This window comes from Microbacterium sp. ZXX196 (assembly GCF_009709595.1).
GTDB lineage: Bacteria > Actinomycetota > Actinomycetes > Actinomycetales > Microbacteriaceae > Microbacterium > Microbacterium excoecariae.
Genome location: NZ_WMEE01000012.1, coordinates 1 through 55,529 on the forward strand (window position 1 = coordinate 1; position 55,529 = coordinate 55,529).

Genomic DNA, 55,529 nt, shown 5'->3' on the forward strand with positions numbered 1-55,529 from the left:
CGCGGCCCGGGCCCCGTCAGTTGCCGCTGGCTCCCGCGTCGCCGCGCCCCGCGAAGGCCTCCTGGGTCGCGAGCGCGTGGAGCCGCGCGAGATCGGCCGCGACCTCCTCCCCCGCGTCGCCGTGCGCCTGCGACTCGGCGCGCAGGCCGGCCACGAGGAAGCGGAGCTGGCGCGCGGCCATCGCGGTGCGGGCGGGCTCCGGGAGCACCGTGAGCACGCCGAGCTGCGCGACCATCGCCACGAGGTCCACGGCGGTGGCGTCGGTGCGCAGCGCGCCCTCCTCCTGCGCCCGCCGCACGTGCGCCGCCAGGCGCGGCTCGAGGTCCTGCCCCAGCGCGGAGCCGGGGTCGATGCGCGCCATCCGGCGGGCCGCGGCCGCGTACGACGGGTGCGCGTTGCTCATGGCGACGGCCCGCTCGAGGTAGCCGACCACCCCCGACCAGCCGTCGGGGGCGTCCTCCAGCGCGTCGAGAATCGCGACGAACCCCGCGTAGGCGCGCTCGTGCAGCGCGCGCACGACGTCGTCGTGCGACGCGAAGCGCCGGTAGGTGGTGGCGACGCCGAGGCCGGCCTCGTGCGCCAGCTCGTTGAGCGAGAATTCCAGCCCCTGGCGGAGGAACAGGGCCTCGGCGGCGTCGAGCAGCTGGCGCCGCGAGCGCGCGATCTCCGGGCGCGGGGCCCTCGTACCGGTCATGGCGTCCGAGCGTAGCGCGCGAAGTTTTGCCGGGGCTCAGGATCCGTCATCGCGCGAGAAGGTGCCGAGCCCGTGGGCGTCGAGGGTGTCGAAGCGCACGGATCCGTCGGCAAACGTCGCGCTCGCGAGCGAGCCGTCCGGCGCGTTCTCGCCCCGAGGCGCGTAGGCGAGCACGGGACCGTCCCACGGCTCGAGCGCCAGCTCGACGCCGGACGGGCCGACCTCGGCGACGTAGCCGTCGCCCGCGCGGCGTACCGTCACCGCGCCGAAGTAGGCGTTGGTGTACGTGCCCGCGAGGTCGTCGGGCGCCGGCGCGCCGCCCGCGGGGCGCGCCGCGCCGACGAGGTCGCCCACGGGCGCGGTCAGCGGCGCCATGGCGCCCGCGTACGCCGCGGTCCACTCGCGCGTCTCGCCCCCGAACTGGAGCACGTCGGCGAACGCGGCGTTCACGGCCTCGGGGACCCCGACGGGCGCGCCGTTCGTGAGGGTGACGATGCCGACGTCGAGCGAGGGGATGAGCTGCACGTTCGTCGCGGCCCCGAGCACGAAGCCGCCCGAGTGCGAGACGGCGACGCGCCCTCCCGCGAGCGTGTCGACGTTGAACCCATATCCGTACGTCGCGGCCCGCTCGCCGAGCCCGGCCCCGCGCACGACCTGCGCCGACATCGCCTCGGCGAGCGCCCCGCCCGGCTCGGTGGCGAGGAGGAAAGACACCCACGACGCGAGGTCCCGCACGTTCGAGGACACCCCGCCGGCGGGCGCCTGCGCGTCCGCGTCGCGGTCCGGGCCCGCCCGGAACGCGCCGTCGACGATCTCGTGCAATACGGCCCGATCCGCGCGGCCGAGGTAATCGGCGTGGCGCGCGGAGGACGACCCCATCCCGAGGGGGTCGAAGACGAGCTCGTCCACGACGTCGGCCCAGTCCTGACCGCGCCGGGTCGCGACGCCTTCCGCGCCCCACGTGAACCCGAAGTTCGAGTACGCGTACCCCGCGCGCAGCCCCGTCACCGGCACCTGTTCCAGGCGCGCGAGGATGTCGTCGCGCCCGAACCCGACGTCCTCCAGGTCGTCGCCGGCGCCGGTGGGCAGGCCGAGCTGGTGGCTGAACGCGTCGCCGAGCGTCGCGTCGGCGGTGCCCCGCGGATCCGCCAGCGCGAACCCCGGGTCGAGATCGACGAGCCGCGTGTCCCAGGACAGGTCCGGGTCCTCCTCGATCGCGAGCGCGACGGCGGTCGCCGAGAGCGGCTTGGACATCGACGCGATGGGGAAGACGGTGTCGGCGGTGACGGGCTCGCCCGTCCGCAGGTCCCGGACCCCGAAGCCCTCCGCGAGGACCACCTCTCCCCCGTGGACGACCGCGACGGCCGCCCCGGGCACGCCGGATTCCTCGAGCGCGGCGCGCACGATGTCCGGGAGCTGCGAGACGGCGTCGTCGACGGCATCGGGGGCCACCCGGACGGCGTCCGCCGGCGGCGCCTCGCCGAGCTCCACGGCGGCCGACGAGGCCTGGCACCCCGCGAGGCCCAGGGCCGCCACGACGATTCCCGCCACCCACGCGCGCCTCATGTGGATAGATATTATCGGATAATGGCGCGCCGCGCCGGAAACGCCGAACGGCCGCCCCGAGGCGGGACGGCCGTTCGCGCGGGCGGGATTACTCCCACTCGATGGTTGCCGGCGGCTTCGACGTGACGTCGAGCGTCACGCGGTTGACCTCGGAGACCTCGTTCGTGATGCGGTTAGAGATCTTGGCGAGCACGTCGTAGGGCAGGCGCGTCCAGTCGGCCGTCATGGCGTCCTCGCTCGAGACCGGGCGCAGCACGATGGGGTGGCCGTAGGTGCGGCCGTCGCCCTGGACGCCGACGCTGCGGACGTCGGCGAGGAGCACGACGGGGCACTGCCAGATCTCCTGGTCCAGGCCGGCGGCCGTCAGCTCCGCGCGCGCGATCGCGTCGGCCGCGCGCAGCGTCTCGAGGCGGTCCTTCGTGACCTCGCCGATGATGCGGATCCCGAGGCCCGGCCCGGGGAACGGCTGGCGGCCGACGATCGCCTCGGGAATCCCGAGCTCGCGGCCGATCTGGCGCACCTCGTCCTTGAACAGCGTGCGCAGCGGCTCGATGAGCGAGAAGTCGAGGTCTTCGGGCAGGCCGCCGACGTTGTGGTGGCTCTTGATGTTGGCCGTGCCGGATCCGCCGCCCGACTCGACGACGTCAGGGTACAGCGTGCCCTGCACGAGGAACTTGATGGGCTCGCCCTCGGCCTTGGCCTCCTCCACGAGGTCGCGCTGGACCTTCTCGAACGCGCGGATGAACTCGCGGCCGATGATCTTGCGCTTGGCCTCCGGATCCGTCACGCCGGCCAGGTGGCCGAGGAACGTCTCCTCCGCGTCGACCGTGATCAGCCGCACGCCCGTCGACTCGACGTAGTCCTTCTCGACCTGCTCGCGCTCGCCCTGGCGCAGGAGGCCGTGGTCGACGAACACGGCGGTCAGCTGGTCGCCGATGGCGCGGTGCACGAGCGCGGTGGAGACGGCCGAGTCGACGCCGCCGGACAGCGCGGAGATGACGCGGGCGGATCCGACCTGCTCGCGGATGCGCGCGACCTGCTCCTCGATGACGTTGCCGCTCGTCCAGTCCGCGGGCAGGCCCGCCGCCTGGTGCAGGAAGTTCTCGATGACCCGCTGGCCGTGGTCGGAGTGCTTGACCTCGGGGTGCCACTGCACGCCGTAGAAGCAGGCCTCGGCGTTGCCGAACGCGGCCACGGGTGTCGAGGCGGTCGAGGCGAGCACCTCGTAGCCCTCGGGCGCCTTCGCGACCGAGTCACCGTGACTCATCCACACGTTCTGCGACGCGGGCGTGCCGCCGAGGAGGACGCCGCCGTCGCCCGCGACCGTCGCGTCGGTCGCGCCGTACTCGCGCTGGCCGGTGTGGGCCACCTCGCCGCCGAGGGCCTGCGCCATGACCTGGAAGCCGTAGCAGATGCCGAGGGTCGGAATCCCGAGCGAGAACACCTGCGGGTCGAACGCGGGCGCGCCCTCGGCGTACACGGAGGACGGGCCGCCCGAGAGGATGATCGCGACGGGGCGCTTCGCGGCGACCTCGTCGGCCGTGATGGTGTGCGGGACGAGCTCGCTGAACACGCCGGCCTCGCGGACGCGGCGCGCGATGAGCTGGGCGTACTGCGCGCCGAAGTCGACGACCAGGACGGGTCGCTGGGCGGTGTCGGTGCTCATCGAGCGGCCTCCTCGGTAGGCGGGGTGGGGGCGGCGGCCGCGGCCGCCTTCTTCTCGGCGAGGCGCTCTTCGCGCCCCGAAAGGTATGCCTTCACGTCGCGCGCGACGATGAACTCCATGATGAAGGACAGGAACGGGACGACGCCGCCACCAAACAGCATGATGAGGCGCCAGAACGGCCACCGCATAAGGCTCCACACGCGGAAGCACGCGAGGATGTACACGACGTAGAACCAGCCGTGCGCGATGAGGATCCCGAGCGAGAGGTTCAGCCCTTCACCCGTGGAGACCCACTCGTCGCCCTGCAGCACGACCTCGCGCCAGGCGAGGAAGCCCTGGGGGTCGTTCAGGAAGAGCTCGACGTGGAAGCCGTACTTCATGACCATCTCGGCGCAGAGCAGCAGCAGGCCGACACCCGTGATGACGCTCGTGATCTGGTAGAAGCGGACGGCCCGTCGGATCTGCGGGAAGGTGGCGATCCGGGGCTGGGGCATGGGGACCATTCTACGGTGCGCCGCCTGGGCCCCCGCTACGCGTCCTCGTCGGGGTCGGCCCCGGTGAACTCCTCGACCTCGCGCTCCCACGCGTCCTTCGCCAGGCGGTACCAGAGGTAGAAGGAGAAGCCCGCGAAGATCGCCCACTCGGCCGCGTAGAACAGATTGAGCCAGTTGACGGATCCGGATTCCTCCGGCGCCGCGGAGGAGATGGCCGAGAGCCCCGCGTCCGCGATGCCGCCGGTCGGATCCATCGACGTGAAGTACACGCGGTAGACGTCGCCCGTGACGCCCGTCCACTGTCCAAGGAGCGCCGCCGGCGACATTCGGGTCATCTCGAACGGGTCGTCGCCCGTGGCGACGGCGGGGCCCTCGTCGGAGATCACGCGGCCAGTGAGCCCGACGACCTCGCCCGTGGCCGCGGCCTCGAGCTCGGCAATCGCGTCCTCGGCCGCGCCCGGATCCTCGGCCCACCCGATCGCGACGGCGAGCGAGTCGCCCGCCTCGGTCACGAGGCGCCCCGTGACCCACGCGCCCTCCGCGCCGTCGTTTACGCGCTGGGTGACGACGAGGAAGTCGTCCGGGTCCCACACGCCCTCGACGTCGACCCGCTGGCCGACGTAGGGCCCGGCGAGGTAGGCGCCCGGCTCCACGACCTCGGCGATCGGGCGCACCTCCTCCGTCACGCCCTCGGGGAGCGGATCCGTGTCGATGGCGCGCGCAAGCTGCCACTGCAGCAGCCACGCGAACACCCCCGCGACGACGAGGCACAGCGCGAGCATGCCGAGCCAGCGCGGGCGCAGCATCACCTCGCGTAGCGTCGGCGGGAACTCCGGCGCGTCCGGGTCGGGGGCGGGCTCGGGCGTCATTCGTACGGCGTCACGACGACGTCGACGCGCTGGAACTCCTTGAGGTCGGAGTATCCGGTGGTCGCCATCGACTTGCGCAGCGCGCCGAGGAGGTTCGTCGTGCCGTCCGCAGACTGCGCCGGGCCGTAGAGCACCTCGCTCATCGTGCCCACCTGCTCGACGGGCACGCGGCGGCCGCGCGGGAGCGACGGGTGATGCGCCTCGGCGCCCCAGTGGTACCCGCGGCCCGGCGCGTCCGTGGCGCGCGCGAGCGCGACGCCGAGCATGACGGCGTCGGCGCCCATCGCGATGGCCTTGACGATGTCGCCCGACGTGCCGACGCTGCCGTCCGCAATGACGTGGACGTAGCGCCCGCCCGACTCGTCCATGTAGTCGCGGCGCGCGCCCGCGACGTCGGCGACCGCCGTAGCCATGGGCGTATGGATCCCGAGGGCCGTGCGCGTGGTCGACGCGGCGCCGCCGCCGAAGCCGACGAGGACGCCCGCGGCGCCCGTGCGCATGAGGTGGAGCGCGGCGCGATAGGTGCCGGCGCCGCCGACGATGACGGGGACGTCGAGGTCGTAGATGAACTGCTTGAGGTTCAGCGGCTCGTCCACGCTCGAGACGTGCTCGGCGGAGACGGTCGTGCCGCGGATGACGAACAGGTCCACGCCGGCCTTCACGACCGTCTCGTAGTGCTCCTGCGTCAGCTGCGGCGAAAGCGCGCCCGCGACCACGACGCCCGCGTCGCGGATCTCCGCGATGCGCTGCGTGATGAGCTCGGGGCGGATGGGCTCGGCGTACAGCGCCTGCATGCGCTGGGTCGCCGACTCGGGCGGCAGCGACGCGATCTCCGCGAGGAGCGGCTCTGGATCCTCGTAGCGCGTCCAGAGGCCCTCGAGGTCGAGGACGCCGAGGGCGCCCATCTTCCCCAGCGCGATCGCCGAGGCCGGGCTCACGACCGAGTCCATGGGCGCGCCCAGGATCGGGGTCTCGAACGTGAAGGCGTCGATCGACCAGGTCGTCGACACGTCGCTCGTCGCGCGCGTGCGCCGCGAGGGCACCACCGCGATGTCGTCGAAGGTGTACGCGCGGCGGGCGCGCTTGCCGCGCCCCAACTCGATTTCCATGCTCACCGTGATCCGCCTCCTCAGCGCGTGTAGTTCGGCGCCTCGACGACGATCTGCACGTCGTGCGGGTGGGACTCCTTGAGCCCCGCGGGCGTGATGCGCACGAAGCGCCCCGTGCTCTTAAGCTCGTCGACCGTGCGCGCGCCGACGTAGAACATCGACTGGCGCAGGCCGCCCGTGAGCTGGTAGGCGACCGCCGCGACGGGTCCGCGGTAGGGCACCTGGCCCTCGATGCCCTCGGGGATGAGCTTGTCGTCGCTCGGGACGTCGGCCTGGAAGTAGCGGTCCTTCGAGTAGGACGTCTGCTTTCCGCGCGTCTGCATGGCGCCGAGGGATCCCATCCCGCGGTACTGCTTGAACTGCTTGCCGTTCTGGAAGACGAGCTCGCCCGGCGACTCGTCGGTGCCCGCGAGGAGGGATCCGAGCATGACGGTGTCCGCGCCCGCGACGAGCGCCTTGGCGATGTCGCCCGAGTACTGCAGGCCGCCGTCCGCGATGAGCGGGACGCCCGCCGCGCGGCAGGCCAGCGAGGCCTCGTAGATCGCCGTGATCTGGGGCACGCCCACGCCCGCGACGACGCGCGTCGTGCAGATCGACCCCGGGCCCACGCCGACCTTGACGGCGTCCACGCCCGCGTCGATGAGCGCCTGGGCGCCCTCGCGCGTGGCGACGTTGCCGCCGACGACGTCGATGTGCGCGAAGGTCTCGTCGGCCTTCAGGCGCCCGACGATGTCGATGACGCCCTGCGACTGCCCGTTCGCCGTGTCGACGATGATGACGTCGACGCCCGCGTCGCGCAGCGCCTCGGCGCGCTCCCACGCGTCGCCGAAGAAGCCGATCGCGGCGCCGACGCGGAGGCGGCCCTGGTCGTCCTTCGTCGAGTGCGGGTACTGCTCGGTCTTGTCGAAGTCCTTGATCGTGATGAGGCCGACGAGCGCGCCGGATCCGTCCACGAGCGGCAGCTTCTCCACGCGGTGCTTCGCGAACAGCGCGAGCACCTCCTCGCCGCCGATCCCGGGGTAGCCCGTGACGAGGCCGTCCTTCGTCATGACCTCGGACACGCGCGTCGAGGCCTTCTTCTCCTCCGGCACGAAGCGCATGTCTCGGTTCGTGATGATGCCGACGAGCGTGCCCGCGGCGTCCACGACGGGGAGCCCCGAGATGCGGTACTCGGCGCACACGGCGTCGACGTCGGCGATCGTCGCGTCCGGCGTCGTCGTGATCGGGTCCGTGACCATGCCCGACTCGCTGCGCTTGACGCGGTTGACGGCGGCTGCCTGGTCGGCGATCGACATGTTGCGGTGGAGGATCCCGATGCCGCCCTGGCGCGCGAGCGCGATGGCCATCCGGCTCTCGGTGACGGTGTCCATGGCGGCCGAGAGCAGGGGCAGCTCGACGCGGATCCGCTTCGTGAGCTGCGACGACGTGTCGGCCTCGCTCGGGATGACGTCGGTGTGCCCGGGCAGGAGCAGCACGTCGTCGTAGGTGAGTCCGATGAAACCGAAGGGGTCGTGGTCCGTCATATCTGATGGTCTCCTGCGTGGCGCTCGGGGGTGCTCGGCGGCGCGGAAAGATCGGCGCGTGCGCGTTCCTCCCGCCAGACGATTCTAGGGCGCGCGGGGCCGCGCCGGATCCACCCGGATCCGCGCGGGCCGCACCCGGAATACCGCATAAGGGATACACACAGGAAACAAAGGGGTCACATCCAGCTTCTAGCGTCGCCTTCGATACCGGCGAATCGACGATGCGCCGGGCGCCGAACGGAGGCTTCATGACCCGCAGCTGGGCACCGTCACGCGGGCGATCCCCGCGCCGGGCGCGCGCAGGGTGGCTCCTCGCCGCTCTCCTCGCCGTCGCCGCGATCGGAGGGGTCGCCTCCCCGGCCTCCGCGGCCGAGGGCGATCCGTACACCGTCTCCGGCAACGTGCAGCTCGACGGCGAGCCGCTCGAGGGGGTCGATCTCGCGATCGACGGCCCCGGCGGCGAGCAGCAGGTGACGACCGACGCCGAGGGCCAGTGGCGGGTGTGGGTGCCCGAGCGAGGCGAGACCTACACGGTCACCCTCGACGAGGAGACCCTCCCCGAAGGCATCGCCGTGATCGACGAGACGGGCGAAGACGACACCCCGAACATCGTCGAGGGGGAGATGGGCCAGGGCGGCCGGCTCGCGGTCAACTTCTTTATCGGCGAGGGCGAGCGCAACACAGTCGGCTTCGTCGACCAGCTCGTCCAGCGCATCTTCCAGGGCCTGAACTTCGGCCTCATGCTTGCGCTCGCGGCCGTCGGCATCTCGCTCGTCTACGGCACGACGCGGCTGTCGAACTTCGCGCACGCCGAGATGGTCACGTTCGGCGCCGTCGTCGCGTACGCCCTCGCCTCGCCGGCGACGCTCGCGTGGCCGCTCTGGATCGCGCTGCCCGCCACGGTGATCCTCTCCGCGGGCATGGGCCTCGCGCTCGACGCGGGGCTGTGGCGCCCGCTCCGGCGGCGCGGCACCGGCGTCGTCCAGCTGATGATCGTCTCGATCGGCCTGTCGCTCGCGATGCGCTTCACCTTCCAGTTCTTCATCGGCGGCGGCACGCTCCAGCTTCCGGAGCTCGCCCCGACCGCCAAGATCCCGCTGTTCGGGGCGGTCGCCATCAGCCCCATGGAGATGATCTCGATGGCCCTGGCGCTCGTCGTGCTCGTCGCCTTCGCCGTGTGGCTGACCTACAGCCGACTCGGCAAGGCCACGCGCGCCATCAGCGATAACCCGCAGCTCGCGTCGGCCACCGGCATCGACGTCGACTTCGTCGTGCGCGTCGTCTGGATCGTCGCGGGCGCCATGGCGGGCCTCGCGGGCATCCTCTACGCGTACTACCGCCCCGGGATCCGCTTCGACATGGGCATGCACATCCTCCTGCTCGTGTTCGCCGCCGTGACGCTCGGCGGTCTCGGGACGGCGTACGGCGCGCTCGTGGGCGCGCTCATCGTCGGCGTCCTCACCGAGATCTCGAGCCTCTGGATCCCCGCCGACCTCCGATACGTCGGCGCCCTCATCGTCCTCATCCTCGTTCTCCTCGTCCGGCCGCAGGGCATCCTCGGCCGCCGAGAGCGGATCGGCTAGGAGCGCACCGACATGGACTGGAACCTCATCATCGAGCAGTCGCTCAGGTCGCTGCTCTCGACCGCGACGATGGCCTACGCGCTCGCGGCGCTCGGCCTCGCGCTGCACTTCGGCTTCACGGGCCTGCTGAACATGGGCGTCGCCGGCTTCATGGCCCTCGGCGCCTACGGGTACGCGATCTCCGTACTCACGTTCGGCTGGCCGTGGTGGGCGGGCATCCTCGTGGGGCTCGCGGCGGCCGCGGTGTTCGCCCTGATCCTCGGGATCCCCACCCTCCGGCTCCGGGGCGACTACCTCGCGATCGCGACGATCGCGGCCGCCGAGGTCGTGCGGCTGTTCTTCCTCACGACCGCCTTCGACGCCGTGACGGGATCCGCCGACGGCCTGAGCGGCTACCACGGCTCCCTGCGCTCGGCGAACCCCATCCCGCCCGGCACGTACGGCATCGGCCCGTTCACGTACAACGAGACGGGCTGGTGGACCCGGATCCTCGGGCTCATCGCCGTCGCCGTCGCGACCGTGTTCGTTCTCCTCCTCACCCGCAGCCCCTGGGGGCGGGTCCTCAAGGGGATCCGCGAGGACGAGGACGCCGTGCGCTCCCTCGGCAAGAACGTCTTCGCGTACAAGATGCAGGCGCTCGTCGTCGGCGGCATCATCGCCGCCCTCGGCGGGATCGTCTGGGTCCTGCCCTCGGCGGTCAACCCCAACACGTACATGACCTCGACGACGTTCTTCGTGTGGACCGCGCTCCTCCTCGGCGGCGCGGCGACGGTCTTCGGCCCGCTCTTGGGCGCCGTGCTGTTCTGGTTCGTGCGCACCCTGCTCGGCGTGCTGCTGCCGGAGATGGTCGACGCCGGGCTCCTGCCGTTCATGAGCTCGATCCAGGCCGCGACGCTGCGGGACATCCTCGTCGGCGTGGCCCTCATCCTCCTCGTGGTCTTCATGCCGCAGGGGATCCTCGGCAACAAGAAGGAGCTGACCTTTGCCCGCTGAGACCTCGCCCTCGCCCCGCCGCGCCGCGCCCGTGAAGACCACGGGCCTCGCCGCGGGCCCCGCCGCGCCCGGCGTCGCGAAGACCGACCCGATCATCGTCGCCGACGGCGTCACGCGGCACTTCGGCGGCATGACGGCCGTCGACGTCGCCCACCTCGAGATCCCGCGCGGCGCCATCACGGCGCTCATCGGCCCGAATGGCGCGGGCAAGACGACGCTGTTCAACCTCCTCACGGGGTTCGACCAGCCGAACTCCGGCTCGTGGTCCTTCGAGGGCCGCTCGCTCGCGGGGGTCGCCGCCCACCGCGTCGCCCGGCGCGGGCTCGTGCGCACGTTCCAGCTCACGAAGGCGCTCGGCCTACTGACGGTCATGGACAACATGAAGCTCGGCCAGACGGGCCAGCGCGGCGAGGGCTTCTGGTCGAGCCTCGTGCCGGCCCTGTGGCGGAAGCAGGATCGGGAGATCGAGGCCCGCGCGCTCGAGCTCCTGGAGCGCTTCCGGCTGGCCGAGAAGAAGGACGACTTCGCCGCGTCGCTCTCCGGCGGCCAGCGCAAGCTCCTCGAGATGGCGCGCGCGCTCATGACGGATCCGACCCTCGTCATGCTCGACGAGCCCATGGCCGGCGTGAACCCGGCGCTCACGGAGAGCCTCCTCGACCACATCGTGGACCTCAAGCACCAGGGCATGACCGTGCTGTTCGTCGAGCACGACATGCACATGGTCCAGCACATCGCCGACTGGGTCGTCGTCATGGCCGAGGGGCGCATCGTCGCGGAGGGGCCGCCCGACACCGTCATGGCGGACCCCGCGGTGGTGGACGCCTACCTCGGCGCGCACCAGGACGTGGACCTCGGCGTCGTGACGGGGCGGATCCCCGTCGTCTCCCCCACCGCCCAGGCCGACGCCGACAGGATCATCGCCGAGGCGCAGGCCGAGGCCGACGAGGAGGACCCGCGATGACCGAGAACGAGCGCGAGATCGTCGTCGACGTCGACACCGTCACGGCCGGCTATCTGCCGGGCGTGAACATCCTCACGGACTGCAGCCTGCGCGCCTATCAGGGCGAGCTCATCGGCATCATCGGCCCGAACGGCGCGGGCAAGTCGACCCTCCTGAAGGCCATCTTCGGCCAGGTGCACGTGCGCAGCGGATCCGTCACGCTCGCGGGCGAGAACATCACGAACCTGCGCGCGAACAAGCTCGTCGCGCGCGGCGTGGGCTTCATCCCTCAGACGAACAACGTCTTCCCCTCGCTGACGATCGAGGAGAACCTGCAGATGGGCGTCTTCCAGAACCCGAAGCTGTTCTCCGAGCGCGTGGGCGTCGTCACGGAGATCTTCCCCGACCTCGCGGGGCGCCTGAAGCAGCGCGCGGGCGGGCTCTCCGGAGGCGAGCGCCAGATGGTGGCGATGGGGCGCGCGCTCATGATGGATCCGAAGGTCCTGCTCCTCGACGAGCCCTCGGCGGGCCTATCCCCCGTCCGCCAGGACGAGGCCTTCCTCCGCGTCAGCGAGATCAACAAGGCGGGCGTGACGTGCATCATGGTCGAGCAGAACGCGAGGCGCTGCCTGCAGATCTGCGACCGCGGGTACGTGCTTGACCAGGGCCACGACGCCTACACGGGGTCGGGGCGCGACCTGCTCCACGATCCCAAGGTCACGGAACTGTACCTCGGTACGCTCGGCGCGGAGCAGAACGCGCCGCGCGGCTGAGATTCAGGCGCGCGGGACGCGGTCGGCGAGGATCGCGACCCGCGCGTCCCCGACGCGCGCGAGGATCAGCGTCCCCTCCTCCGGGCCGCGCAGCTTCAGCTTCTGGCGGAGGGCGGCCGGGTCCACGTCGACGCCGCGCTTTTTGATCTCGAGCCGCCCGATGCCGCGCTCGCGGAGCGCGCGGGACAGGGCCTTCGGATCCGCGGGCAGCTCCTCGCGCACGCGGAAGCTCTGCACGAAGGGGCTCGTGACTTCGGCGTCGCCCGTGAGGTAGGCGATGCGCTCGTCGACCGGGCCCGCGCCGAGCGCGCGCGCGACGTCGCCGACGAGCCGCGCGCGGATGACCGCGCCGTCGGGCTCGTGCACGAAATCGCCAAGGCCCCGCGCGGGCTCGTCCGGGGTATCGGCCGGGGCCGTGAGCTCGTGCGCGGCGCCGCCGCGGATCACGAGCGCCGCGCGGCCGACGCCGGGCCGCGCGAGCGCGCCCGACCAGCACACGAGCTCGAGGGTGGATCCGTCCACGCTGATCCACTGCGCCTCGCCGCCGGCGGGGAGCGCGTCGCGGTCGTGGGCGGGGCCGAGCTTGATGCCGGTGGGGAGGCGGCCGGCCGCCTCGTACGCCCAGTCGAGCGGGGGCGAGTAGTCCTCGGAGCGCACGCGCCGCGTCTCGGCGTGGCCGGCGGTGCGACGCGCGGGGTCGAGCCACAGCCCGTCGAGGCCCGCGAGATCCTGCTCCTCGGCCCGCCCGTGGACGACGCGCGTGCCGACGTCGCGGAACGGCGCGAGGTTGTACGCGGCGAGCGCAGCGGTCACCTCGTCGGCCTCGACGGCCGTGACCGCGATGCCGAGGGAAGACAGCGCGAGCGCGTCGCCGCCGATGCCGCACCCGAGGTCCGCGACGCGGGACAGGCCCGCCGCCCGGAACCGCCCCGCGTGGTGCGCCGAGACGGACATGCGCGTGGCCTGCTCCAGGCCCGCGCGCGTGAAGAGCATCCGCCGGGAGAACTCGCCGAACTTCGCCTCCGCGCGGCGCCGCAGCCGAGCCTGCCCGACGACGGCAGAGACGAGCTCGGGCGCGTGGCCCGCGCGCCGCAAGCGCGACACGGTGCCGGCCACGTCGGCCTCCGCCGCGCCGGCGTCGAGCTCGTCGAGCAGGCGGAGCGCGGCGGGCGTCAGGAGGGCGTCGAGCTCGGCGGAGTCCATCTCCCCAGCGTAGGCGGGGCGCGCTGGCACTCACGTTGCATGAGTGCCAGCGAGCCGCCTAGACTGACCATTAGCACTCTCGGGGTGAGAGTGCGAACCTTACGTCTTCTGTCAGGACAGGAAAGCAGAGGTACACCGTGTCGGTTTCCATCAAGCCGCTCGAGGACCGCATCGTCATCAAGCAGGTCGACGCCGAGCAGACCACCGCAAGCGGTCTCGTCATTCCCGACACCGCCAAGGAGAAGCCCCAGGAGGGCAAGGTCGTGGCGGTCGGACCGGGTCGCATCGACGACAACGGCAACCGCGTCCCGCTCGACGTGGCCGTCGGCGACGTCGTTCTGTACAGCAAGTACGGCGGAACCGAGGTCAAGTTCGGCGCGGACGAGTTCCTCGTGCTCTCGGCCCGCGACGTTCTCGCGGTCGTCGAGCGCTGAGGCTGACGATCTCCTCGGAACCCCGGATGCGTGGCATCCGGGGTTTCGTCGTTTCCGGCCGCGGGTTCGCGAAACGTCGGCGGCCGTCCCTACGCTGGACGGCATGGATGACACGATTACCGACGACATCGCCGAGGCGGTGACGACCAACTTCTGGACGGCGTGGGCCGCGGTCCTCATCGCCGGGGTGTCCGCCGTCCTGATCGGCTTCGCGCTCGCCTGGCTGTTCCGGTTCATCATGACGCGCCTCGGCCGGCGCCACGCCGCCTTCCGCGAGCTGGCGGCGCGCTTCCCGAAGGCCGTGTTCGCCGTGGTGACGGTCATCGCGTGGCGCGCGACGATCCCCGCGTTCATCCCGGACGGCTATGACGGCATCGAGACGACCGCGCGCTTCGTCCTGAACCTCGCCGTCATCGGCGTGGTGGGCTGGATCCTCGCGAAGGTGGTGGTTTTCCTCATCGACGGCGCGATGCGTCGCCAAGAGGCCACAAGCGCGGATCCGTTCGTTCTGCGTCGCCGCCGGACCCAGATCCGCATGCTGCGCCGCCTCGTGATGGCGATCGTCGCGGTGCTCACGGTCGCGGCGATGCTCCTCACGATCCCGGGCGCCAGCGCCTTCGGGGCGTCGCTGCTCGCCTCCGCCGGTGTCGCCTCGATCGTCGCCGGTCTCGCGGCCCAATCGACCCTCGGCAACCTCATCGCGGGCATGCAGCTCGCGTTCTCCAACGCCCTGAAGGTGGGCGACACGGTCGAGGTCGACGACGAGTTCGGCACGGTCGAGGAGATCACCCTCACCTACGTCGTCGTCCAGATCTGGGACGACCGGCGCCACGTGCTGCCCTCGACGTACTTCACGACGACGCCGTACACAAACTGGACGCGCAGCCAGACGGCCGTCACGGGCACGGTGTTCGTCGAGGCCGACTACACGGTCGACGTGCCCGCCGTCCGCGCCGAGCTGGAGCGGATCCTCGACTCCTCCCCCGACTGGGACCGCCGCAGCTGGGGCCTCATCGTGTCCGACGCGACGGGCGGCGTCGCGCAGCTGCGCGCGACCATGACCGCCGCCGACGGCGACGCGATCTGGAACCTGCGCTGCAAGGTGCGCGAGGAGCTCGTGGCGTTCCTCGCGACCCAGCGCCCGCAGGACCTCTCGCGCACGCGCTACGAGGTCGGCCCCGGCGCCTGATCCGGCAGAGGAGCGGGCGCGGGGGCGGGCACCCCTAGGCTGAGGCGGTGACCACTCGCCCCGCGCCCGCGCCCGCCGTCCCGAGCGGATCCGCGTCCGGCGTCGCGTACGGCTTCGGCGCGTACCTGCTCTGGGGCGTCCTGCCGCTCTACTTCGTGCTGCTGGCGCCCACGGGGGCGTGGGAGATCCTCTCCTGGCGCGTGCTGTTCTCGCTCGTGCTGTGCGCGGCGCTCCTCACCGTCACCCGCGGCTGGGGGCGGCTCGTCGCGGTCGTGCGCTCGCCGCGCCTCGCGCTGTGGGGCGGGGCCGCGGGCCTCTTGATCTACATCAACTGGCAGGTGTTCCTCATCGCGGCCACGACTGACCGCGTGCTCGAGGCGAGCCTGGGGTACTTCATCAACCCGCTCGCGACCGTCCTCCTCGCCGTCCTCGTCCTCGGCGAGCGGCTGCGGCGCCTGCAGTGGGCCGCGCTCGGGGTCGCGGGCCTCGCGGTGCTCGTGATCTGCGTGTTCTACGGATCCGTGCCCTGGATCTCCCTCGTCCTGTCCGCATCCTTCGCGCTCTACGGGCTCGTGAAGAAGCAGTACCTCGGGGCGCACGTGGACGCCGTGAGCGGGCTCACCCTCGAGACGGCGTGGCTCGCGCCCCTCGCGGCCGTCCAGCTCGTCATCGTCGGCGCGACGACGGGGATCACGCTCGGCCAGCACGGCGCCGGGCACACCGCGCTCCTCCTGCTCGCCGGGGCCGTCACGGCCGTGCCGCTTCTGCTGTTCGCCTCGGCGGCCCGGCGGGTGTCCCTGACAACGATCGGGCTGCTGCAGTTCGCGGCCCCGATCCTCCAGTTCCTCGTCGGGGCGTGGATCCTCGGCGAGCACATGCCGCCCGAGCGCTGGGCGGGATTCGCCCTGATCTGGGTGGCGTGCGCGCTGCTCGCGGCCGACCTGGTGCTCCACGGGCGGCGCGCCCGTGCGGCGCGCGCCGCAAACCGCTACATGCCGTGACCCTCCCGGAAACACGCCGGTGACACGGGGTCAGTAGTTTCGCCGCAACCGCGCGCGCATCACAGCACACGGCGCGCGCGACCCGACGAAAGGACGGCACCACCATGGCTCGATCCCGCTTGCTCGTCAGTTCGGTCGCCCTCGCGGGCGTCGCCGCACTCACTCTCGCCGGATGCTCCAGCGAGACCTCCTCGGACGAGGACGACACCGCCGCCGCGCCGATGGAGGGCGGCGACCTCGCCCTCACGATCGGCACGGCGCTCCCCCAGACCGGCGACCTCGCGTTCCTCGGCCCGCCCGAGGAGGCCGGCGTCGCGTACGCGCAGAGCCTCATCAACGAGTACACGGAGGAGACGGGGCTCGACCTCGAGATCGTGTGGGGCGACTCGGGCGACCTGTCGAACCGCGCGTTCGAGACGGAGATCCCGCGCCTCTTGGGCGAGGACGTGTCGGCCATCGTCGGCGCCGCGTCCTCGGGCGTCTCGCTGCAGTTCATCGACGAGGTCGTCGGCGCGGGCGTCATCCAGTTCTCCCCCGCCAACACCTCCGACGCGTTCACGACGTACGAGGACGACGGGCTCTACTTCCGCACCGCGCCGAGCGACGTGCTGCAGGGCGAGGTACTCGGAAACTTCATCGCAGAGGAGGGGCACCAGACCCTCGGCATGATCGTCCTCAACGACGCGTACGGCACGGGCCTCGCGAACTACATCACGGAGGCCTTCGAGGCCGCCGGCGGCGAGGTCGTCGCAGCGCCCACCTTCAACCCGGGCGACACGACGTTCACGTCGCAGGTCTCCGAGGTGCTCGCGGAGGATCCGGACGCGATCGTCGTGCTCACCTTCGACCAGGCCAAGACCATCGTCCCGAACCTCGTCGACGAGGGCGTCGCGGCCGAGCAGATGTACTTCGTCGACGGCAACCTCGCCGACTACTCGGCCGACTTCCCCGAGGGCACCCTCGAGGGCGCGAAGGGCACCTACCCCGGCCCGACGCCCGAGCAGGTGCAGGCGTGGGTCGACGACCTCAACGTCTTCGTGGAGGAGGACGGCCGCGACGCGCTGACCGATTACACGTACGGCCCCGAGTCGTACGACGCGGTCAACCTCCTCGCGCTCGCCGCGCTGCAGGCGCAGTCGACGGATGGCGCGGCCATCGCGGCCGAGCTGCAGGAGATCTCGGGCGGCTCGGGCGAGGGCGAGACGTGCACGACGTTCGCGGACTGCGCGGACATCATCCTCGGCGGCGGGACGGCCGACTACGACGGCATCTCCAGCCCCGTCACGTTCGACGACGTGGGCGACCCGACCGAGGGCATCATCAACATCTACGAGTACGGCGCCGACAACACCTACGCGGCGTACACGGGCTAAATTCTGCGCACGGCGGCGGGCGCGTCCTTCGGGGCGCGCCCGCCGTTCGCGTTCACACCGCGAGCTGCGGCAGGATCCACAGGAGCCAGCTGGCGCTGAAGGCGATCGACACGAGGCCCAGGGCGATGCCCCACGCGGGCGGCGTCCGGGTGCCGCGCCGGAGGATCAACGCGAGCGCGCCGAGGACGAGCCCGACGACGCCGAGCGCGGCGCCCCACGGCCCGAACCACGACACCATCAGGCCGAGCGCCGACAGCGCGAAGGACGTCAGCCCGAGGCGCGAGGTGTGCGGGCGGAGCTCGCGGCGCGTCGGGTGGTGGGGCTCGACCCATCCGAACGTCTCGGAGGCGAGCAGGGGCGCGGGCCCCGTCTCGGGCGCGGCGACGGGCTCGCCCGCCGGATCCGCGCGCTCGTCGCTCACCGCTCGGCGCCCTCCCGCTCGGCCACCTGGATCTCGGTCACGGGCAGCGTCGAATCGGCCCCGAAGGCCAGGGTAGAGGGCGCCCGGCCGCTCGCGATGAGCTGGGCCGCCAGCGCGGCGATCATGGCGCCATTATCGGTGCACAGGGTGAGGGGCGGGATCCGCACGGTCACGCCGCGCTCCGCCGCGCGCTGGAGCGCGACCTCGCGCAGGCGCCGGTTGGCGATGACGCCGCCCCCGAGGAGGAGCCGCGGGACGCCGCGCTCGGCGCACGCGTCGAGGGCCTTCGTCACGAGCACGTCGACGACGGCCTCGCGGAAGCTCGCGGCGACGTCGGCTGTGGGCAGCGGCTCGCCCGCCGCCTCGTGCTGCTCCACCCACCGCGCGACGGAGGTCTTCAGGCCGGAGAACGAGAAGTCGAAGCGGTGCGCCGCCATGTCGCTCGCGCGGGACAGCCCCCGCGGGAAGCGGATCGCGCGCGGGTCGCCGCCCTCGGCCGCGCGGTCGATCTGCGGTCCGCCGGGGTAGGGCAGCCCGAGGATCCGCGCCACCTTGTCGAACGCCTCGCCGGCCGCGTCGTCAATCGTCTCGCCGAGGAGCTCGACATCGGTCGTGAGGTCGCGCACGTGCAGCAGCGAGGTGTGCCCGCCCGAGACGAGTAGCGCGATCGTGGGGTATTCGAGGGGCTGGGAGTCGGGGGTCACGACGTCGGCGGCGATGTGGCCGACGAGGTGGTTGACGGCGTAGAGCGGCACTCCCAGCGAGACCGCGAGGGCCTTGGCCGCGCCGACGCCGACCATGAGGGCGCCCGCGAGCCCCGGCCCGCTCGTCACGGCGACGGCGTCGAGGTCCTCCAGGCGCACCCCCGCCTCGGCAACGGCCTGCGCGATCGCGGGCCCGAGCGCCTCGAGGTGGGCGCGGGCGGCGACCTCGGGGACGACGCCGCCGTAGCGCGCGTGCTCGTCCATGCTCGAGGCGATCGTGTTCGAGAGCAGCGTGCGCCCCCGGACGATGCCGATGCCGGTCTCGTCGCAGCTCGTCTCGATGCCGAGGACGAGCGGATCCGTGCGGTTCATGTCGCGGCTCCCGCCTCCGTCGGCCGCGCCCCGTCCGCCCGCCACGCGGCGAGGTCGAGGCGCATGACGACGGCGTCGACGTCGTCGGGCTGGTAGTAGCGCGGGCGGCGGCCGATCTCGACGAACCCCTCGGAGGCGTAGAGCGCGTGTGCGCCCGGGTTGTCGGCGCGGACCTCGAGGAACACCTCGCGCGCCCTCCGGCGGCCGGCCTCCGCGAGGAGCTCGGCGAGGAGGAGGCGGCCGAGCCCGCGGCCGCGCGCGGACTCCGCGACGGCGATCGTCTGCACGTCGGCGTCGCGGCCGCCGGCGAGGTGGCGGAGGCCCGCGTACCCGACGACGGCCCCGCCCTCCTCGGCCACGAGGTAGCGGCCGTGGGGCGAGGCGAGCTCGGCGCCCATGGCGTCGGCGCTCCAGGCGTCGGTGGGGAAGCTCGCCCGCTCGAGCGCCATGATCGCGTCGAGGTCGTGGGGGGTCGCGGTGCGGATCACGTGCTCACCCGCTTCACGGCGCCCGGGACCTTCGCGTCGGGCGCGCGCAGGTACAGCGGCTCGGCGAGGTCGGGGATCCGCCCCGCCCGCAGCTGGCGCCCCGCGAGCACGCCCAGCGCGCCCGCGGGGATCCGGGTCGTGAGCGCGGGTACGGGGCGCGCGGCGCCGGGCGCGGTCTCGGGGGCGCCGGGCGCGATGTTGGAGAGGGGGCGCGCGGCGCCGGGCACGGCCTCGGAGGTACTGGGCTCGGGATTCGACGGCGCCGCGGGCGCGAGGGCGGGGCCGGAGACGCGGGCGGGGATGCCGTCGGCGTCGAGGCCGCGATACGTGGACACGGCGTGCTCGCGACGGCGGGCGTCCGTGACGACGACGAGGTCGGGGCCCTCGAGAGCCTCGAGGGCGTCGAGCGCGACGGCGTCGTGGCTGACGACGGGAACGACGTCGATGCCGCGGCCCGCGGCGAACGCGCGCGCGGCGGCGATGCCGATCCGGAGGCCGGTGAACGGCCCCGGGCCCATGCCCGCAGCGACGTGGGTAATGTCGGCCGGTGCGGCGCCCGACGCGGCGAGCGCCTCGAGGATGAGGTCGCCGATGACCTCCGCGTGGCCGCGCGTCTCGGCGCGCTCGGCGACGCCGCGCACGTCGCCGTCCGTCGTCACGACGGCGACGCCGGATCCGAGGGAGGTGTCGATGGCGAGGATCACGTCCCCAGGGTATCGAGCCTCGCCTCGGAAGCCTCTGGCGACGCGGGACGACCGCGTGCATCAGGCGACGCGGGACGTATCCGCTCCTCAGGCTGCGTGGCGGGTGATCGCGACGGTGCGGGGCGCGTCGAGGTCGAGGTTCTCGGGGTCGTCCACCGCGTCGCCCACGGGGCGGGCGATCTCGATGTCCCACCACGCGTCGGCGATGTGCTCCACGGATCCGCGCCCCCACTCGACGATCGTGACGGACGCGTCGAGGTCAAGGCCGAGGTCCTCGAGCTCCGCGGCGTCGCCGAGCCGGTAGGCGTCGGCGTGCACGAGGGGCGGGCCGTCCGTGACGGAGGGGTGCGTGCGGGCGATGACGAACGTCGGGCTCTGCACCGGGCCGCGGACGCCGAGGCCGTCGGCGATGCCGCGGGTCAGCGTCGTCTTGCCCGCGCCCAGGGGTCCGGTCAGCACGATCACGTCGCCCGCGCGGAGCCCGCGCCCGATCCGGCGGCCGAGCTCCTCCATCTCCCCCGCGGTCGCGATCGCGTACTCGCCCAGCATCTCGTCCGGCACCATGGGTCCATTCTCCCCCGCCGCGCCCGCGCCATGCCCCCCAACACAACGCAGTCAATTTTTCAGCCGACGGCCCCGGATCCGCGGAACTCGCGCGCCAGGGGCGAAATATGACGGCGTTGTGTTCGGCACGACGGACGGGGCGGGCCGCGGGGGCCGCGTCACCCGACGACGGTGCGGCGCACGCGGGCGCCGATGCGCGTGACGATCTCGTAGTTGATCGTCCCCGCGGCGGCCGCCCAGTCCTCCGCCGTGGGCGCCCCGGACTGCGGGTCCCCGAACAGCACGGCCGGGTCGCCGACCGCGACGGGCGTGTCCCCCACGTCGACGACGAACTGGTCCATCGCGATCCGGCCGGCGACGCGAAAGCGGGCGCCGCGGATCCGCACCGGCCCGGATCCGGACGCCTGGCGCGGTATGCCGTCCGCGTACCCGAGGGGCACGAGGGCGAACGTCGTCTCGGCGTCGGCGCGGTGCGTGTAGCCGTAGGACGCGCCGTGGCCCGCGCCCACGCGGCGCACGGCGGCGACGGGAGCACGCAGGGTCATCGCGGGCCGCAGCCCGAGCGACGCTGAGGTGCGCCCCTCGAACGGCGAGAGGCCGTAGATGCCGAGCCCCACGCGCACGGCGTCGAACCGAGCCTCCGGCAGGTCGAGGGCGGCCCCGGTCGCCGCGAGGTGGCGGATCCGCGGCTGCAGCCCCGCCGCCGACGCCGCCTGGATCGCCTCGCGGAAGCGGGCGACCTGCGCGAGGTCGTCCGGACGGCTCGTGCCCGACAGGTGGCTGAAGAGGCCCTCGACGCGGATCCGCCCCGCCTGCTCGAGCCGCGCGGCCTCGGCGAACAGCGCGCCCCACTCCTCCGGCGCGGCGCCGTTGCGCCCGAGGCCCGTCTCGACCTTGAGGTGGACGGCGGCGGGCCCCGCGGCCGCGGCGCGCGCGAGCTGGGCGGATCCGGACACCCCGATCTCGATGCCGCGGGCGACGGCGGGCGCGAAGTCGGCGTCGGGCGCGTGTAACCAGGCGATCAGGGGCGCGTCGATGCCGCCGTCGCGCAGCGCGAGGGCCTCGGCGAGGTCGGCGACACCGAGCCGGCTCGCGCCGCCCGCGAGCGCCGCGCGCGCGGCCGTAAGCGCGCCATGACCGTACCCGTCTGCTTTCACGACCGCGATGAACTCGCGGCTTCCCGCCGCGGCGCGCAGGGTGCGCACGTTGTGCTCGATCGCACCTCGATCGATGAGCGCCTCCCGCGCGACGCCGGCGGGGAAGGTGCCGCTCACGCGTCACCCTCGAGGATCGCGTAGGCGAGCGCCAGCCCGCCGTCGTGCGAGAGCGAGAGGTGGTGCCGCGTGACGCCGCGGCCCGCGAGGGTCCGCTCGGTGTCGCCCGTGACGATGTAGGCGGGCGCCTGCCGCTCGCCGAGGCGCGGCACCTCGATCTCCTGCCAGCGCACCCCGTGGGATCCGCCCAGCGCCTTGATGAGCGCCTCCTTCGCGGCGTACCGGGCGGCGAGCGACCGCAGTGGCAGCTCGCGCTCGTGCGGCGTGAACAGGCGCTCCATGAGGCGGGGCGAGTGCGTGATCTGGGCCTCGAATCGCTCGATGTCGACCATGTCGACGCCGATCCCGACGATCACGCCTGCCGCCTCGTGCCCATGCGTCAAGTCTAGGCGCCCCGCGCCGCGGGACTCGGCCGGACGGCCCCGCCCCCAACACAACGCAGTCAAAATTTGACGCGGGACACCCGGATCCGCGATCGGCGCTCAGGCGATCGGGAGCACGCAGTTCGGCGTCGGGTGCTCGACCCGGTGCCGCACGCGACCGACGGCGCCCGTGCGGGAGTCGACGCCAAGCGAGACGATCTCGTCCGAGCCCTGGCCCGCGACGAGCAGCGTGTCCCGCACGAGCACGTGGTGCCGGGGCGTCGTGACGCCCGCCTCGGCGACGCCCACGAGCTCGAGCCTCTCCCCCTGCCCGGCCACGCGCACCGCGGCGATGCCGTCGCTGCCGCGCAGCCCGGCGTAGAGGAAGGAGCCATCGGCGGATCCCGCGAGCTCCGCCGCCGTGTCGCCCGCGATCGCGCCGGTCTGGACCCCCGCGACGAGCGCCCAGCGCCCGTCGCGCCCCGGCGCGAGGACGAAGATCTCGCACGTGAACTCCGTCACGACGTACAGGTGGCCGCTCGCGTGCAGAGACATGTGCCGCGGCCCCGTCCCGAACGGCAGCGCCACCTCGTGGTCGAGCACGAGGCCGTCCGTCCCGACGCGCCAGATGCGCACAAGGTCGTAGCCGAGGTCCGTCGTCGCGATTCGTCCGTCCGGGAGGAAGCGTGCGGCGTGCGCGCGGGTCGGGCGGGGACCCTGCGGAGCCTCCGCCTCGCGCAGCACGCCCGCGGGCGAGGCATCGAGGATCGCCCGGACCGCGGGGTCGTCGAACGGATCCGCGGACCCGCCGCCCAGGAGTGCGCGCAGCTCCGCCGCGGGATCGGACCCGTCGTCGGTGCCGGCGAGCATGGCCGCGAGGCGCGAGGGATCGGATCCGCCGTCCACGAGCGCGCCGAGGTCGACCGCGCCGGAGAAGTCGGTCACGGGGGCTTCAGGTTCCGGCGCATCGCCCGCGAGGAGCTGCCGCGCGATGCGGGCCGCATCGTCCTCCGGTTCGGCGGGGGCGGCGGCCTCGGGCGCGGCGTACGGGTCGCGTGCTGGAGCCGCCACGCGCGGCGCGCCGAGGGCGCCGGAAGAGCCGAGCGGCACCTCCACGACGCGGCCGTCTCCCCAGCACGAGGCGACGAGCCGGCTCCCATCGGGCGCGACGGCGATGTGGCAGACGGCCGAGCCGGCCTCCACCGGATCCCCGAGGGGCTCGAGCGCGGTCTCGCCCGCGCGTCGGAAGGCGGCGACCCGGCCGGATCCCTCGAGCGCCGCGTAGACCACGCCGCCGCGCGGGTGGCGCGCGAGCCACGTGGGCGACGGGGCCTCGGCCGCGAGCCCGCGGTCGGTGAGCGTGCCGCCCGCGAGCGGGGAGTCCGGCTCGCCCGCCGCGACGATCCCGATGCCGGCGCCGTTCGCGCCCATGTCCGCCCCGCGCCCGCCGATCCAGAACCTCATGGATCCATCATGGCGGACGCCTCGGTGCCGCGCGCCCTACTCGACCGTGACGGACTTCGCGAGGTTGCGCGGCTGGTCGACGTCGAGGCCCTTGGCCGTGGCGAGCCCCATCGCGAAGATGTGCAGCGGCACAACGGCGAGGATCGGCTCGAACAGCGGGCTGGCGAGCGGGATGCGCAGCACCTCGTCGGCCTTCGGCAGCACGGCGGAGTCGCCCTGCTCGGCGATCGCGATCACGCGGGCGCCGCGGGCGCGGACCTCCTCGATGCTCGAGATCACCTTGGCGTGCATCGTCGCGGCGCCGCGCGGCGACGGGACGACGACGAAGATCGGCTGACCGGGCTCGACGAGCGCGATCGGCCCGTGCTTGAGCTCGCCGGCGGCGAAACCCTCCGCGTGGATGTAGGAGATCTCCTTGAGCTTCAGCGCGCCCTCCAGCGCGATGGGGAAGCCCACGCCGCGCCCGAGGAACAGCACGGAGCGCGTGTCGGCCATCCAGTGCGCGAGCTGGTCGACGCGCTCCTGCTCGTTGTCGAGGATCCACTGGATCTTGCCGGGCAGGTCCTCGAGCTGCGCGATGGCGTCGGCGGCGACCGCCTCCGGCAGCGTGCCGCGGACCTGGCCCACGTGCAGGGCGAGCAGGTACAGCGCCGTGATCTGCGCGACGAACGCCTTCGTCGATGCGACGGCGACCTCGGGGCCGGCGTGCGTGTAGACGATCGCGTCGGACTCGCGCGGGATGGTCGCGCCCTGCGTGTTGCAGATCGAGAGGGTCTTCGCGCCGAGGCGCGCGGCTTCCTTGACGGCCATGAGCGTGTCCATCGTCTCGCCGGACTGGCTGATGGACACGACGAGGGTGCGGTCCGAGACGATCGGATCCCGGTACCGGAACTCGTGCGCGAGCTCGACGTCGACGGGGACGCGGGCCCACTGCTCGATCGCGTACTTGCCGACGAGCCCCGAGTAGTACGCCGTGCCGCAGGCGAGGATCACGACGCGGTCGATGTCCGTGAAGAGCGCGTCGAGGCCGTCGAGCTCGGGGATCGTGATGCGGCCGTCGTGGATCCGCCCGCGCACCGTGTTGGCGACGGCCTCGGGCTCCTCCGAGACCTCCTTCGCCATGAAGCTCGACCAGCCGCCCTTGTCGGCCGCCGCCGCGTCCCACGACACCTCGAACGGCGTCGCCTCGACGGGGGCGCCCGCGAAGTCGGTGATCGTGACGCTGTCGGGCGTGATCGCGACGATCTGGTCCTGCCCGATCGCGAGCGCGCTGCGGGTGTGCTCGACGAACGCGGCGACGTCGGATCCGAGGAAGTTCTCGCCCTCGCCCAGCCCGATCACGAGGGGCGAGTTGCGGCGGGCGCCGACGACGAGCCCCGGGTGGTCCTCGTGCATCGCGAGCAGCGTGAAGGCGCCCTCGAGGCGGGTCACGACGGCGCGGAAGGCGGCCTCGAGGTCGCCCGTGCGGCGGTATTCGCGCCCGATGAGCGCGGCCGCGACCTCGGTGTCGGTCTCGCTGCGGAAGACCACGCCCTCCGCCTCCAGCTCGGCGCGCAGGACGCCGAAGTTCTCGATGATGCCGTTGTGGATGACGGCCAGGCGGTCGTCGTCGGCGAGGTGCGGGTGCGCGTTCTCGTCGGTCGGGCCGCCGTGCGTCGCCCAGCGGGTGTGACCGATGCCGGTCGTGCCGGCCGCGAGCGGGGCGTCCGCGAGGGAGTCGCGCAGCCGCGCGAGCTTGCCGGCGCGCTTGCGCATCCCGAGGTGTCCCTCGCCGTCCACGACGGCGATGCCGGCGGAGTCATACCCGCGGTACTCGAGGCGGGCGAGGCCCGAGATGAGGATGTCCTGGCTCGGACGGGGACCCACGTATCCGACGATTCCACACATGGGATTCATCGTAGGCGGGCGCCCCTGACAATCCCGCCAGGAGCGCGCCGACGGATCCGTCAGAGCTTGCGCAGGAGCACGCGCTCGACCGCGTGGTCGGCGCCCTTGCGCAACACGAGCGTGCCGCGGTGCTTCGTCGGCTCGACGTTCTCCACGAGGTTCGGCAGGTTGATGTCGCTCCAGATGCCGCGCGCCGTCTCGATCGCCTCGGCGTCGGAGAGGTGCTGGAAGACGTTGAAGTACGAGGCGGGGTTGCTGAACGCGCCCTCGCGCAGCGCGAGGAAGCGGTTGACGAACCACTGCTCGATGTGGCTCGTCTCGGCGTCGACGTAGATCGAGAAGTCGAACAGGTCGCTCACCGCGACGTCGTTCGGCGAGGGCGGGGGCTGCAGGACGTTGAGGCCCTCGACGATGAGCACGTCCGGGCTGCGCACGACGACCGACGCGTCGGGCATGATGTCGTACTTCATGTGCGAGTAGAACGGCGCCCGCACCTCGGCCTCGCCCGACTTCACGCGCGCGACGAAGTCGACGAGCGCGCGCCGGTCGTAGGACTCGGGGAAGCCCTTGCGGCTCATGATCCCGCGCCGCTCGAGCTCGGCGTTCGGGTACAGGAATCCGTCCGTTGTGACGAGCTCGACGCGGGGGGTGTCCGACCACCGGCTCATGAGCTCGCGCAAAAGGCGCGCGACGGTCGACTTGCCGACGGCGACGGATCCGCCCACACCGACGACGAAGGGGATCCGCGGCTGGGCCTCGCCGAGGAAGTCGCCGACCTCGGATCCGATCTGCCGCACGCCCCGCGCCCACCCGCTGAGCAGGCGGCTGATCGGGAGGTAGACGTCGCGCACCTCCCCGACGTCGAGGCGGTCGCCGAGGCCGCGGATCTGCACGATCTCCTGCTCGGTGAGCGGCTGATCCATTCCGCGCGCAAGGCGCGCCCACTCCGCCCGCGGAATGTCGCGGTAGAGGGAGAGGCGCAGGGATCCGGGCGCAGGAGTCATCCGCGACATCATACCGGCGGGCCGCCCGCCGCCCGGACCGCCGCTAGGGTGAGGCGCATGCGCCTCGGGGTTCTCGATATCGGATCCAACACGGTCCACCTGCTTGTGGCCAACGCGCAGCCGGGCGGGCGCCCGCTCGCCGCGACGAGCGAGAAGTCGGTGTTGCGCCTCATGCGCTACATCGACGACCGCGGCGCCATCACCAAGGAGGGCACGAAGGCGATCGTCAAGGCCGTCCGCAGGGCCAAGAAGGTCGCCGAGAAGGAGGGCGTCGTCGAGCTGCTCGCGACCGCGACGTCGGCCGTGCGCGAGGCCGCGAACGGCGCCGAGGTGATCGCGCAGATCGAGGACGCGCTCGGGCAGAGCCTGCAGGTGCTCGGCGGATCCGACGAGGCGCGCTTCACCTTCCTCGCGGTGCGCCGGTGGTTCGGGTGGTCGGCGGGCCAGATCCTCATGTTCGACATCGGCGGCGGATCCCTCGAGGTCGCCGGAGGATCCGAGGAGCTGCCGCAGCTCGCCGAGTCCGTGCAGCTGGGCGCGGGCCGGATGACGATCGGGTACCTCCCGAACGATCCGCCGGGCGACAAGGCGGTCGGCAAGCTCGCCGCGCACGCGGAGGAGGTGCTCGAGCCGCTCGCGAAGCGCTTCTCGCGCCTGCCCGCGCCGGACCACGTTGTCGGATCTTCCAAGACGATCCGCTCGCTCGCCAAGCTCGCCGGCTACAAGCGGCCCGGCTGGTCGGGCATCGAGCGCTGGATGCTGCCGCGCGCCGCGCTCGGCGCGTGGATCCCGGTGCTCTCGCGGATCCCCGCCGAGTCGCGGCAGGAGCTGCCGGGCATCACGTCGGACCGCACCTTCCAGATCACGGCCGGCGCCGTCGTCCTGCACGAGGCGATGCGGGCGCTCGACGTGAAAGAGCTGGAGGTGAGCCCGTGGGCGCTGCGCGAGGGCGTGCTCCTGCGCTACATCGAGGACATGGGGTGGTAGCCCCAGCCGGTACGGTGGGCGAATGACCAACGCCACCGACGCCGCCGGGTGCGGCTGCGGGTGCGGGATGCCGGGGCGCGCGCAGTTCGTGCCGCTCGGATCCGCACCTTCCCGCCCCGATGTCCCCGACACCGCGGCCGCGCACGGCATTGAGCAGGCGCGGATCCCCGCGGGCCGCTTCGCGATGGGCGACAGCTCGGGCGACCGCAACCCGGCCGACGGCGAGACGCCCGTGCACGAGGTCGCGCTGAGCGCATTCGAGATCGACGCGACGAGCGTGACGAACGAGGCGTTCGCGCGCTTCGTCGACGCGACCGGCTACGTCACGGAGGCCGAGTCGTTCGGGTTCTCGGCGGTGTTCCACCTCGCGGTGGACGCCCCCGACGGCGACATCATCGGCCAGGCCCCGGGCACCCCGTGGTGGTACGGCGTCAAGGGCGCCGACTGGCGGCGCCCGCTCGGCCGCCACTCGGGCATTGACGACCGCGCGGACCACCCCGTCGTCCACGTGAGCTGGAACGACGCGCAGGCGTACTGCGCCTGGGCCGGACGGCGCCTGCCGACGGAGGCCGAGTGGGAGTACGCGGCGCGCGGCGGCCTGGACGCGGCAAAGTTCCCATGGGGCGACGAGCCCGTGGACGACGGCGGCTGGCGGGCGAACATCTGGCAGGGCGTATTCCCCACGCAGAATACGCTGGAGGACGGCTTCCTCACGACGGCGCCCGTGCGCTCCTTCGCGCCCAACGGATACGGCCTCTGGCAGCCGATCGGGAACGTGTGGGAGTGGTGCCAGGACTTCTTCGATCCCGGCTACTACCGCCGCTCCCCCGCCGCGGATCCCGCGGGCCCCGACACGGGCGGGTCCCCCCGGATCCTGCGCGGCGGCAGCTACCTCTGCCACGACTCGTACTGCAACCGGTACCGCAACTCGGCGCGGTCGCAGAACACCCCCGACTCCTCGATGGGCAACGCCGGCTTCCGCACGGTGGCGCGGGTGGCCTCGTGAGCGAGAAACGCTTCCCCCGTCGGGTGTACCGCGAGGGAACCGAGCCGGATCCGCGCTTCAGCCTCGCGAACGAGCGCACCTTCCTCGCCTGGCTGCGCACCGCGCTCGCGATGTACGCGGGTGCCTTCGCCCTCGAGGCGCTGTCGCTGCCGGAGCCCGTCGCGTGGCGCTTCGCGGCGGCGGCGGTCTTCCTCATCCTCGGGACGATCGCGGCCATCCAAGCCTGGATCGGGTGGGCGCAGACCGAGCGCTCCCTGCGGCGCGGCGAGCCGCTGCCCGGCCTCGCGGTCGGGGGCCTCATCGTCGTCGGCGTGGTGGTCGCCGTGGCACTCGTCACGATCGGCATCTTCGTCTGATGCCGAGCGGCGAGGTGTTCGACCCGGGCCTGCAGCCCGAGCGGACGCTCTTGGCCTGGCGCCGCACGTGCCTCGCGTTCGCGGTGGCGAGCCTCGTGGCCGCCCGCTTCACGCTGGACGAGTTCGGGCTCCTGTCGATCTTCCTCGGGCTCGCGGGTGCCGGGCTCGCGGCCGGCGCGTACTTCGCGGCCGCGCACGGCTACCGCCGCGCCCACGACGCCCTGCGCTCCCGTGGCGAGGCCGGCACGAGCGGCGTCCCCGTCGCGCTCGGCTCCGCCGCCGCCCTCACGGTCGGCGCCGCCTGCGCGGCGTTCGTGTTCTCCGGCGGACTGTAGGGGGTCGGGCGCCGGGCTTAGATGCTGAGGCGGGCGCGGACGACGTCCGCGAGGCGCTCGCAGGCCGCGAGCGCGGTGTCGCTGTCGGCGGCCTCGACCATGACGCGAACGAGGGCCTCGGTGCCGGAGGGGCGCAGCAGCACGCGGCCGGTGTCGCCGAGCTCGGCCTCGACCGCGGCGACGGCGGCGCGGACGCCCTCGTCGTCGTGTGCGCGTGCCTTGTCGACGCCCGTGACGTTGATCATCGTCTGGGGCAGGATCGTCATCGTCGCCGCGAGCTCGGCGGCCGTCTTGCCCGTGCGGGCCATCTCGCTCGCAAGCTGCAGGCCGGTCAGGAGGCCGTCGCCCGTCGTGGAGTGCTGGCCCATGATGACGTGGCCGGACTGCTCGCCGCCGAGGGTGAAGCCGTCGCGGTTCATGACCTCGAGCACGTAGCGGTCGCCGACGGCGGTCTGCACGACGCGGATCCCGCGCTCGCTCATGGCGCGGACGAGGCCGAGGTTGCTCATGACGGTGGCGACGAGGGTGTCCTGCGCGAGCTCGCCGCGCTCGTGGAGGCTGGCGGCGAGGATCGCCATGATCTGGTCGCCGTCGATCGTCTGGCCGTCGGCGTCGACGGCGAGGCAGCGGTCGGCGTCGCCGTCGTGCGCGATGCCGAGGTCGGCGCCGTGCGAGACGACGGCGGCGGCGAGGGGCCCGAGGTGGGTGGATCCGACGCCGTCGTTGATGTTCATGCCGTCGGGATCCGCGCCGATCACGGTCACGCGGGCGCCGGCGTCGGCAAAGAGCTGGGGGGACACGCCCGAGGCGGCGCCGTTGGCGCAGTCGAGGACGACGTGGAGGCCGTCGAGGCGCGCGGGGATCGTGCCGAGAAGGTGGAGGAGGTAGCGATCCTCCGCGTCGGCGAAGCGCGCGATGCGGCCGACGTCGGCGCCGGTGGGGAGGAGGCGGTCGTCCTCCTCGAGGTAGCGCTCGATGCGCTCCTCGACCACGTCGGGCAGCTTGACGCCGCCGCGCGCGAAGATCTTGATGCCGTTGTCGGGCGCCGGGTTGTGCGACGCCGAAATCATGATGCCGAAGTCGGCATCGAAGTCGTTCACGAGGAACGCGAGGGCGGGGGTGGGGATCACGCCGGCGTCGTACACGTCGACGCCGCTCGAGGCGAGGCCCGCGGACACGGCGGCGCCGAGGAACTCGCCGGAAATGCGCGGATCCCGCGCGATGACCGCCTTAGCGCGCCGGCCCTCGGCGCGGCGCGCCTCGGCGGAACGCCCCTGGCCCAGGACGACAGCAGTCGCCTGGGCCAGGGAGAGGGCAAGGTCGGCGGTGAGGGTGCCATTGGCCAGCCCTCGGACTCCGTCCGTGCCGAAGAGACGCATCAGCGCTCGATCAGCGCTTCGAGAACTGCGACGCCTTGCGGGCCTTCTTGAGACCGGCCTTCTTGCGCTCGATGACGCGAGCGTCGCGCGTGAGGAAGCCGGCCTTCTTGAGGGCGGGGCGGTTGTTCTCGCGGTCAATCTCGTTGAGCGCGCGCGAGATCGCGAGGCGGAGCGCACCGGCCTGGCCCGAGGGGCCGCCACCGTTGATGCGCGCCGTCACGTCGTAGGCGCCCGTGAGGCCGAGGAGCGTGAAGGGGTCGGTGATGAGCTGCTGGTGCAGCTTGTTCGGGAAGTACTCCTCGAGCGTGCGGCCGTTGACCGTGAAGGAGCCCGAACCCGGGTTGAGGCGCACGCGGGCGATGGCCTGCTTGCGGCGACCCACGGCGGCGCCGGGGACGCTGACGACGGGGCGGACGGCCTCGACCTGCTCGGCCTCGGCCGGGGTCTCGGTGGTGAAGTTCTGAACGTCAGTCACTGGATGATCCTTTTCGCCTCGGCGCTTACTGGGCGACCTGGTCGAGCGTGTGCGTCTTGGGCTGCTGCGCGGCGTGCGGGTGCGCACCACCGGCGTACACCTTCAGCTTCGTCGCCTGCTGGCGGCCAAGGGTGTTCTTGGGGAGCATGCCGCGAACGGCCTTCTCGACGGCGCGAACGGGGTTCTTCTCGAGAAGCTCCTCGTAGCTGACCGACTTGAGTCCGCCCGGGAAGCCCGAGTGGCGGTAGGCGCGCTTCTGCTGCGCCTTGTTGCCGGTCAGGACGACCTTGTCGGCGTTGACGATGACGACGAAGTCGCCCATGTCGACGTGGGGGGCGAAGGTGGCCTTGTGCTTGCCGCGCAGGAGCGCTGCGGCGTGCGAGGCGAGGCGACCGAGAACGACGTCGGTGGCGTCGATCACGAGCCACTCGCGCTGGGCGTCACCGGCCTTCGGGGTGTAAGTGCGCGTCACGATAGTGCTGCTTTCTTGTCGAACGGAGGTGTTCGTGAATCCCGCTCCGGGGCGGTTGCCGGCGAGGCCGGACAACGCAGCCGGTGGAGGGCTCACGTTCGCGGTGGGCACACGCGTGCACACCAAAGGACAAGACTACACGATGGGATCCCGGTGCGCCATTCGGGACCGGGGCGCTCCCAACATGTTCGCTCGACATGACTCACGCCACGCACCGCCAGCGCGCCCGGCGGCAAATGCCGCCGGGCGCGCTGGTCGTTCCGGGAGGACTTAGGCGGTCGCTGCGAAGCTCGCGATCTTGCCCGCGTTGCGGTGGTACACCGCGCGGTCCTCCTCGTCGAGCTCGACGGGCACGCCGCCGGCGACGAGGTCGTAGAAGCCAGGGATCCCGGACTCCTCCGGCTGCGAGCCGAGGTCGTTCGCCATGATCGTCACGGCGTACAGGCGCTCGGTCGTCGAGGTGTTCTTGATGTGGTGCACCGAGGTCGCCGGGAGCACGAGGATGTCCCCCGCCGCGACCTCGACGCTGTGCTCGTCGCTGAAGGCGACGCCGGAGCCCTGCACGAAGAAGAAGACCTCGACCGACGCGGGGTGCGAGTTGTCGGGCTGGACGCCCTCCGGGTCCCAGATCTCGAAGAAGACGCTCGTGGGCGAGCCGTCGATCGGGCCGGTCAGCGGCACGAGCCGGACGGTGTCGTCCGCCGTGATGCGGTAGCAGGTGAGGTCGCGGGTGTCCTTCAGGGTGGGTGCGTCAGCCATGGTGCGTTGCCTTTGTTGCGAAGTGGAGCCGGCGGCGGGATGGCCGGTCGGCGGTTGAAACGTATGCACCCGATGTTTCGGACGCATGTCGACGTGAGTCGATTCGGTTACGGCTTCCCTCCCGCGCGCAGCCGCGGCAGGCGCTCGTGAATCTGCCGCGCGGCCTCCGTCGCGAGGGGCGATACGGCCACCCCGTCGGCGACCACGCGCTCGCCCCCGACCCACGTCTCGCGCAGATTTCGGGTGCCGCAGGCGAGGACATACGTGCCGATCGGATCCCACACCGGCCCCACGTCGGGACGGCGCGGATCCACGACCACGAAGTCCGCGCGCTTGCCGATCTCGAGCGTCCCGATCTCGTCGCCGACCCCCATCAGATCCGCCGCGCCGATCGTGTGCATGCGGAACACGTCGGCCGCGCCGAGCGCGGTCGGGTCCTGCGCCGCCGCGCGCACGGCGTACAGGCCCATGCGCATGTTCTGCCACGGATCGGCGAGGTCGGTGCAGGCCTGGTCGTCGATGCCGAGGCCGATCCGCGCGCCGTGGGCCCGCCATGAGCGCACGTCGGCGATCCCGGATCCGAGCCGCCCGTTCGCCGTCGGCTGCCAGGACAGGCCCGCCCCCGCCGCGGCGGCCTCGCGGATGATCTCGTCGCCGGCGTGCACGAAGTGCCCGAAGAGCATCCGCGGGCCGAGCGCGCCGGCGTCGCGGTACCACCGAAACTTCTCGCGCTGCAGGTCGATCCGCACGGGGGTCTCGAGCAGGTGCGACTGATTGAGGATCCCGTGGCGCGCCATGAGGCCCGCCTCGATCTCGGCCGTGCGCGGGGAGGCGGACCACTGCTGGCCGCCCGCGATCGCTGCCCCCAGCACGCGATCCGACAAGGCGCCGCGGACGTCGGCGAGCGCCTCCTCGAAGCGGGCGATCACCTCGGCCTCGTCGCCGTGGCCCTCGTCGAGGTAGATCGCGTGGATGAACCGCAGACCGGCGTCGAGCTTCGCCTCCAGCTGCCGCCGGAGGAAGGCCGGCTCCCGCAGGCGCCCGGGCGCCGCGCGGCCACCCTCGACCATGGGCTCCCACGTCGAACGCTTCTCCGTGAAGTCCCACGCGGTCGTGATGCCCGCGCCGAGCACGTCGAACGCGCCGTGCAGCGTGCACCAGTAGACGTCCTCCGGCCCCGCATCGCGGGTGACGCCGTACATCTGCTCGCACCAGCCGTAGAGCGGTTCGTCGTTCGCGAGGCCCCGGGATCCGCTCGTCGCGAGGTGCGAGTGCGAGGACACGAAGCCGGGCGCGACGAAGGCCCCCGCGACGTCGTGCACGGGCGCGGAAGTGGCGGGCGGGGCGCCCACGCCGAGGTCGGCGACGCGGCCGTCGCGGACGGCGAGCCAGGCGTCCTCGCGGACGTCGTCCGCGGTCGAGATGAGGCGCGCTCGGGTGACGAGGAGATCGAATTCGGGCATGCCGAGCACCCTAGCGACCCCGCGTTTCGGACCCGCGCTGGTCGTCGCGGATCACTCCGCGCACCTCCTCGAGGTGTCGGGCCATCGCGGCGGCCGCCCCCGTGCCGTCGCCGGCGCGGACGGCGGCGAGGATGGCGCGGTGCCCCGCGAGCGCGACGGCGCGCCCGTTCGCTGTGTCGTGCGCGGGGGCGACGCCGGCCGCCGAGGCGCCCGCGAGGCCGCGCGCGGCGGCGGACACCAGGGGGTTCGCCGCCCCCTCGGCGAGCGCGAGGTGGAACTCCGCGTCGGCCGCGGCGGACGCCCCGGGGTCGCCCGCGGCCTCCGCCTCGGCGACGAGATTCTCGAGCCGCCGCACGCTCGCCTGCGTGGCGCGGCGCGCGGCGCGCGAGGCGATGCCCGGCTCGAGGATGTCCTCGAGGTCGGCGACGTCGCGCCACGTGCCCTCGGCGCCGGCGAGCGCTCCGCGCACGGCGTCGGCGCCCTCGGCGGGCTCGGCGACGATCGTGCCGCGCCCGTGATGCCGGGTCACCATGCCGCGGGCCTCCATCTCGGCGAGCGCCTGCCGCACGGTAGTGCGCGAGACGGCGAGCGCGTCGGCTAGCGCGCGCTCGGAGGGCACCCGCGCGCCGGGCGGGAACTCGCCGCGGCCGATCAGCGAGGCGAGGTGCGCGACGACGTCGGCGCTCAGGCCGCGGGAGCGGTGGGGCAGGTCGGGTATGGCGGGCACAAATCCTCCAACTGGTCGAGTGGTCTGACCAATACTGTGCCGCAAACACGCGAAAACCGACGTCGATTCACGTTTCAGGCGTGTGAAATCTGTGTCACCAAACGATTGAATGGCAATTTTTTCGCGAAATCCCGGCCTAGTGTCGTCGCAGGTCCCTGGTCGGACCACCCACAGCCCCACGACGCAAGTAGCCCCACATGACACTTATTGGTCCTACCACTTCGGCGACGGAGTACCGGCTCGACGCCGACGCCCCGCTCCCGGAGGGCCTCCTGGCCGCCTTCGAGCGATACGAATCCGCCCTTGCGACCAACGACGTCGACGCCCTCGACGACGCCTTCGAACCGTCCGACTTCTCGCTGCGCGGCGACGGCAGCCACATGCTCCGCGGCCGCGACGCGATCAGCTCGTTCCGCGCCGCCCGCGGCGGCGTCCCGGGCCGCGCGATCGAGACGCTCCACGTCCGCGTGCTCTCGGATGAGCTCGCGATCATCATCGCGATGCTGCGCTCCCCCCGCGGCGGCCGCGGCCAGCAGACCCACGTGTGGCGACGCCGCCACGGCGCCTGGCGCATCGTCGCGGCGCACGTCTCCTCCACTTCCTCGCGCCCCCTCGACACCACGCTGTGGACGGCGGCGGGGGATCCCCTCCTCCCCCCGGCCGGCACCGGCGCCCTCGACGGCGTGACGGTCGCGGTGAAGGACCTCTTCGACGTCGAGGGGCACCGCGTCGGCGCGGGCGTCCCCGCCTTCCGCGCCGAGCAGTCGCTCGCCGATCGCAACGCCGCCGCCGTCCAGGCGCTCGTCGACGCGGGCGCCTCGGTCGCGGGCATCGCCCACTCGGACCAGTTCGCGTACAGCCTCTCCGGCATCAACAGCCACTACGGCACCCCGACGAACCCCGCGGCGCCCGACCGGATCCCGGGCGGATCCTCGAGCGGACCCGCCGCGGCGGTCGCCCGCGGCCACGCCGACCTGGGCCTCGGCACCGACACGGCCGGATCCATCCGCGTCCCCGCCTCGTATCAGGGTCTGTGGGGCCTGCGCACGACGCACGGCGCCGCGAGCCTTGCGGGCACCGTCCCGCTCGCGCCGTCCTTCGACGCGATCGGCTGGCTCGCCCGCGACGCCGAGACGCTGCTCTCCGCAGCCCGCGCGGCGCTGCCCGCGGCCGGTCCCACCGCGCCCGCCCGGCTCGTGCAGATCCACGAAGTCTCGGCGCTCGCCTCGACGCCCGTCCGCGCCGCGTTCGACGAGGTCGCCGGCGCGCTCGGCGCCCAGTCGATCGCGCCGGGATTCCCCCTCGAGGAGTGGTTCGCCGCGTTCCGCACGCTCCAGGCCTGGGAGGCCTGGCAGGCCCACGGATCCTGGATCGCCGCGCACCCGGGCCAGCTCGGCGCCGACGTCGCCCCGCGCTTCGAGGCAGCCGCTGCGGTCACGGCCGCCGAGGCGGATTCCGCTCGCGCGGTCGTCGAGGCGGCGCGCGCAGAGATCCGCGAGGCCCTCGCCGGCTCGACCCTCATCCTCCCCTCGACCGCGAACCCGCCCATCCGGCTCAACGCGGTGCAGGAGGCCATCGACGCCGACCGCGCCCACACGCTGCGGCTGACGTTCCTCGCCTCCCTCGCGGGCCTGCCCGCCCTGTCCGCCCCCCTGCTCGACGTGGACGGCCTGCCCGTCGGCGTCTGTTTCGTAGGCCCCGCCGGATCCGACGTGTCCCTGGTCGAGACCGCGCGGGACCTCACCCGCTCCACCCCCGTGCACCACCCGAACACCATGGAGATCTCATGACCCTTCGCTCCCCCCGGCGTCGCCTGGTGGCCTTCGCCGCCCTCGGCCTGACCGCCGCCCTCCCCCTCGCCGCCTGCTCGTCGTCGTCCTCGGACGAGGCCGCGTCGTCGGACGAGACCACGTCGCTCGACATGGTCCTCGCCTGGTACCCCGACCCCGAGAGCGGCGGCTTCTACGCGGCCGAGGCTGCGGGCGCCTACGACGAGGCCGGCATCGACATGACGTTCACGCCCGGCGGCCCCAACGTCTCGGCAACGCAGATCGTCGCGAGCGGCCGCTCCGAGTTCGGAATGACCGACGCCGCGGGCATCCTCGAGGCCCGCGCCGAGGGGATCCCCGTCGTCGCGATCGCCGCGATGTACCAGATCAACCCCGTCGGCGTCATGGTCCACGCGTCGCAGAACATCGACGGCTTCGAGGACATGACCGACATGACCTTCATCTCGCAGACGGGCCAGGCCGGCCCCGAGTGGGTGGGCCGCGAGCTGGGCGTCGAGCTCCAGACACAGGCGTACAGCGGATCCATCGCCAACTTCATCAACGACGACTCGCTCGTCCAGCAGGGCTGGCCGACGAACGAGGTCTACCAGGCGCTCGAGCAGGGCGTCGAGACCGACTTCTTCCCCTACGCCGAGGCGGGCTTCAACCCGTACAACGACGTCATCTTCACGACCGAGGACTTCCTCGCCGAGAACCCCGACGTCGTCTCCGACTTCCTCGAGGTCTCGATGCAGGGTTGGTCGGACTACATGAGCGACATCGACGCGGCCACGGCCGGCAACGACGCGCTCCTGGCGGCCAACGAGGAGCAGTCGTCCGAGCTCACGTGGTTCGCGTGGGACCAGCAGCGCGAGTACGTCGTGGCCGAGGAGGGCGCCGACCAACTCGGCGCCATGACCGAGGAGCGGTGGTCGACCCTGATCGACCAGCTCGTCGAACTCGACCGCCTCGAGGAGCCGCTCGACGCCGCGGAGGCGTTCGACGCGTCCTTCCTGCCCGACATCGCGGCGCCCACCGAGCTCCCCGACGCCCCCGAGGGCAGCTACTGATATTGCGGCCGGCCCCGCACCCTGCGGGGCCGGCCGTCCGATCACCCAGACGGAGAAGATCCTCATGTCCACCGCCACCCTGACCACGCCCGACACGACGGCGGCCGCCGAGCCGCTCATCGAGTTCGCGCAGGTCGAGAAGACCTACAGCAACGGCTTCCAGGCCGTCACCCCCTTCGACCTGTCGGTCGGCCGCGGCGAGATCGTCTCGCTGGTCGGGCCGTCGGGCTGCGGGAAGACCACCATCATCCGCATGGCGGCGGGCCTGTCGAAGATCACCGGCGGCACCCTCACGCGCCGCACGGACGACCTCGCGTACGTGTTCCAGGATCCGACCCTGCTCGCGTGGCGGAACGTCCGGAGCAACGTCGAGCTCGTCGCCAAGCTCAAGGGCGTCGACAAGGCCACGCGCCGCGATCTCGCGACGCGCGCGATCGAGACGGTCGGCCTGTCCGCGTTCGAGAAGGCGCTCCCCCGCCAGTTGTCGGGAGGCATGAAGATGCGCGTCTCGCTCGCCCGCGCCATCACGGGAGCCCCCGACCTCCTCATGATGGACGAGCCGTTCGCGGCGCTCGACGAGTTCACCCGCGCGACCATGCAGGCGGAGCTCCTGCGTCTCTGGCGCGTCAACGACTTCAGCGCGATGTTCATCACGCACTCGATCAGCGAGGCCGTCACTCTCGGGCACCGCATCGTCGTGATGGCGTCGAAGCCCGGCCGAATCCAGGCCGTGATCGACTCCCCCAGCCCGCCCACGAAGGACGGCTCCCCCCGCGACGAGCGCGCGCTCGCCGAGCTCGGCGCCCACGTCTCCACCCTCCTGGCAGGAGCCCACTGATGTCTGTCACCCAGGACAAGACGGCCCGCGCGCCGTTCCTCTCCGTCATCGTCGCCGAGCCCGCCACGCGCGCCCGGCGCGGGACCCGGGCCCGCGGGTTCCGCCGCGCGGTGCTCCCGCCCGCGATCGCGCTGGTCGCGTTCGTCGCGCTGTGGCAGGCCATCGTCTCGATCTTCGAGATCCCCCCGTACCTCATGCCCGGCCCCGGCGACTTCGCGGTCGCGATCGGCGAGCGCCTCGTCGAGATGCTCCCGGCGACATGGGTCACGATCCAGGAGTCCTACCTCGGGTTCCTTCTCGCGGCGGTCTCCGGATTCCTCGCGGCCCTCATCATGGCGCGCTGGGATGTCGCGGAGCGCGCGCTGTACCCGTACCTCGTCATCCTCCAGACGATCCCGATCATCGCCGTCGCGCCGCTGTTCGTCGTGTGGTTCGGCGCGGGCATCGGCACGAACGCTCTGATCGCCGCGATGATCGCCGTCTTCCCCGTGGCCGCGAACGGCCTGCAGGGCCTGAAGTCCACCGACCGCAACCTCGTGCAGCTGTATCGCATGGCGGGGGCGAACCGCTTCATCCAGCTGTTCTCGCTGCGCGTGCCGTCCGGCCTCCCCCAGCTGCTCACGGGCCTCCGGATCGCGGCGGGCTCGAGCGTGATCGGCGCGATCGTCGGCGAGTTCGTCGCCGGAATCGGCGGCGGCGACGGCGGCCTCGGCTACGTCATCACGCTGAACGCGACCCAGCTTCGTACGGCCGACCTCTTCGTCGGCGTCCTGCTCGCGAGCGTCGTCTCGCTCGTGCTGTTCGGCGCCGTCGCCCTCATCGAACGCCAGCTCCTGAAGCGCTGGCACGAGTCCGCCCTTCCCGAGGAGGAATGACCATGACCACGCACCGCCTGGCCGAGCTGTCGACCGCGCAGATCGCGCGCCTCGACAAGACCGACGCCGTCGCCGTCCAGCCCATCGGCGCGATCGAGCAGCACGGCGCGCACCTCCCGGTGATCACCGACGCCCTGACCGCCGAGGCGATCAGCGACCGTGCCATCGCCGCGCTCGGGCCGGACAGCAACGTCTGGATGCTCCCGACCCTGTCCTACGGGAAGTCCACGGAGCACCTCGGCCGCGCCGGCACGATCGCGATGTCCGCCGCGACGCTCATCAGCGTGTGCATGGACCTCGGCCGATCGCTCGCGGCGAGCGGATTCCGCAAGCTCGTGTTCGTGAACGGGCACGGCGGACAGCCGAACCTGCTCGACATGGTCGCCCGCGACATCCGCGTCGAGACGGGCCTCGAGGTGTTCCCGCTCATGCCGGGCCGCTTCCCGCTGCCCGAGGGCATCGAGCCGGCGGATCCGCACTACGGGATCCACGGCGGGCACATCGAGACGAGCATCGTCTGGTCGCTGCGCCCGGACCTCGTGCAGATGGAGCACGCAGTCAAGGACGGCCACGTCCTCGGCGAGATCTACGCGGGCATGCGCCACCTCACCCTCGAGGGCGCGGTCCCGACCGCGTGGGTCACCGACGACGTCTCGGCCTCCGGCACGATCGGCGACCCCACGGCGGCCACGCGCGAGGTCGGCGACAAGATCGTCGAGAGCCAGGTCGCCACGCTCGCCGAGGTACTCACCGAGATCCGAGCGTTCTCGTTCCCCGAGGTCGCGCTGCCGGAGGTGCGCTGATGGCGATGCGGCCGCGCGACTGGGCACGGTCTGCCGGGCACGTCGACCTCCGGCGCCCGCCAGCGCCGCCGCGCCCCGCCACGATGGACGCGCTCCCCCAGCGCGTCACGGTCGACCTGGAGCGCACGGCGATCGTCGTCGTCGACATGCAGAACGACTTCTGCGCGCCGGGCGGCTGGCTCTCGAGCATCGGGGTCGACGTCTCCGGCGCGGCCGGGGCCGCCGCCGCGATCGGGCGGATCCTCCCGCCCCTGCGCGCGGCGGACGTGCCCGTGATCTGGCTGAATTGGGGCAACCGCCCGGACCGCGCGAACCTGCCGCCGAACGTGCTCCACGTCTACGACGGCGACGGCACGGGCGGCGGGATCGGCGAGCGCTCGGGCGAGAGCGAGGCGGTCCTCACCCGCGGCAGCTGGGGCGCGGCCCTGGCGCTCGGGCTCGAGGCCGAGCCGGAGGACGTGCACGTCGACAAGTTCCGCATGAGCGGGTTCTTCGACACGCCCCTCGACGCGATCCTGCGCGCCCGCGGGATCGACACGATCCTCTTCGCGGGCGTCAACGCCGATCAGTGCGTGGTCGCGACGCTCATGGACGCGGCCTCGCTCGGGTACGACGTCATTATGGTGGAGGGCGCGAGCGCCACCACCTCGCCGCAGTATTGCTACGACGCGACCGTATATAACGTGCGTCAGTGCTTCGGGTTCACCGTCGGCACCGACGAGCTCGTCGCCGCCCTCACGCCAGCGCGCTGAGGGAGTGGAAGCGCCGCTCGTGATACACGAGCGGCGCTCCCGCGTGCTCGACGCTCATCGCGTGCACCTGCAGGACGATGATCTCGTGGTCCCCCGCGGGCGTCGTGGAGACGACCTCGCAGTCGAGCCACATCGTCGCGCCGCCGACGAAGAGCGAGCCGCCGTCCGTCTCCGTGACCTCGAGGCCCTCGAATCGGTCGCGCGAGCGCGAGGCGAGCTGCATGCACGCGTCGGCCTGCGTGGCGTCGAGGATGCTCACGCCGATTCGCGACGCGCGGCGCAGCACGGGCCATGTCGACGACGCGTTCTGCACCGAGAACATCACCATCGGCGGGGCGTAGGACACGCCAGCCGAGAACGACGAGGCGACCATGCCGACGCGCACGCCGTCGACGACGGCGCAGATGGCGGCGATGCCGGCGGGGAAGCGCCCCATGGCGCCACGGACCTGCTCAGGCTCGGCCGAGATCTCGACGAGCGTGCGGATGGCTGCGGTGTCGACGGGAGACAGGAGAGTCATGGCGGTGCTCCTTCTGAGCGGGGCGGATGGCCGGGAGTCGGAAGCGGGGTGTGCCCCAGTATGGAAAGGCGCAATTGCGCCACCGTCACGCCCTCGTAAAACGACCGTTGCGCCAACGCGATCCGCGCCCTGACGCGGATCGCGGCGGATCCCGCCGCCTACGCGAACGTGAACTCGTCGACGACGTCGGGGTCGGCGGTGAGGCGGCGGCCCGTCTCGAGCGCGTCGAGGCGCGCGACCTGGTCGGGCGTGAGCGCGACCTCGAGCGAGGCGAGGTTCGCCTCGATGCGCGCGCGGTTCCCCGAGCGCGGGATGGTGGAGACGCCGTGGGCGCGGTGCCAGGCGAGGATCACCTGCGCGGGGCTGGCCCCGGCCTCCTCCGCGACGGCGGCGACGACCGAGTCCTCGGCCGGGCGCACGCGTCCGTCGGTCGGCCCGCCGAGCGGCGAGTACGCCTGCGTCGCGATGCCACGCGCGCGGTGCGCCGCGAGCGCGCCCGCCTGCGAGAAATACGGGTGGCGCTCGATCTGGTTGAGGTCCGGCCGGCGCCCGCCGGCGGCGTCGAGCCGGTCGAGGTGCGCGGGGGTGAAGTTCGAGACCCCGGCGGATCCGATGATGCCCTCCTCCGCGAGCGCAGCGAGGGCATCCCAGGCGCGGATGGTCCGGTCGAACAGGTGGGGCGACGGCCAGTGCAGCAGCACGGTGTCGATCCGATCGCGGCCGAGGAGGCGGCGGCTGACGTCGACGGCGCGGGGCACGTCGTCGTAGTCGGCCATCCACACCTTCGTCGTGACCTGGACTTTCTCGGCCGCGCCCCCCGCCTGGCGGAGCGCGGATCCGACCGCGTCCTCGTTGCCGTACGCGGAGGCGGTGTCGATGAGCGGGTAGCCGGCGTCGATCGCGTGGCGGATCACCAGGGCGGCGTCGCCGCCCGTGATCTGCCACACGCCGAAGCCGATCGGCGGCAGATAGACCGGGGCGAGGGGCGTGCGATCGCGTGGAGCGAGTGGAAGCGGCGCCGGTGGTAGACGAGCGGCACGCGGTCGTCGGCGACGCCCATGCCGTGCACCTGAGCGACAGCGGATCCACCCCACGCACCCGGATCCTCGAAACCGCCCTGTCACACGCCTCCACGCGCCCCCGGACCCGATTCACCCCCGACGATGAGCATGCGAACGCGCACGGCGAACCACCACCGTTCTGAGGAGGCTCGCGACGGAACGACTGCCGCGCGTCGTCAGTTGCTGGAGTTGCTGCTCACGCCATCGCTGGTCTGCGCGACGACCGGCGATGCGGTCGCGGCGTGCGGGTCGGCACCGCGGGGGGCGGCGAGTCGAGCGTTCGGGTCCGCCACACCGGCCGCATCCGCGATGTCGAAGACGAGCTCGAGGCTGCGGGCGTTGTCGGCGACCGTGGCCGGACGCCGGGACTCCTCGCCTTCCATGACGCGCACGAAGGATCGCCACGCCACGAGCAGGTCTTCATCGTCGACCACAGGTGAGGGCGGCACGATTCGCAGAGGGTGCCTGTCCGCCTCGACGCGCACGCCCAGATCGCGCACCTGGATCACACCGTCGTCGCCCTCGAAGGTCCAGTCGCCATCCCACGACGTCGGGCGCCCGCGGGCAGCCCAGGTGGCGCCGTAGGAGACCTCGGCTCCCTCCGCGAGCGCGAGCCGGGCATCGACATCCGTCATGCCCCATACGCGCGCGTCGTCGGGTCGCCCTGCCTCGGCGGAGAGCACCCGCGCCTCCTGCCCCGTGAGGAAGCGCAGGAGGTCGAGATGATGAATGGACATGTCGGCCAGCAGCGGATGCGCGAGCACCGCGCGCGCGCCGTCGGTCAGCTCAGGCTGCGCGAACTGGATGGTCACGCGGCGCAGACGGCCGATGGCGGGGAGGTGGTCGAAGACGGCGCACGCCCACCCGCGCATGCGGTAGTTCTGGTTGACGCGCACGGCGACGCCCGCGCTCTCATCGAGCGCGACCATCTCCTGCAGCTCCGAGCGCGTCGGGACGAGAGGCTTCTCGCACAGGACGGGCAGGTCTCGGCCAACCGCGAGCCGTACCGCCTCGAGGTGTTCGCCGGGCGGCAGTGTCACAATGACCGCGTCGAGATCCTGGTCTCTGAGGAGACTCCGATAGTCGTCGTACACCCGCAGCCGCGGGGAGCGCGAGCTGATCTCCGCTCGCCTGCTCCGGGCGGCGACGGCGACGACCTGGACACCGGGCTCCGGCGCGAGCACGCGCTGCCACGTCTGCCCCCACCTGCCCATTCCCAGAATCCCGACCTTGCGCATCCGCACTCCTTCTTATAGGAGTGAGGGCGGCGGAGATGATCCGCCGCCCTCACTAGCTGGTTCAGCCCGCGTAACCGGTGGGCGGAGTCAGCACTCCGCGCTCGATCAGCTTCTTGATGTTGTTCGCACGCGTCGTGTCCTCGCGCGCGAGCCAGTTCTCCTCCGGGGGAGCGTCGAGGTACTGGTTCTTCGGGTAGATCGGGGTGTCGTAGATCGCCCGGTACTGCTCGGTGCGCAGGTCCTTGAACTGGTTGTAGAGACCGTTCGCGACCCGAGCGCGACGCAGCGCCTCGATGTCGATCGTCGTACAGACGAAGGAGTCACCCGTCGTCCACCCACGCTGCTGCGTGAGGATCTGCCCGCGCGGGCCGACGATCATGGACTGACCGCCGAAGAGGTCCTGCACGCCGCCGTCGTCGCGGTACTCGGGCCCCAGGTTGGGCGCCACGACGTACGCCGAGTTGAACATCGCGTGGGCGCGGTTCTGCAGCTCCCACATCCCGTTCTGCACGGCCGGCTCGATCAGCGTCGGACGAATGATGATCTCGGCGCCGTTCATCGCGAGACCGCGGGCGATTTCGGGGTACACGCCCTCGTGGCAGATGGCGATGCCGATGTTGCCGATCTCGGTGCGGGCGACGGGGAAGATCGCGTCCATGACGTTCCCGTTGCCCTTCTTCTCGATGAACTCGTCCCATACGTCGTGCGGGTTCATGTTCCCCAGCATGCCGCCCTCGTAGGCGTCGCTGGTCGCCTTGTAGCGCTTGTAGACGATCTCGCCGTTGGGGTCGATGATGAACGCCACGTTGAAGTATCGGTCGGGGAAGTCGTCGTCCTTCACCATGTAGAGCTCGGCGGCGATGTATGAGTTGAGCTGGCGGGCCTTCTTGGCGAGCTCGTCGGTCTCGGGTCCGGGGATGGTCACCGCGAAGTGGGCCTCCCGCTCCCGGTTGCCGGGGGTGTTGGCGATCATGCCCTGGATGGCCATCTCGGGCAGGACCACGAGCTTCACCGGTGCGCCCTCCCACGCCCCGACCATGAAGGACGTGTCGATGAACTCGTTGATTCGCTTGACGTTCTCGACACCATCGCCAGGATTCTTCACGGTGAAGGTCCGGGGCGACACTGCCACAACGGCGAACGGGTCAATCATGTGCTTCTCCCTTGTATACCGGACCGCCATTTCGCTCGCGGCGTGGTCCGAATGTGTACGTACGGGCGGCGGAGACGGCCGGCCCGCGTAGGGACGGGTGACGGCTCCACTGCCGTCGCTAAGTTAGCGCTCACTCAGCGTATGACAGCACTTCGCAGAGCGCAATAGGGCTCTTTAAATACCTGTTCAAAAGCCTATTTTTGCGTTACCAAACATCGTTGCGGCCATCTAACCGAGATAGCGCTACTTTGCGCGGGACGGAGAAGCCTGCGCTCAGCGGGCAAGGGGCCCGTCAGCGCCGCGGACGCGGCGGTGCCGTCGTGTCGCGCACGACGAGCACGGGCTGGATGAGCGGAATGTCGCCGCGAGCCTCTTCGCGGATCATCTCGAGCACGCGGGTCACCGCGATGTGTCCGATCGCCTCGAAATCGAGGGTGACGGTGGTGAGGGCCGGCCGGAAGTAGGCGGACTCCTTGACGTCGTCGAACCCGACGACGCTGACGTCCTCGGGCACGCGGAGCCCGCGGTGCTCGAAGGCCTTGATGAGCCCGAGCGCGAAGGGATCGTTCGCGGCGAATACGGCGGTCACGTCCTCACGATCGGCCAGGAGCAGTCCCGCTCGATACCCCTCCTCCGCCGACCAGCTCGCGCCGCGGATCGCCGGCGGCGCAACCTTGCCGCGCGCCGAGAGCTCCTCGGTCCAGCCGCGCGACCGCGCATCGGCCGCCATCCATCCGGGAGGACCCATCACATGGAAGACCGACTCGTGGCCGAGGTCGAGCAGGTGCCCCACGGCGAGCCGCGCACCGCGAACCTCGTCGATCGAGATGCTGTTCGGGCTCTCCGGAGAGCCCTGCTCGAACGTGATGATGGGCGTCTCGGTGTCGAGCGCATGCACGACGGAGAGCGCTTCGTAAAGAGGCGCGAGCACGATGATGCCATCGACGGCGTCGGGACCGATGGTGTCGAGCGCACCCTGTATGGTCGCCCGGTCCAGCGAGCCGAGGGTCACGAGCCGCGTCGAGTAGCCGTGCTTGCGAGCCTCCTCCGAGATGCCGTACAGCGCCTCGGAGGGGCCGAGCACCGACAGCTGATAGCTGACGAGGCCGAGCGTCATCGTGCGGCTGCTCGCGAGCGCGGATGCCGCCGGGTTGCGCCGATACCGCAACTGGGCGATCGCGGTCTCGACCCGCTCACGGATGTCGGGGGCGACATTCGTGGCACCGTTGACGACCCGCGACACCGTCTGCTGCGAGACGCCGGCCAGCCGAGCGACGTCGATCATGCGCGCGCCGCGACCCCGCGAAGCGAGACGTTCACGGGAGTTCTGCCGAGTCGGGGGAACCGGAGCTGCAGACGCGGACATGACCTCATTATGCAGCGCACCGGCTCCCCCGACGGACAGCCCAGACGGAGCTTCGGACGTCAGCGCCGGTAGCGCAGCACTTCGGGGTGACGATCGTAGGGCCACTCCGCTCCCTCGACCATGTACTTCCGTGTGGTGTACGAAGCGTCCATCGTGCTCTTGAGCGTCGGCGGCCCGTCGAAGCCGACCACGCCCCACCCGATGCGATTCGCGTTGCCCCCGTAGACCGGGTCGGCGTAGAACCCCTGCCTGGTGTTGAGCACGAGGAGCGGGAAGAACTCCAACAGGTCCTCGTTCACCGGCTGGTTGCCGGCCGGAGCCCCGCCACGACCCGTGCCCTCGTCGTCCGCCACCGAGTACCGCGATGGGCGCGGCGCTCCGGCGAGCTTCTCCAGCACGGCATCCTGCTGCTCCTCGGAGAGCTCGACGAAGTCGCTGCCGCCGAGCGCGCGCGCGATGGAGTCGAGCGTCTCTACACCGTCGCGGTAGAACTGCCGCCGGGTGTCGATACGCTCCTGCCAGGCGCTCTCCTCGAGCCCCTCCATCCGGAGGAAGCCGATTCCGTCCGCTGCAGCGAACACGAACTGCGTGCCCGCCAGCATGCGATCGATGAATCGCACGACCTTCGCCTCGCGTGCGCCGGGGTGGTGATCGGTGGGGATGATCCGCGCCGTGGCGGCCTCGATCGTGTCCCACTCGTGTGGGGTGAAGAAAATCGGCCCCGCGACGTCGTCCGTCGCGATGGGCACCGTCACCCAGTCCGCCTGTCCCATGTCTTCTCCTTCTTTTCGATTCCGCGCGTCAGCGCTTCTTCCAGTCGTGGCGGTCCACCTGCAGGATCCGGTCCGCGCACCGCCATGCGTTCGCCATGATCGTCAGCGCGGGGTTGATGCCCGTCGCCGTCGGGAAGAAGCTCGCGTCGAAGACGTAGAGGTTCGGCACCTCGTGCGAGCGGCACCAGCGGTCGACGACGGATGTCGACGGGTCGTCTCCCATGCGCGCGGTGCCGAGCTCATGCGAGGTGTTGCCCGTGATCCGCTCCATGTTGACGGGGATCACCTTGGAGGCCCCGGCGGCCTCGAGGATCTCGCCGTTCTTGGCGACCTGCCAGCGCTCGTGCGCGAAGTCGTTCGCGTGCGGCGTGTGGGTGATGCGCGCGACCGGCAGGCCCCAGGCATCCTTCACGTTCGGGTCGAGGTCGACACGGTTGCTCTCGACGGGCATGTCGTGCAGGAGCATGCCGATCTTCATGCTGTGGTTGAAGAAGTCGCGGTCGGCGTCCTTCGCGGCGGGGCCCCAGCTGGGGCGTCCCGGGAAGCTCCAGTTGATCGGGTGCCCGATCATCGAGGGGAAGATGAGCGATCCGAGGATGTGGCCCCGGCTCTCGTCCGTCTCGTAGAAGTCGAACGAGCACAGGCTCATGTAGTGGCCGGCCCAGCCGTACAGCGGGTCGTGAATCTCCTTGTCGAAGAGGCCCACCGAGAACGAGTACTGGTGGAAGGTGGCGTTCTTGCCCACCATCCCGCTGCCGTTCCCGAGTCCGTCGGGGAAGAGCGACGAGGTCGACATCAGCAGCAGCCTCGGGGTCTCGATGCCACCGCCGCACACGATGACCGCCTCGGCGTACTGCACGAACTCGTCGCCGTCCTCGTCCTGGTAGCGGACACCGGTCGCCCGGCCGTCGCTGCCGACCAGGATTTCGCTCACGTAGCAGTCGGAACGCAGGTCGTAGCGCCCGGTTGCGATGGCGTCGGGGATGAAGGAGATGAGCGTCGACGACTTGCCGGTCCCGGGATCGGGATACTGCTGCCAGAACCCGTTCTCACTGAAGGGCTCGCGGCCGCGGTACGGCTCGGTCACCATGCCCTGCGGCATCGGGAACGTGCTGTGCCCCATCTTCGCCATCGCGGTCGCGAAGGTGCGGCCGATCTGGCTCAGCGGCGAGGGCTTCGTCGGGTATCCCCGGCTGCGCCAGGCCTCCCACTTGTTGGCCCCGGCCAGGCCCGAGGTGCCGAACTCCCACTCCACCCGCGTGTAGTAGGGCTCGAGCTCGTCGTAGGTGATGGGCCAGTCCACGAGGCTCGCGCCCGGCACGTCGCCGTGCAGAGACCGGAGCTTGAAGTCGCTCTCGGCCATGCGCGGCACCATGCCGCCCCAGTGGGTCGTGCCTCCCCCGACCACCTGAGGCGTCGCGGAGAAGTTCGTGATGACCGCTTCTTCCTGATCGTTCTGACGATAGGTGCGGGGCTTGAGCTTCGGGTCCTGCCAAATGAAGTTGCGGTTGAGGTACTTCAGCTCGTCGCCCGACGCATGCTCGGGCTTGAGCCACGGGCCGCGCTCGAGGCCCACAACCTTGAGGCCCGCCTCGGTAAGAACCTTCGCGGCGGTCGCGCCACCGGCACCGGCGCCCACGATCACGACGTCGACGGGCTCGGGGTTACGTTTGGTCGTCATTTTCCATTCCTTCTCTCGTGGCCTGCGTCACCGCGTCAGCGGCCGACCAGTGCGCTTTCTCCGTCGACGCCGTCGCGTCCGGCGGCAACCAGGGGCTTCAGGGCGTCCCACAGGGCGTCGGGGATCGCCACATCGAGCAGTGCGACCGTCTCCTCGACGCGCTCGGGGCGCGACATCCCGACTATCGTCGACGTGATGCGGGGGTCGGCGACCGAGAACTGCAATGCAGCGGCCGCGAGCGGCACGCCGTGCGCTTCGCACAGGCGCTCCATCTCCAGCACGCGCGCCAGAGTCCCCTCGGTGACCGGCTGGTAGCAGTAGCGCGGAACCTGCCGCGGCCCCCGCGAGAGCATCCCGCCGCCGAACGGCGCGGCGTTGACGACCGCGACCCCGCGCCGTGCGGCGTCTTCGAGGAGCGGCTCCGCCGACTGGTCGACGAGGGAGAAGCGGTTGTGCGTGATGACCACCTCGAAGGCCTCGGTCGCGAGGTACTGGAGCTCGAGGTCGATCGGGCCGCCCGCGACGCCAAGGTGGCCGACCACGCCCTGGTCGCGCAGCTCGATGAGGGCCTCGAGCGGACCGCCGGGGGCGACACCCTCTTCGAAGGAGATCTTCTCGGGGTCGTGCAGGTAGACGAGTGAGAGCGTGTCCTGGCCCAGCCGCTCCAGGCTCTCCTCGACCGACCGCTTCACGCGGTCGCCGGAGAAGTCCGAGCTCCCGCGGATCGGGTCGACCTTCGTCGCGACTACCACGCCATCGGGGATACCGCCGCGCTCCGCCAGCGCGCGACCGATCCGCAGCTCGCTGTTGCCGCCGCCGTACTCGTTCGACGTGTCGATGAAGGTGAAGGGACCATCGAGCACGCGACGGATGGTCGCGACCGCCGTCTCGTCATCCACGTCGTATCCGTACTGCTCGGGGAAGCCGCCGAGGGCGCTGGTGCCCACACAGATTTCGGAAACGCTCAGGCCGGTGCGGCCGAGGGGGCGGACAGTCATGGGTTTCTCCTTTGTTCTTCGGTCCGTTAGATGACCGCGAGGGGACGGTGGCGTGCGCTGTCGCGCACGATGAGGTCGGGGACCACGGGGCGGGCCGGGTCGGGCCGGGCCCCGGCGATGAGCTCGAAGATGTGGTGGGCGGCACGACGGCCGACCTCCGCGAAGTCGAAGCGCACCGTGGTGAGCGGGGGCCGGAAATACTCCGAACCCGGGATGTCGTCGAAGCCCACGACCGAGATGTCGTCGGGCACGCTCAGGCCCGCAGCGTTGAACGCCTTCATGGCGCCGAGGGCCATCTGGTCGTTCGCCGCGAAGACGGCGCTCACATCGGGGACCACCGATAGCTGCTCGGCGCACCCGGCACCGCCGGCGGCGGTCCAGTCGCCCTCGACGGTGGCCGGCGGCTCGATGCCGCGGGCCTGAAGGGCGAGGCGCCATCCCGCGATGCGAGCCGACGTCCCGAGCCATCCCTCCGGTCCGCTGATGTGATGGACCGTCGGGTGACCCAGGTCCAGGAGGTGCGCGGTCGCCAGTTCCGCGCCGCGCACCTCGTCGGTCACGACCCGCTGCTCATGGGCGTGCGCGCCGGGATAGAAGAGGACGAGCGGCACGTCGACGTCGACACCCTCCATGGCTGTCAGCGCGGCGTCCACGGGCGCGAGCACGATGATGCCGTCAACGCTGTCGTCGATCAGATGACCGACGGCCTCCGCCATGCTCTCGACGTCCACATCCAGCAGGCTCGTGAGACTCGTCGAGTATCCGGCCTCCTGCGCCTCGCGGGCGATACCCGCTAGTGCCTCCGACGGGCCGTACTGCGCCAGCCCAAAGCTGACCACCCCGATGCTGAAGGTTCGGTTGGTCGCGAGCGCACGGGCGGCTGGATGCCGGCGGTACCGCAGCTGCGCCACCGCCCGCTCCACGCGCTCCCGGATCTCAGGGCTCACTCCCCCGGAGCCGTTCACCACGCGGGAGACGCTCTGGTGCGAGACGCCCGCGAGGCGCGCGACATCGATCATGCGCGGTCCGCGGCCTTCGCGGGCTGTCGGAGACATGGGGGTACTCTCCCTTCCGGGCTAGCAGCGAGAGACGAATCGTTCAGGCGGTCAGGCGGTTGCCCTCGCCGGTGAGCGCCCGAATCTCTTGGAGAAGAACCCCGAGATCCGCTGCACTCCTCCGGCGCTCGAGAGGAACACCGCGATGATGATTACGGCTCCCTTGATCACGAGCTGGGGCTCGGAGGATATCCCGACGAGGTTCATGATGTTGATGATCGTCGTGAGCACGAACACGCCGATCACCGCGCTGATCGGGTCGCCCTTGCCGCCCATGAGCGACGCACCGCCCACCACGACCGCCGCGATCGCATCGAGCTCGTAGCCGACGCCGATCAGCGAGCTGCCCTGTCTCAGCTGGGCCGCGGCGATAAGGCCGGCGAGCCCGGCGAGCACGCCCGACATCGTGTAGGTGATCAGGAGGTTGCGGGCGACCGGGAGACCCGACAGGCGAGCTGCCTCGGGGTTGCCGCCGATCGCGTACAGCGAGCGGCCGAAGGTCGTGAACTTGGCGAGGATCGCGCCGGCGATCGCCACGGCGATGAAGATCCACACGGGGTTGCGCACCCCGAGGAACGCGCCCCGAGAGAACGCCTCGATGAACCCCTCGTTGAGGATCTGGATGAGGCTCGTGGACTGGATGATGTAGCTCAGCCCCTTGACCGCACTCATCATGGCGAGCGTCGCGATGAAGGGCGGGATGCGCAGGAAGACGACGAGGATGCCGTTCACGAGGCCCGCGAGGCCGCAGCAGAACAGGGTGATGGCGACGGAGAGGCCCGCCGACATCCCTGTCTGGAGCGTGAGCGCCACGACCACCGTCGACATCGCGAGGATGGAGCCGACCGAGAGGTCGATGCCACCGGTCAGGATGACGAAGAACTGCCCGACCGCGAGCACCGCCACGATCGACGCCGCCGCGATGACGTTCTCCGCGTTGCGGATGGAGAGGAATCCGGGTGAGACGGCGTAGCCGATGGCGATGATCGCCAGGAGGACCAGCAGAAGATAGCTCTTCGGCAGCGCCTTCTTGCCGAAGGAGCGCAGGCTCGCCGCCGGCCCCGTGGCCCCGGCAGGCGCCGCCTCTCTGCGAGGGGTTCCGTCAAGTGTGTTGCGCGACATTGCTTTTTCCTTTGAGGTTTTCAGGACGTGTGTTCAGGCGAAATGCGCAAGGATCGCGCGGCCTTGGGGGTCGATCTGGTCATGCTCCAGCTCGGCGACGACTCGGCCGCGCGCCATGACCAGCACGCGGTCACACATCATCGCTTCGCTGATCTCCGACGTCGACACGACGACGGTTCCGCCCCCTGCTGCGAAATCGCGAAGGAGCTCGTACATGTCTTCCTTGGCTCCGACATCCACGCCGCGCGTGGGCTCGTCGCAGACGAGGATGCGGCAGTTGCGCACGAGCCACCGGGCGAGGATCGCCTTCTGCTGCGTGCCTCCGCTGAGCGTGGAAAGCGGCTGGTGCACGCTGGAGACTTTCATGCCGAGCCGCTCGACCATCGCGGCGGCGGTGGCGTTCTCGCGCTTGCCGTTGATGAAGCTGAGGCGGCTGAACTGAGGCAGGCTCGCGAGGGTCACATTGCCGGCGACGCCCATGTCCGGGATGAATCCCGCGCTCTTTCGGTCCTGGGGCAGCAGCCCCACACCGCGGCGGATGGCATCGCGCGGCGCCCCGAAGGAGACCCGCTTGCCGTCGATCGCGATCTCGCCGCTCCCGCTCTCGCGGGCACCGGCGAGGAGGCCGGCGAGCTCGGACTGACCGCTGCCGATCAGACCGACGACGCCCAGCACTTCGCCCTCGCGAAGCTCGAACGACACGTCCTTCACGCGCTCTCCCTCGGAGAGGCCGGAGGTGGAGAGCAAGACGTGCTCGCGGGCCCCGGATCCCATGCGAGGGGCGCGTTCGCCGCGCATCGCGGCATCCGCCATGGATCCTTCGAGGCTCTTGCCAACCATCGCGCTGACCACGTCGGCGGGCACCGAGTCGGCCGTCCGCAGGTCGGCGGCGTTCACGCCGTCGCGCAGGACGGTGACGGCATCGCACAGCGAGTAGAGCTCGTCCATTCGGTGGGAGATGAACAAGAGAGTCACGTTCTGCTCAGAGAGCGAACGGAGCACCGTGAACAGCCGCTCGACGTCGGGGAGCGGCAGGGTCGAGGTCGGCTCGTCGAGCAGGAGCACGCGGGCATCCTTATCCAGCGCCTTCGCCAGCTCCACGGCCTGCTGTTGGGCGGTCGAGTAGCTCGCGACGGGCAGCGTGACGTCGAGGTCGAAGCCCACGCGGTCGAGGGCGGCGCGCGCTCCCATGTTCATGGCCGCCCAGTCGACGGCGCCGCGCTTTCGGGGAAGCCGCCCCAGGTAGATGTTCTCGGCAACCGAGAGAGAGGGGACGAGCGAGAGCTCCTGGAAGATCGTGTGGATGCCGGCACGCTGGGCATCCATGGGCTCGCGGAAGCGCTGGAGCTCCCCGCCGAGCCGGATCGTGCCGGCGTTGGGTTCTTCGGCGCCCGAGAGGATCTTCACCAGGGTCGACTTGCCTGCGCCGTTCTGACCGGCAAGGGCATGGATGCTGCCCCTGGCGACGGAGAAGCTGACGCCCTTCAGCGCCTGCACGCCCGGGTAGCTCCTCGTGATTCCCTTGAGCTCGAGCTCCACCGGCGGCTGGTCGTGCGGAGAGTCCTCCACACGTGCGGCTGTCGATGCATTCATGGTGTGTTGTTCCTTCAGATCGCGTCGGTTCGCCCGTTTTCGGGCAGGGGATGCCCGGCCGCGGTCACGCCGCAGCCGGGCATCCGGTGTTAGTCCAGCGCCCTCACATACGTGTCCTCGGCCACGTAGTAGTCGGCCGCGTTGTCCGGCGTGACGACCGTCGTGTCGATGAAGAGCGTCTTGTCGGGGCATGCCGACTGGTCGCCGTTGTATGCGGCGAGCGCCATCTTCACCGCCGTCGCGCCCTGATCCCAGGGCTGGTTCGACGCCGTCGCCTGCAGCGGGCCGGTCGGGTCGTCGAGCATCTCCTTGACGGAGACCATGCCGCCGTCGTAGCTGGAGAGGATGATTCCATCGCCCCAGAGGCCCGCCTGCTGGAGACCCGAGCTGACGCCGCCGTTCATGACGTCGCTCATGCTGTAGACGATCTTCAGGTCGGGGTTGGCCGTCGCGACATCGCGGATCGGGGCGAGGGCCTTGTCGGGCTTCCACTCGCCGTACTTCGTCTCGAGCTTGGTCGTCTCGACGCCGGGGTGCTCGGCCATGACGGCCTCCCAGCCCTCCATGAAGCCGTTGAAGCGCAGGTCGGTGAGCACGTCGCCGGGGAAGCCGCCGATGCCCACGATCTTCATCTCGCCGGAGTCGCCGAACTTCTCGAGCGCCTTGTTCGCGGCGACCTCGCCGGCCAGCGACCCGGTGTACTCCTGGTCTTCTGCGACGTAGCAGAACATGTCTGGGATGAGCGACTCGTCGAGGTTCGAGTTGACGGTGACGAGGGGGATGCCCGCGTCAGCGAGAGCCTGCACCGACGGCGCGACGCCGATCGGGTCGTTCGGGTTCATGATGACGACGTCGACGCCCTTGGTGATGAGGGTCTGGACGTCGGCGTTCTGGCGGACGGTGTCTCCGTTGGCGTCGAGCATCTCGATGCTTGCGCCGATCGCGTCCGCTTCGGCCTGCCCGCCTTCGACCAGCGTCTTCCACCAGTCGCTGCCGCTGATTCCGCGCTGGGTCCAGCCGATGACCAGGCCTTCGCCGGTGGCCTTGGCCTCGGCATCCGCGTCACTGCCTGCGCCTGTCTGACATCCTGCGACGAGTACGGCCGTTGCGGCGAGCGCCGCAAATGCGAGCACTCTCCTACCGGAACGGGGTGTGCTGATGTGGTCCCTCATTCGACACTCCTTTGTGCGATGACCCGCGTGACCATCGGGATGATCGGTCATCAGTGACCTCGGGCCGCGCCTTCGCGCAGTGCGATGTTAGCGCACTATCAGCGGAACGCAATAGGCCTGTCGAGACAGTTCAGTGAGTTCACCGGAAACCACGACACGAGGAAAGTTCACCTAAATACCTGATGAAACGGTATTTCACGTGCGTCAGACATTTGCCAACGACGCAGAGGCCCGCGGACTCGGGGCAGCCTCACGTCGGGATCGATATATCTGCAAGTTACCGTTCATCTACTGGACGGCGCATCTCGCGAACCACCACCGTTCTGACGGGGTGGCCTGATTCGGAAGGCTCGTCCCCATGCCCCGTCCCTATCCGCCGGAGTTGCACGCGCGCTGTCGCGCTCGTGCGTGCCGGCAAGCAGGCCGACCAGACCGCTGTCGAACTCGTTATCCATCCCGTCACGCTGTCGAACCAGATCCGCCAGGACGACATTGTCCCGCGCCGCCCACGACCCCACGGGGCCGCCCGCGACGCCGGCGCCTCACGCCCCCGTCAGCGCCTCCACCACCCGCTCCGCCATCTGATCGGCCCCAAAATGATCCTCGGCCGTGATCGCCACGACGGCGTCGCCCGAGAAGATGAGCATCTGCCCGTACGCGCCGTGCAGCCGCCACGCGTCTCCCGGCCCGCCCCAGCCGGCGAGCGCGTAGCGGCGGTACGGATCCGCGGACTCCTCCCTGACGAACCACGGCTCATGGAGGGCGCGGACCCACGCGGGCGAGACGAGCGACTCCCCCGCGTTCCGAATGAGGAGCCCGAGGCGGGCGAGCTCGGTGAGGCTGAGGTGGAGGCCCCCGCCGGCGACGATGTGCCCGTTCGGGCAGCGCTCCCACTCGACGCCAAAGATCCCGATCGGATCGAACAGCCGCGCCTGCACAAAAGCCCCCACGTCGCCGACGACGGCGCCGAGCGCCCGCATCGCGGTGTACGTCGAGGCGTTGGAGTACTGGAACGCCCGCCCCTCGGTGGGGCGGGAGAGGAACTCGGCGGCGAGGTCGGGCCAGTCGGTCATGAGG

The 55,529-nt window shown here is 71.5% G+C and carries 55 protein-coding genes and 1 pseudogene (1 of these 56 running past the window's edge); 19 read left to right on the forward strand and 37 right to left on the reverse strand.

Features of this window, described 5'->3' with window-relative positions; translation table 11 throughout:
* Positions 1-16: 16 nt before the first annotated feature.
* The 7 genes from GJQ66_RS10005 to guaB all read right to left on the reverse strand — a co-directional run bounded on the left by GJQ66_RS10005 (position 17) and on the right by guaB (position 7,921).
* Positions 17-694, reverse strand: coding sequence for a TetR/AcrR family transcriptional regulator (locus tag GJQ66_RS10005; RefSeq protein WP_155049238.1), 678 nt, complete (start codon positions 692-694; stop codon positions 17-19).
* Between the two features lie 36 nt (positions 695-730).
* The gene (locus tag GJQ66_RS10010) at positions 731-2,260 is read right to left on the reverse strand and encodes a serine hydrolase (protein ID WP_155049239.1); all 1,530 of its coding nucleotides are present in this window, start codon (positions 2,258-2,260) and stop codon (positions 731-733) included.
* 88 nt (positions 2,261-2,348) lie between these two features.
* Positions 2,349-3,926: a glutamine-hydrolyzing GMP synthase gene (gene guaA, locus GJQ66_RS10015; RefSeq protein WP_155049240.1), complete on the reverse strand. Its 1,578-nt coding sequence runs from the start codon at positions 3,924-3,926 to the stop codon at positions 2,349-2,351.
* Positions 3,923-4,420: a DUF3817 domain-containing protein gene (locus tag GJQ66_RS10020; protein ID WP_155049241.1), complete on the reverse strand. Its 498-nt coding sequence runs from the start codon at positions 4,418-4,420 to the stop codon at positions 3,923-3,925. The genes guaA and GJQ66_RS10020 overlap by 4 nt, the downstream gene beginning before the upstream one ends.
* 35 nt (positions 4,421-4,455) lie before the next feature.
* Positions 4,456-5,289: an SURF1 family cytochrome oxidase biogenesis protein gene (locus GJQ66_RS10025; protein WP_155049242.1), complete on the reverse strand. Its 834-nt coding sequence runs from the start codon at positions 5,287-5,289 to the stop codon at positions 4,456-4,458.
* Positions 5,286-6,398 carry a GuaB3 family IMP dehydrogenase-related protein gene (locus GJQ66_RS10030; RefSeq protein ID WP_155049281.1) on the reverse strand — a complete coding sequence of 371 codons (1,113 nt, stop codon included), beginning with the start codon at positions 6,396-6,398 and terminating at the stop codon, positions 5,286-5,288. The genes GJQ66_RS10025 and GJQ66_RS10030 overlap by 4 nt, the downstream gene beginning before the upstream one ends.
* 20 nt (positions 6,399-6,418) lie before the next feature.
* Positions 6,419-7,921 (reverse strand): IMP dehydrogenase, encoded by a 1,503-nt coding sequence (gene guaB, locus GJQ66_RS10035; RefSeq protein ID WP_155049243.1) that lies wholly within the window; start codon positions 7,919-7,921, stop codon positions 6,419-6,421.
* 248 nt (positions 7,922-8,169) lie between these two features.
* Between guaB and GJQ66_RS10040 the strand changes: the two genes are divergently transcribed.
* From GJQ66_RS10040 to GJQ66_RS10055, 4 genes are read left to right on the forward strand one after another with little or no spacing between them, the layout of a single operon-like run.
* Positions 8,170-9,504 carry a branched-chain amino acid ABC transporter permease gene (locus tag GJQ66_RS10040; RefSeq protein WP_155049244.1) on the forward strand — a complete coding sequence of 445 codons (1,335 nt, stop codon included), beginning with the start codon at positions 8,170-8,172 and terminating at the stop codon, positions 9,502-9,504.
* Positions 9,505-9,516: 12 nt separating this feature from the next.
* Positions 9,517-10,497: a branched-chain amino acid ABC transporter permease gene (locus GJQ66_RS10045; RefSeq protein WP_155049245.1), complete on the forward strand. Its 981-nt coding sequence runs from the start codon at positions 9,517-9,519 to the stop codon at positions 10,495-10,497.
* 31 nt (positions 10,498-10,528) lie between these two features.
* Positions 10,529-11,458: an ABC transporter ATP-binding protein gene (locus tag GJQ66_RS10050; RefSeq protein ID WP_368732875.1), complete on the forward strand. Its 930-nt coding sequence runs from the start codon at positions 10,529-10,531 to the stop codon at positions 11,456-11,458.
* The gene (locus GJQ66_RS10055; protein ID WP_155049246.1) at positions 11,455-12,210 is read left to right on the forward strand and encodes an ABC transporter ATP-binding protein; all 756 of its coding nucleotides are present in this window, start codon (positions 11,455-11,457) and stop codon (positions 12,208-12,210) included. Before GJQ66_RS10050 ends, GJQ66_RS10055 begins: the two co-directional genes overlap by 4 nt.
* Positions 12,211-12,213: 3 nt before the next feature.
* Here GJQ66_RS10055 and GJQ66_RS10060 read toward each other — a convergent pair whose 3' ends face one another.
* Positions 12,214-13,413 carry a class I SAM-dependent methyltransferase gene (locus GJQ66_RS10060; protein ID WP_155049247.1) on the reverse strand — a complete coding sequence of 400 codons (1,200 nt, stop codon included), beginning with the start codon at positions 13,411-13,413 and terminating at the stop codon, positions 12,214-12,216.
* 137 nt (positions 13,414-13,550) lie between these two features.
* Between GJQ66_RS10060 and groES the strand changes: the two genes are divergently transcribed.
* The 4 genes from groES to GJQ66_RS10080 all read left to right on the forward strand — a co-directional run bounded on the left by groES (position 13,551) and on the right by GJQ66_RS10080 (position 17,410).
* Positions 13,551-13,847: a co-chaperone GroES gene (gene groES, locus GJQ66_RS10065; RefSeq protein WP_166319491.1), complete on the forward strand. Its 297-nt coding sequence runs from the start codon at positions 13,551-13,553 to the stop codon at positions 13,845-13,847.
* 103 nt (positions 13,848-13,950) lie between these two features.
* Complete coding sequence (locus tag GJQ66_RS10070; RefSeq protein ID WP_155049248.1) at positions 13,951-15,036, forward strand: mechanosensitive ion channel family protein; 1,086 nt, start codon at positions 13,951-13,953, stop codon at positions 15,034-15,036.
* A 47-nt stretch (positions 15,037-15,083) separates the two neighbouring features.
* Entirely contained in the window at positions 15,084-16,037 is a 954-nt protein-coding gene (gene rarD, locus GJQ66_RS10075) for an EamA family transporter RarD (RefSeq protein ID WP_368732868.1), read from the forward strand.
* 104 nt (positions 16,038-16,141) lie between these two features.
* Positions 16,142-17,410: an ABC transporter substrate-binding protein gene (locus GJQ66_RS10080; RefSeq protein WP_155049249.1), complete on the forward strand. Its 1,269-nt coding sequence runs from the start codon at positions 16,142-16,144 to the stop codon at positions 17,408-17,410.
* A 52-nt stretch (positions 17,411-17,462) separates the two neighbouring features.
* On the opposite strand, the gene GJQ66_RS10085 is transcribed toward GJQ66_RS10080, so the two are convergent.
* From GJQ66_RS10085 to coaA, 10 genes are all read right to left on the reverse strand, one after another.
* Complete coding sequence (locus GJQ66_RS10085; protein WP_155049250.1) at positions 17,463-17,831, reverse strand: hypothetical protein; 369 nt, start codon at positions 17,829-17,831, stop codon at positions 17,463-17,465.
* Entirely contained in the window at positions 17,828-18,907 is a 1,080-nt protein-coding gene (gene tsaD, locus GJQ66_RS10090; protein ID WP_155049284.1) for a tRNA (adenosine(37)-N6)-threonylcarbamoyltransferase complex transferase subunit TsaD, read from the reverse strand. The genes GJQ66_RS10085 and tsaD overlap by 4 nt, the downstream gene beginning before the upstream one ends.
* Positions 18,904-19,356, reverse strand: coding sequence for a ribosomal protein S18-alanine N-acetyltransferase (gene rimI, locus GJQ66_RS14740; protein WP_155049285.1), 453 nt, complete (start codon positions 19,354-19,356; stop codon positions 18,904-18,906). The genes tsaD and rimI overlap by 4 nt, the downstream gene beginning before the upstream one ends.
* Before the next feature lie 35 nt (positions 19,357-19,391).
* Positions 19,392-20,099, reverse strand: coding sequence for a tRNA (adenosine(37)-N6)-threonylcarbamoyltransferase complex dimerization subunit type 1 TsaB (gene tsaB, locus GJQ66_RS14745; protein ID WP_368732869.1), 708 nt, complete (start codon positions 20,097-20,099; stop codon positions 19,392-19,394).
* An 87-nt stretch (positions 20,100-20,186) separates the two neighbouring features.
* On the reverse strand, positions 20,187-20,663 hold the full coding sequence (tsaE, locus tag GJQ66_RS10105) for a tRNA (adenosine(37)-N6)-threonylcarbamoyltransferase complex ATPase subunit type 1 TsaE (protein ID WP_155049251.1): 477 nt from the start codon (positions 20,661-20,663) through the stop codon (positions 20,187-20,189).
* Positions 20,664-20,821: 158 nt separating this feature from the next.
* A complete protein-coding gene (alr, locus tag GJQ66_RS10110) occupies positions 20,822-21,937 on the reverse strand; it encodes an alanine racemase (protein WP_368732870.1) in 1,116 nt (371 codons plus the stop codon).
* Positions 21,934-22,293, reverse strand: coding sequence for a holo-ACP synthase (locus tag GJQ66_RS10115; RefSeq protein ID WP_368732871.1), 360 nt, complete (start codon positions 22,291-22,293; stop codon positions 21,934-21,936). Before GJQ66_RS10115 ends, alr begins: the two co-directional genes overlap by 4 nt.
* A 126-nt stretch (positions 22,294-22,419) precedes the next feature.
* The gene (locus GJQ66_RS10120; protein ID WP_155049252.1) at positions 22,420-23,763 is read right to left on the reverse strand and encodes a beta-propeller fold lactonase family protein; all 1,344 of its coding nucleotides are present in this window, start codon (positions 23,761-23,763) and stop codon (positions 22,420-22,422) included.
* Positions 23,764-23,799: 36 nt separating this feature from the next.
* The gene (gene glmS, locus GJQ66_RS10125; RefSeq protein ID WP_155049253.1) at positions 23,800-25,650 is read right to left on the reverse strand and encodes a glutamine--fructose-6-phosphate transaminase (isomerizing); all 1,851 of its coding nucleotides are present in this window, start codon (positions 25,648-25,650) and stop codon (positions 23,800-23,802) included.
* 59 nt (positions 25,651-25,709) lie between these two features.
* Complete coding sequence (gene coaA, locus GJQ66_RS10130; RefSeq protein ID WP_155049288.1) at positions 25,710-26,663, reverse strand: type I pantothenate kinase; 954 nt, start codon at positions 26,661-26,663, stop codon at positions 25,710-25,712.
* Between the two features lie 48 nt (positions 26,664-26,711).
* On the opposite strand from coaA, the gene GJQ66_RS10135 reads away from it, so the two are divergent.
* Genes GJQ66_RS10135 through GJQ66_RS10150 form a run of 4 tightly spaced genes read left to right on the forward strand, consistent with a single transcriptional unit; the run spans position 26,712 to position 29,338 of the window.
* The gene (locus tag GJQ66_RS10135; protein ID WP_155049254.1) at positions 26,712-27,641 is read left to right on the forward strand and encodes a Ppx/GppA phosphatase family protein; all 930 of its coding nucleotides are present in this window, start codon (positions 26,712-26,714) and stop codon (positions 27,639-27,641) included.
* Positions 27,642-27,663: 22 nt separating this feature from the next.
* Complete coding sequence (locus GJQ66_RS10140; protein WP_155049255.1) at positions 27,664-28,647, forward strand: formylglycine-generating enzyme family protein; 984 nt, start codon at positions 27,664-27,666, stop codon at positions 28,645-28,647.
* Complete coding sequence (locus GJQ66_RS10145) at positions 28,644-29,003, forward strand: YidH family protein (RefSeq protein ID WP_368732872.1); 360 nt, start codon at positions 28,644-28,646, stop codon at positions 29,001-29,003. The genes GJQ66_RS10140 and GJQ66_RS10145 overlap by 4 nt, the downstream gene beginning before the upstream one ends.
* Positions 29,003-29,338 (forward strand): DUF202 domain-containing protein, encoded by a 336-nt coding sequence (locus tag GJQ66_RS10150; RefSeq protein ID WP_155049256.1) that lies wholly within the window; start codon positions 29,003-29,005, stop codon positions 29,336-29,338. Before GJQ66_RS10145 ends, GJQ66_RS10150 begins: the two co-directional genes overlap by 1 nt.
* A gap of 17 nt (positions 29,339-29,355) precedes the next feature.
* On the opposite strand, the gene glmM is transcribed toward GJQ66_RS10150, so the two are convergent.
* The 6 genes from glmM to GJQ66_RS10180 form a co-directional block, all read right to left on the reverse strand.
* On the reverse strand, positions 29,356-30,717 hold the full coding sequence (gene glmM, locus GJQ66_RS10155) for a phosphoglucosamine mutase (protein WP_155049257.1): 1,362 nt from the start codon (positions 30,715-30,717) through the stop codon (positions 29,356-29,358).
* Between the two features lie 10 nt (positions 30,718-30,727).
* The gene (rpsI, locus tag GJQ66_RS10160; protein WP_338100801.1) at positions 30,728-31,192 is read right to left on the reverse strand and encodes a 30S ribosomal protein S9; all 465 of its coding nucleotides are present in this window, start codon (positions 31,190-31,192) and stop codon (positions 30,728-30,730) included.
* A gap of 25 nt (positions 31,193-31,217) precedes the next feature.
* Entirely contained in the window at positions 31,218-31,664 is a 447-nt protein-coding gene (rplM, locus tag GJQ66_RS10165) for a 50S ribosomal protein L13 (RefSeq protein ID WP_166319527.1), read from the reverse strand.
* A 270-nt stretch (positions 31,665-31,934) separates the two neighbouring features.
* Entirely contained in the window at positions 31,935-32,423 is a 489-nt protein-coding gene (locus GJQ66_RS10170) for a cupin domain-containing protein (RefSeq protein WP_155049258.1), read from the reverse strand.
* A gap of 107 nt (positions 32,424-32,530) precedes the next feature.
* The gene (locus tag GJQ66_RS10175) at positions 32,531-33,886 is read right to left on the reverse strand and encodes an amidohydrolase family protein (RefSeq protein ID WP_155049259.1); all 1,356 of its coding nucleotides are present in this window, start codon (positions 33,884-33,886) and stop codon (positions 32,531-32,533) included.
* A 10-nt stretch (positions 33,887-33,896) separates the two neighbouring features.
* Positions 33,897-34,613: an FCD domain-containing protein gene (locus GJQ66_RS10180; protein WP_196215855.1), complete on the reverse strand. Its 717-nt coding sequence runs from the start codon at positions 34,611-34,613 to the stop codon at positions 33,897-33,899.
* 197 nt (positions 34,614-34,810) lie between these two features.
* Between GJQ66_RS10180 and GJQ66_RS10185 the strand changes: the two genes are divergently transcribed.
* The 6 genes from GJQ66_RS10185 to GJQ66_RS10210 all read left to right on the forward strand — a co-directional run bounded on the left by GJQ66_RS10185 (position 34,811) and on the right by GJQ66_RS10210 (position 40,720).
* Positions 34,811-36,403, forward strand: coding sequence for an AtzH-like domain-containing protein (locus GJQ66_RS10185; RefSeq protein WP_155049261.1), 1,593 nt, complete (start codon positions 34,811-34,813; stop codon positions 36,401-36,403).
* Entirely contained in the window at positions 36,400-37,452 is a 1,053-nt protein-coding gene (locus GJQ66_RS10190; protein WP_155049262.1) for an ABC transporter substrate-binding protein, read from the forward strand. The genes GJQ66_RS10185 and GJQ66_RS10190 overlap by 4 nt, the downstream gene beginning before the upstream one ends.
* Positions 37,453-37,516: 64 nt before the next feature.
* Positions 37,517-38,290 carry an ABC transporter ATP-binding protein gene (locus GJQ66_RS10195; protein WP_155049263.1) on the forward strand — a complete coding sequence of 258 codons (774 nt, stop codon included), beginning with the start codon at positions 37,517-37,519 and terminating at the stop codon, positions 38,288-38,290.
* The gene (locus GJQ66_RS10200; protein ID WP_155049264.1) at positions 38,290-39,165 is read left to right on the forward strand and encodes an ABC transporter permease; all 876 of its coding nucleotides are present in this window, start codon (positions 38,290-38,292) and stop codon (positions 39,163-39,165) included. The genes GJQ66_RS10195 and GJQ66_RS10200 overlap by 1 nt, the downstream gene beginning before the upstream one ends.
* 2 nt (positions 39,166-39,167) lie before the next feature.
* The gene (locus tag GJQ66_RS10205) at positions 39,168-39,968 is read left to right on the forward strand and encodes a creatininase family protein (protein WP_155049265.1); all 801 of its coding nucleotides are present in this window, start codon (positions 39,168-39,170) and stop codon (positions 39,966-39,968) included.
* The gene (locus tag GJQ66_RS10210) at positions 39,968-40,720 is read left to right on the forward strand and encodes a cysteine hydrolase family protein (protein ID WP_155049266.1); all 753 of its coding nucleotides are present in this window, start codon (positions 39,968-39,970) and stop codon (positions 40,718-40,720) included. The genes GJQ66_RS10205 and GJQ66_RS10210 overlap by 1 nt, the downstream gene beginning before the upstream one ends.
* Here GJQ66_RS10210 and GJQ66_RS10215 read toward each other — a convergent pair.
* From GJQ66_RS10215 to GJQ66_RS10270, 12 genes are all read right to left on the reverse strand, one after another.
* Positions 40,704-41,240, reverse strand: a complete 537-nt coding sequence (locus tag GJQ66_RS10215) for a flavin reductase family protein (protein WP_155049267.1) — start codon at positions 41,238-41,240, stop codon at positions 40,704-40,706. The two genes, GJQ66_RS10210 and GJQ66_RS10215, sit on opposite strands and share 17 nt — an antisense overlap.
* A 158-nt stretch (positions 41,241-41,398) precedes the next feature.
* A complete protein-coding gene (locus GJQ66_RS10220) occupies positions 41,399-42,364 on the reverse strand; it encodes an aldo/keto reductase (protein WP_368732873.1) in 966 nt (321 codons plus the stop codon).
* 113 nt (positions 42,365-42,477) lie between these two features.
* Positions 42,478-43,539 carry a Gfo/Idh/MocA family protein gene (locus GJQ66_RS10225; RefSeq protein ID WP_155049269.1) on the reverse strand — a complete coding sequence of 354 codons (1,062 nt, stop codon included), beginning with the start codon at positions 43,537-43,539 and terminating at the stop codon, positions 42,478-42,480.
* 61 nt (positions 43,540-43,600) lie between these two features.
* Complete coding sequence (locus GJQ66_RS10230; protein WP_155049270.1) at positions 43,601-44,692, reverse strand: nitrilase-related carbon-nitrogen hydrolase; 1,092 nt, start codon at positions 44,690-44,692, stop codon at positions 43,601-43,603.
* A 292-nt stretch (positions 44,693-44,984) separates the two neighbouring features.
* Entirely contained in the window at positions 44,985-45,977 is a 993-nt protein-coding gene (locus GJQ66_RS10235; RefSeq protein WP_155049271.1) for a LacI family DNA-binding transcriptional regulator, read from the reverse strand.
* 140 nt (positions 45,978-46,117) lie between these two features.
* Complete coding sequence (locus GJQ66_RS10240) at positions 46,118-46,831, reverse strand: gluconate 2-dehydrogenase subunit 3 family protein (protein WP_155049272.1); 714 nt, start codon at positions 46,829-46,831, stop codon at positions 46,118-46,120.
* Positions 46,832-46,859: 28 nt separating this feature from the next.
* Positions 46,860-48,512: a GMC family oxidoreductase gene (locus GJQ66_RS10245; RefSeq protein WP_155049273.1), complete on the reverse strand. Its 1,653-nt coding sequence runs from the start codon at positions 48,510-48,512 to the stop codon at positions 46,860-46,862.
* Positions 48,513-48,547: 35 nt separating this feature from the next.
* Entirely contained in the window at positions 48,548-49,510 is a 963-nt protein-coding gene (locus GJQ66_RS10250) for an aldo/keto reductase (protein ID WP_155049274.1), read from the reverse strand.
* 26 nt (positions 49,511-49,536) lie between these two features.
* The gene (locus GJQ66_RS10255; protein ID WP_230379523.1) at positions 49,537-50,565 is read right to left on the reverse strand and encodes a LacI family DNA-binding transcriptional regulator; all 1,029 of its coding nucleotides are present in this window, start codon (positions 50,563-50,565) and stop codon (positions 49,537-49,539) included.
* Positions 50,566-50,616: 51 nt separating this feature from the next.
* Positions 50,617-51,687: an ABC transporter permease gene (locus GJQ66_RS10260; RefSeq protein ID WP_155049275.1), complete on the reverse strand. Its 1,071-nt coding sequence runs from the start codon at positions 51,685-51,687 to the stop codon at positions 50,617-50,619.
* Between the two features lie 33 nt (positions 51,688-51,720).
* Complete coding sequence (locus tag GJQ66_RS10265; protein ID WP_155049276.1) at positions 51,721-53,280, reverse strand: sugar ABC transporter ATP-binding protein; 1,560 nt, start codon at positions 53,278-53,280, stop codon at positions 51,721-51,723.
* 89 nt (positions 53,281-53,369) lie between these two features.
* Positions 53,370-54,413 carry a sugar ABC transporter substrate-binding protein gene (locus tag GJQ66_RS10270; protein ID WP_368732874.1) on the reverse strand — a complete coding sequence of 348 codons (1,044 nt, stop codon included), beginning with the start codon at positions 54,411-54,413 and terminating at the stop codon, positions 53,370-53,372.
* 397 nt (positions 54,414-54,810) lie between these two features.
* On the opposite strand from GJQ66_RS10270, the pseudogene GJQ66_RS14750 reads away from it, so the two are divergent.
* A pseudogene (locus GJQ66_RS14750) lies at positions 54,811-54,961 on the forward strand (IS3 family transposase); the annotation flags it as partial.
* 33 nt (positions 54,962-54,994) lie between these two features.
* Here the strand turns inward: GJQ66_RS14750 and GJQ66_RS10275 are convergent.
* On the reverse strand, positions 54,995-55,529 hold the 3' portion of the coding sequence (locus GJQ66_RS10275; RefSeq protein WP_155049278.1) for a serine hydrolase. It continues 323 nt past the right edge of the window; only the last 535 of its 858 coding nucleotides appear in the window; the start codon falls outside the window, past its right edge — the gene reads right to left on this strand; it ends in the stop codon at positions 54,995-54,997.

What these genes read in the sequence shown, in the direction of transcription:
- GJQ66_RS10260 (WP_155049275.1), bottom strand. Translation starts at nt 51,687, where the DNA reads ATGTCGCGCAACACACTTGACGGAACCCCTCGCAGAGAGGCGGCGCCT.
- GJQ66_RS10030 (WP_155049281.1), bottom strand. Translation starts at nt 6,398, where the DNA reads ATGGAAATCGAGTTGGGGCGCGGCAAGCGCGCCCGCCGCGCGTACACC.
- GJQ66_RS10080 (WP_155049249.1), top strand. Translation starts at nt 16,142, where the DNA reads ATGGCTCGATCCCGCTTGCTCGTCAGTTCGGTCGCCCTCGCGGGCGTC.
- rimI (WP_155049285.1), bottom strand. Translation starts at nt 19,356, where the DNA reads ATGGCGCTCGAGCGGGCGAGCTTCCCCACCGACGCCTGGAGCGCCGAC.
- glmS (WP_155049253.1), bottom strand. Translation starts at nt 25,650, where the DNA reads ATGTGTGGAATCGTCGGATACGTGGGTCCCCGTCCGAGCCAGGACATC.
- tsaE (WP_155049251.1), bottom strand. Translation starts at nt 20,663, where the DNA reads ATGGTGCCGGACGAGATGCTGGGCGAGTACGCGATCGCGACCGCGGGG.
- GJQ66_RS10055 (WP_155049246.1), top strand. Translation starts at nt 11,455, where the DNA reads ATGACCGAGAACGAGCGCGAGATCGTCGTCGACGTCGACACCGTCACG.
- GJQ66_RS10070 (WP_155049248.1), top strand. Translation starts at nt 13,951, where the DNA reads ATGGATGACACGATTACCGACGACATCGCCGAGGCGGTGACGACCAAC.
- guaB (WP_155049243.1), bottom strand. Translation starts at nt 7,921, where the DNA reads ATGACGGACCACGACCCCTTCGGTTTCATCGGACTCACCTACGACGAC.
- tsaD (WP_155049284.1), bottom strand. Translation starts at nt 18,907, where the DNA reads ATGAACCGCACGGATCCGCTCGTCCTCGGCATCGAGACGAGCTGCGAC.
- GJQ66_RS10265 (WP_155049276.1), bottom strand. Translation starts at nt 53,280, where the DNA reads ATGAATGCATCGACAGCCGCACGTGTGGAGGACTCTCCGCACGACCAG.
- GJQ66_RS10025 (WP_155049242.1), bottom strand. Translation starts at nt 5,289, where the DNA reads ATGACGCCCGAGCCCGCCCCCGACCCGGACGCGCCGGAGTTCCCGCCG.
- GJQ66_RS10040 (WP_155049244.1), top strand. Translation starts at nt 8,170, where the DNA reads ATGACCCGCAGCTGGGCACCGTCACGCGGGCGATCCCCGCGCCGGGCG.
- coaA (WP_155049288.1), bottom strand. Translation starts at nt 26,663, where the DNA reads ATGTCGCGGATGACTCCTGCGCCCGGATCCCTGCGCCTCTCCCTCTAC.
- GJQ66_RS10010 (WP_155049239.1), bottom strand. Translation starts at nt 2,260, where the DNA reads ATGAGGCGCGCGTGGGTGGCGGGAATCGTCGTGGCGGCCCTGGGCCTC.
- GJQ66_RS10020 (WP_155049241.1), bottom strand. Translation starts at nt 4,420, where the DNA reads ATGCCCCAGCCCCGGATCGCCACCTTCCCGCAGATCCGACGGGCCGTC.
- GJQ66_RS10255 (WP_230379523.1), bottom strand. Translation starts at nt 50,565, where the DNA reads ATGTCTCCGACAGCCCGCGAAGGCCGCGGACCGCGCATGATCGATGTC.
- GJQ66_RS10120 (WP_155049252.1), bottom strand. Translation starts at nt 23,763, where the DNA reads ATGAGGTTCTGGATCGGCGGGCGCGGGGCGGACATGGGCGCGAACGGC.
- GJQ66_RS10005 (WP_155049238.1), bottom strand. Translation starts at nt 694, where the DNA reads ATGACCGGTACGAGGGCCCCGCGCCCGGAGATCGCGCGCTCGCGGCGC.
- GJQ66_RS10205 (WP_155049265.1), top strand. Translation starts at nt 39,168, where the DNA reads ATGACCACGCACCGCCTGGCCGAGCTGTCGACCGCGCAGATCGCGCGC.
- GJQ66_RS10210 (WP_155049266.1), top strand. Translation starts at nt 39,968, where the DNA reads ATGGCGATGCGGCCGCGCGACTGGGCACGGTCTGCCGGGCACGTCGAC.
- GJQ66_RS10190 (WP_155049262.1), top strand. Translation starts at nt 36,400, where the DNA reads ATGACCCTTCGCTCCCCCCGGCGTCGCCTGGTGGCCTTCGCCGCCCTC.
- GJQ66_RS10245 (WP_155049273.1), bottom strand. Translation starts at nt 48,512, where the DNA reads ATGACGACCAAACGTAACCCCGAGCCCGTCGACGTCGTGATCGTGGGC.
- GJQ66_RS10135 (WP_155049254.1), top strand. Translation starts at nt 26,712, where the DNA reads ATGCGCCTCGGGGTTCTCGATATCGGATCCAACACGGTCCACCTGCTT.
- GJQ66_RS10235 (WP_155049271.1), bottom strand. Translation starts at nt 45,977, where the DNA reads ATGATCGACGTCGCTCGGCTGGCCGGCGTCTCGCAGCAGACGGTGTCG.
- glmM (WP_155049257.1), bottom strand. Translation starts at nt 30,717, where the DNA reads ATGCGTCTCTTCGGCACGGACGGAGTCCGAGGGCTGGCCAATGGCACC.
- GJQ66_RS10230 (WP_155049270.1), bottom strand. Translation starts at nt 44,692, where the DNA reads ATGATTGACCCGTTCGCCGTTGTGGCAGTGTCGCCCCGGACCTTCACC.
- GJQ66_RS10250 (WP_155049274.1), bottom strand. Translation starts at nt 49,510, where the DNA reads ATGACTGTCCGCCCCCTCGGCCGCACCGGCCTGAGCGTTTCCGAAATC.
- GJQ66_RS10195 (WP_155049263.1), top strand. Translation starts at nt 37,517, where the DNA reads ATGTCCACCGCCACCCTGACCACGCCCGACACGACGGCGGCCGCCGAG.
- GJQ66_RS10185 (WP_155049261.1), top strand. Translation starts at nt 34,811, where the DNA reads ATGACACTTATTGGTCCTACCACTTCGGCGACGGAGTACCGGCTCGAC.
- GJQ66_RS10045 (WP_155049245.1), top strand. Translation starts at nt 9,517, where the DNA reads ATGGACTGGAACCTCATCATCGAGCAGTCGCTCAGGTCGCTGCTCTCG.
- GJQ66_RS10200 (WP_155049264.1), top strand. Translation starts at nt 38,290, where the DNA reads ATGTCTGTCACCCAGGACAAGACGGCCCGCGCGCCGTTCCTCTCCGTC.
- GJQ66_RS10150 (WP_155049256.1), top strand. Translation starts at nt 29,003, where the DNA reads ATGCCGAGCGGCGAGGTGTTCGACCCGGGCCTGCAGCCCGAGCGGACG.
- GJQ66_RS10170 (WP_155049258.1), bottom strand. Translation starts at nt 32,423, where the DNA reads ATGGCTGACGCACCCACCCTGAAGGACACCCGCGACCTCACCTGCTAC.
- GJQ66_RS10060 (WP_155049247.1), bottom strand. Translation starts at nt 13,413, where the DNA reads ATGGACTCCGCCGAGCTCGACGCCCTCCTGACGCCCGCCGCGCTCCGC.
- GJQ66_RS10225 (WP_155049269.1), bottom strand. Translation starts at nt 43,539, where the DNA reads ATGCGCAAGGTCGGGATTCTGGGAATGGGCAGGTGGGGGCAGACGTGG.
- GJQ66_RS10240 (WP_155049272.1), bottom strand. Translation starts at nt 46,831, where the DNA reads ATGGGACAGGCGGACTGGGTGACGGTGCCCATCGCGACGGACGACGTC.
- guaA (WP_155049240.1), bottom strand. Translation starts at nt 3,926, where the DNA reads ATGAGCACCGACACCGCCCAGCGACCCGTCCTGGTCGTCGACTTCGGC.
- GJQ66_RS10140 (WP_155049255.1), top strand. Translation starts at nt 27,664, where the DNA reads ATGACCAACGCCACCGACGCCGCCGGGTGCGGCTGCGGGTGCGGGATG.
- GJQ66_RS10175 (WP_155049259.1), bottom strand. Translation starts at nt 33,886, where the DNA reads ATGCCCGAATTCGATCTCCTCGTCACCCGAGCGCGCCTCATCTCGACC.
- GJQ66_RS10215 (WP_155049267.1), bottom strand. Translation starts at nt 41,240, where the DNA reads ATGACTCTCCTGTCTCCCGTCGACACCGCAGCCATCCGCACGCTCGTC.